43 protein-coding genes, 1 tRNA gene and 2 pseudogenes are annotated in these 47,307 nt (G+C 69.6%); 29 read left to right on the top strand and 17 right to left on the bottom strand.

Features of this window, described 5'->3' with window-relative positions; all coding sequences use genetic code 11:
• A partial coding sequence (locus Q8S40_RS02870) for a glycosyltransferase (RefSeq protein WP_305669216.1) occupies positions 1-1,055 on the bottom strand: 1,055 nt, incomplete at its 3' end.
• 87 nt (positions 1,056-1,142) lie between these two features.
• Between Q8S40_RS02870 and zapE the strand changes: the two genes are divergently transcribed.
• From zapE to Q8S40_RS02830, 8 genes are all read left to right on the top strand, one after another.
• Positions 1,143-2,318, top strand: coding sequence for a cell division protein ZapE (zapE, locus tag Q8S40_RS02865; protein ID WP_304810003.1), 1,176 nt, complete (start codon positions 1,143-1,145; stop codon positions 2,316-2,318).
• 222 nt (positions 2,319-2,540) lie between these two features.
• Positions 2,541-2,966, top strand: a complete 426-nt coding sequence (locus Q8S40_RS02860; protein WP_305669215.1) for a hypothetical protein — start codon at positions 2,541-2,543, stop codon at positions 2,964-2,966.
• A 182-nt stretch (positions 2,967-3,148) separates the two neighbouring features.
• Positions 3,149-4,102 (top strand): malate dehydrogenase, encoded by a 954-nt coding sequence (mdh, locus tag Q8S40_RS02855; RefSeq protein WP_305669214.1) that lies wholly within the window; start codon positions 3,149-3,151, stop codon positions 4,100-4,102.
• 27 nt (positions 4,103-4,129) lie between these two features.
• A complete protein-coding gene (gene sucC / locus Q8S40_RS02850; RefSeq protein WP_305669213.1) occupies positions 4,130-5,377 on the top strand; it encodes an ADP-forming succinate--CoA ligase subunit beta in 1,248 nt (415 codons plus the stop codon).
• Positions 5,378-5,381: 4 nt separating this feature from the next.
• Complete coding sequence (gene sucD / locus Q8S40_RS02845) at positions 5,382-6,278, top strand: succinate--CoA ligase subunit alpha (RefSeq protein ID WP_304809994.1); 897 nt, start codon at positions 5,382-5,384, stop codon at positions 6,276-6,278.
• Between the two features lie 118 nt (positions 6,279-6,396).
• Positions 6,397-9,297 (top strand): 2-oxoglutarate dehydrogenase E1 component, encoded by a 2,901-nt coding sequence (locus Q8S40_RS02840; RefSeq protein WP_304809993.1) that lies wholly within the window; start codon positions 6,397-6,399, stop codon positions 9,295-9,297.
• Positions 9,298-9,325: 28 nt separating this feature from the next.
• Positions 9,326-10,546, top strand: coding sequence for a 2-oxoglutarate dehydrogenase complex dihydrolipoyllysine-residue succinyltransferase (gene odhB, locus Q8S40_RS02835; protein WP_305669212.1), 1,221 nt, complete (start codon positions 9,326-9,328; stop codon positions 10,544-10,546).
• Positions 10,547-10,634: 88 nt separating this feature from the next.
• On the top strand, positions 10,635-10,952 hold the full coding sequence (locus tag Q8S40_RS02830; protein WP_304809989.1) for a hypothetical protein: 318 nt from the start codon (positions 10,635-10,637) through the stop codon (positions 10,950-10,952).
• A 3-nt stretch (positions 10,953-10,955) separates the two neighbouring features.
• On the opposite strand, the gene Q8S40_RS02825 is transcribed toward Q8S40_RS02830, so the two are convergent.
• A complete protein-coding gene (locus Q8S40_RS02825) occupies positions 10,956-11,822 on the bottom strand; it encodes a GyrI-like domain-containing protein (protein WP_305669211.1) in 867 nt (288 codons plus the stop codon).
• Positions 11,823-11,946: 124 nt separating this feature from the next.
• Here Q8S40_RS02825 and lpdA point away from each other — a divergent pair, with 124 nt between their 5' ends.
• From lpdA to Q8S40_RS02805, 4 genes are all read left to right on the top strand, one after another.
• Positions 11,947-13,338 (top strand): dihydrolipoyl dehydrogenase, encoded by a 1,392-nt coding sequence (gene lpdA / locus Q8S40_RS02820; RefSeq protein ID WP_305669210.1) that lies wholly within the window; start codon positions 11,947-11,949, stop codon positions 13,336-13,338.
• 234 nt (positions 13,339-13,572) lie between these two features.
• Positions 13,573-14,697, top strand: a complete 1,125-nt coding sequence (locus Q8S40_RS02815) for a DNA adenine methylase (protein WP_305669209.1) — start codon at positions 13,573-13,575, stop codon at positions 14,695-14,697.
• Positions 14,694-14,990 (top strand): hypothetical protein, encoded by a 297-nt coding sequence (locus Q8S40_RS02810; RefSeq protein WP_305669208.1) that lies wholly within the window; start codon positions 14,694-14,696, stop codon positions 14,988-14,990. Before Q8S40_RS02815 ends, Q8S40_RS02810 begins: the two co-directional genes overlap by 4 nt.
• Before the next feature lie 85 nt (positions 14,991-15,075).
• Positions 15,076-15,612, top strand: a complete 537-nt coding sequence (locus tag Q8S40_RS02805; RefSeq protein ID WP_304809979.1) for a DUF4142 domain-containing protein — start codon at positions 15,076-15,078, stop codon at positions 15,610-15,612.
• A 158-nt stretch (positions 15,613-15,770) separates the two neighbouring features.
• Here Q8S40_RS02805 and Q8S40_RS02800 read toward each other — a convergent pair whose 3' ends face one another.
• From Q8S40_RS02800 to fsa, 3 genes are read right to left on the bottom strand one after another with little or no spacing between them, the layout of a single operon-like run.
• Complete coding sequence (locus Q8S40_RS02800) at positions 15,771-16,703, bottom strand: tyrosine recombinase XerC (RefSeq protein ID WP_305669207.1); 933 nt, start codon at positions 16,701-16,703, stop codon at positions 15,771-15,773.
• Positions 16,704-16,755: 52 nt separating this feature from the next.
• Positions 16,756-17,400 carry a DUF484 family protein gene (locus tag Q8S40_RS02795; protein WP_304809974.1) on the bottom strand — a complete coding sequence of 215 codons (645 nt, stop codon included), beginning with the start codon at positions 17,398-17,400 and terminating at the stop codon, positions 16,756-16,758.
• A gap of 41 nt (positions 17,401-17,441) precedes the next feature.
• The gene (gene fsa / locus Q8S40_RS02790) at positions 17,442-18,098 is read right to left on the bottom strand and encodes a fructose-6-phosphate aldolase (RefSeq protein ID WP_304809972.1); all 657 of its coding nucleotides are present in this window, start codon (positions 18,096-18,098) and stop codon (positions 17,442-17,444) included.
• 155 nt (positions 18,099-18,253) lie between these two features.
• On the opposite strand from fsa, the gene Q8S40_RS02785 reads away from it, so the two are divergent.
• Positions 18,254-20,422, top strand: coding sequence for a primosomal protein N' (locus Q8S40_RS02785; RefSeq protein WP_304809970.1), 2,169 nt, complete (start codon positions 18,254-18,256; stop codon positions 20,420-20,422).
• Positions 20,423-20,525: 103 nt separating this feature from the next.
• On the opposite strand, the gene Q8S40_RS02780 is transcribed toward Q8S40_RS02785, so the two are convergent.
• On the bottom strand, positions 20,526-21,578 hold the full coding sequence (locus Q8S40_RS02780) for an extracellular solute-binding protein (RefSeq protein WP_305669206.1): 1,053 nt from the start codon (positions 21,576-21,578) through the stop codon (positions 20,526-20,528).
• A gap of 154 nt (positions 21,579-21,732) precedes the next feature.
• Here Q8S40_RS02780 and Q8S40_RS02775 point away from each other — a divergent pair, with 154 nt between their 5' ends.
• From Q8S40_RS02775 to Q8S40_RS02730, 10 genes are all read left to right on the top strand, one after another.
• Entirely contained in the window at positions 21,733-22,068 is a 336-nt protein-coding gene (locus tag Q8S40_RS02775; RefSeq protein WP_304809966.1) for a hypothetical protein, read from the top strand.
• 15 nt (positions 22,069-22,083) lie between these two features.
• Entirely contained in the window at positions 22,084-22,518 is a 435-nt protein-coding gene (locus tag Q8S40_RS02770; protein ID WP_304809964.1) for a phage holin family protein, read from the top strand.
• Positions 22,519-22,610: 92 nt separating this feature from the next.
• Entirely contained in the window at positions 22,611-23,654 is a 1,044-nt protein-coding gene (locus tag Q8S40_RS02765) for an ABC transporter substrate-binding protein (RefSeq protein ID WP_305669205.1), read from the top strand.
• On the top strand, positions 23,651-24,703 hold the full coding sequence (locus Q8S40_RS02760) for an ABC transporter ATP-binding protein (RefSeq protein WP_305669204.1): 1,053 nt from the start codon (positions 23,651-23,653) through the stop codon (positions 24,701-24,703). Before Q8S40_RS02765 ends, Q8S40_RS02760 begins: the two co-directional genes overlap by 4 nt.
• The gene (locus tag Q8S40_RS02755) at positions 24,700-25,533 is read left to right on the top strand and encodes an ABC transporter permease (RefSeq protein ID WP_304809958.1); all 834 of its coding nucleotides are present in this window, start codon (positions 24,700-24,702) and stop codon (positions 25,531-25,533) included. The genes Q8S40_RS02760 and Q8S40_RS02755 overlap by 4 nt, the downstream gene beginning before the upstream one ends.
• A 70-nt stretch (positions 25,534-25,603) precedes the next feature.
• Positions 25,604-26,392 carry an ABC transporter permease gene (locus tag Q8S40_RS02750; protein ID WP_305669203.1) on the top strand — a complete coding sequence of 263 codons (789 nt, stop codon included), beginning with the start codon at positions 25,604-25,606 and terminating at the stop codon, positions 26,390-26,392.
• Between the two features lie 3 nt (positions 26,393-26,395).
• Positions 26,396-27,064: an RraA family protein gene (locus Q8S40_RS02745; RefSeq protein ID WP_304809953.1), complete on the top strand. Its 669-nt coding sequence runs from the start codon at positions 26,396-26,398 to the stop codon at positions 27,062-27,064.
• 33 nt (positions 27,065-27,097) lie between these two features.
• A tRNA-Ile gene (locus Q8S40_RS02740) sits at positions 27,098-27,170 on the top strand.
• Positions 27,171-27,513: 343 nt separating this feature from the next.
• Complete coding sequence (gene ettA / locus Q8S40_RS02735) at positions 27,514-29,193, top strand: energy-dependent translational throttle protein EttA (protein ID WP_304809951.1); 1,680 nt, start codon at positions 27,514-27,516, stop codon at positions 29,191-29,193.
• A 4-nt stretch (positions 29,194-29,197) separates the two neighbouring features.
• The gene (locus tag Q8S40_RS02730) at positions 29,198-29,758 is read left to right on the top strand and encodes a GNAT family N-acetyltransferase (RefSeq protein WP_370690739.1); all 561 of its coding nucleotides are present in this window, start codon (positions 29,198-29,200) and stop codon (positions 29,756-29,758) included.
• 121 nt (positions 29,759-29,879) lie between these two features.
• On the opposite strand, the gene Q8S40_RS02725 is transcribed toward Q8S40_RS02730, so the two are convergent.
• Positions 29,880-31,064 carry a homoserine O-acetyltransferase gene (locus Q8S40_RS02725; RefSeq protein ID WP_305669202.1) on the bottom strand — a complete coding sequence of 395 codons (1,185 nt, stop codon included), beginning with the start codon at positions 31,062-31,064 and terminating at the stop codon, positions 29,880-29,882.
• Positions 31,065-31,218: 154 nt separating this feature from the next.
• On the opposite strand from Q8S40_RS02725, the gene ppa reads away from it, so the two are divergent.
• From ppa to Q8S40_RS02710, 3 genes and pseudogenes are all read left to right on the top strand, one after another.
• Positions 31,219-31,767, top strand: coding sequence for an inorganic diphosphatase (gene ppa, locus Q8S40_RS02720; protein ID WP_305669201.1), 549 nt, complete (start codon positions 31,219-31,221; stop codon positions 31,765-31,767).
• A 192-nt stretch (positions 31,768-31,959) separates the two neighbouring features.
• The gene (locus Q8S40_RS02715; protein ID WP_305669200.1) at positions 31,960-34,092 is read left to right on the top strand and encodes a sodium-translocating pyrophosphatase; all 2,133 of its coding nucleotides are present in this window, start codon (positions 31,960-31,962) and stop codon (positions 34,090-34,092) included.
• Positions 34,093-34,147: 55 nt separating this feature from the next.
• A pseudogene (locus Q8S40_RS02710) lies at positions 34,148-34,459 on the top strand (endonuclease domain-containing protein); the annotation flags it as partial.
• Between the two features lie 129 nt (positions 34,460-34,588).
• Here the strand turns inward: Q8S40_RS02710 and Q8S40_RS02705 are convergent.
• Positions 34,589-35,371: an enoyl-CoA hydratase/isomerase family protein gene (locus Q8S40_RS02705; RefSeq protein WP_305669199.1), complete on the bottom strand. Its 783-nt coding sequence runs from the start codon at positions 35,369-35,371 to the stop codon at positions 34,589-34,591.
• A gap of 101 nt (positions 35,372-35,472) precedes the next feature.
• Between Q8S40_RS02705 and Q8S40_RS02700 the strand changes: the two genes are divergently transcribed.
• Entirely contained in the window at positions 35,473-35,988 is a 516-nt protein-coding gene (locus Q8S40_RS02700) for a pyridoxamine 5'-phosphate oxidase family protein (RefSeq protein ID WP_305669198.1), read from the top strand.
• A 44-nt stretch (positions 35,989-36,032) separates the two neighbouring features.
• Here Q8S40_RS02700 and Q8S40_RS02695 read toward each other — a convergent pair whose 3' ends face one another.
• The 8 genes from Q8S40_RS02695 to Q8S40_RS02660 form a co-directional block, all read right to left on the bottom strand.
• On the bottom strand, positions 36,033-36,944 hold the full coding sequence (locus Q8S40_RS02695) for an NAD(P)-dependent oxidoreductase (protein WP_305669197.1): 912 nt from the start codon (positions 36,942-36,944) through the stop codon (positions 36,033-36,035).
• A 69-nt stretch (positions 36,945-37,013) separates the two neighbouring features.
• Positions 37,014-37,973 carry a tripartite tricarboxylate transporter substrate binding protein gene (locus Q8S40_RS02690; RefSeq protein ID WP_305669196.1) on the bottom strand — a complete coding sequence of 320 codons (960 nt, stop codon included), beginning with the start codon at positions 37,971-37,973 and terminating at the stop codon, positions 37,014-37,016.
• Between the two features lie 95 nt (positions 37,974-38,068).
• Entirely contained in the window at positions 38,069-38,827 is a 759-nt protein-coding gene (locus Q8S40_RS02685; protein WP_305669195.1) for a potassium channel family protein, read from the bottom strand.
• Between the two features lie 3 nt (positions 38,828-38,830).
• Positions 38,831-39,709, bottom strand: coding sequence for a 3-hydroxybutyryl-CoA dehydrogenase (locus tag Q8S40_RS02680; protein WP_305669194.1), 879 nt, complete (start codon positions 39,707-39,709; stop codon positions 38,831-38,833).
• Positions 39,710-39,904: 195 nt separating this feature from the next.
• Positions 39,905-40,831, bottom strand: coding sequence for an electron transfer flavoprotein subunit alpha/FixB family protein (locus Q8S40_RS02675; protein ID WP_304809931.1), 927 nt, complete (start codon positions 40,829-40,831; stop codon positions 39,905-39,907).
• 2 nt (positions 40,832-40,833) lie between these two features.
• Positions 40,834-41,583, bottom strand: coding sequence for an electron transfer flavoprotein subunit beta/FixA family protein (locus Q8S40_RS02670; RefSeq protein WP_304809929.1), 750 nt, complete (start codon positions 41,581-41,583; stop codon positions 40,834-40,836).
• A 130-nt stretch (positions 41,584-41,713) separates the two neighbouring features.
• Entirely contained in the window at positions 41,714-41,911 is a 198-nt protein-coding gene (locus tag Q8S40_RS02665) for an HIG1 domain-containing protein (protein WP_304809927.1), read from the bottom strand.
• A 48-nt stretch (positions 41,912-41,959) separates the two neighbouring features.
• Entirely contained in the window at positions 41,960-43,189 is a 1,230-nt protein-coding gene (locus tag Q8S40_RS02660; RefSeq protein WP_305669193.1) for an MFS transporter, read from the bottom strand.
• Positions 43,190-43,257: 68 nt separating this feature from the next.
• Here Q8S40_RS02660 and Q8S40_RS02655 point away from each other — a divergent pair, with 68 nt between their 5' ends.
• Entirely contained in the window at positions 43,258-45,594 is a 2,337-nt protein-coding gene (locus tag Q8S40_RS02655; protein ID WP_305669192.1) for a mechanosensitive ion channel domain-containing protein, read from the top strand.
• A 136-nt stretch (positions 45,595-45,730) separates the two neighbouring features.
• Entirely contained in the window at positions 45,731-46,054 is a 324-nt protein-coding gene (locus Q8S40_RS02650) for a hypothetical protein (RefSeq protein ID WP_305669191.1), read from the top strand.
• Positions 46,055-46,351: 297 nt separating this feature from the next.
• On the opposite strand, the pseudogene Q8S40_RS02645 reads toward Q8S40_RS02650, so the two are convergent.
• A pseudogene (locus Q8S40_RS02645) lies at positions 46,352-47,307 on the bottom strand (IS481 family transposase); the annotation flags it as partial.

Raw genomic sequence — 47,307 nt, 5'->3', positions numbered from 1 at the left:
CCGGCCATCAGGGTGGGGATGCGGAAGCCGGTCACGCCCTGCACCACCGTATCCCGCAGCCCGTCCCAATCCGTGGCGACCACAGGCAGCCCGGCAGCCTGCGCCTCCACCGGGGCCAGGCCGAAGCTTTCCTGGATGTTGTCGGACAGCAGGGTGAACACATCCGCCGCCGACCAGATCGCCCGTCGCACCTCCGGCCGCCGGCCATCCACGTGATGCACCACGAGATGCGGGCACAGCGCGCTGGCCAGCGCCTTGAAGGCGTTGCGCTGCACCTCATCCGCGAACCAGCCGGACAGCACCAGATGCACGGCGACGCCGGGCGGCGCGGCCGCGGCGGCGCGGCCAAGGGCCAGGAACATCGGCAGCGGATGCGCCTTGGCGTGGAAGGACAGCCGTCCGTGATGCAGCACCACGACATCGCTCTCCGCGACGCCCAGCCTGCCCCGCCAGGCCGCCCGCGCCGCCGGGTCGCGCGCCAGCGCCGGCACGTCGACGCCGAGCGGGATCACGGGCAGCGCCGGCCCCTCCAGCCGTGTCGCGCCGAGGCGGCGCGCCAGATATGCGCCCTCCGCCTGCCAAAGCCGCTGCACGGCGCCGCGTATGGCAGCGGAGGTGCAGATCACCGCATCCCAGGGCTGCAGCGGCGCCACCAGCAGATCCGCCAGGCTGTCCATGGCGCTGGCGGAGGCGATGGTGTGGGTCAGGCCCACCAGGGAAAAGCCGCGCGCCGGGCCGGTGCGCCGCCGCCGCCAGGCATGGTGGGCCAGCTCCGGCCCGGGCAGCATCAGGCAGCCGGTCTCGGCCAGGCGGTGCAGCTCCGTCTCCGCCACCGTCTCCAGCGGCATGGAGGCACCGAGAGCTGCGCACTGGGCGCGGAAGGCCGCTTCGTCCTCCGCCGTGCGGACCAGCGCCACCAGCCGGTCGAAGCCCGCATGCTGGATCAGCGCCTTCAGAAAACCCTCCCCCGCCGCATGGCGCCCCATCAGCCGCGGGCGCGACGTATCGTAGGCATCGGAGGCATAGAGCAGCGCGGCGGTGGCGGGGGTGGTCATGCGGCGAAGGCTGCGGGGTGCGTCGGGGGTGCGTCAATCGCCGAAGCTGGCGTTGCCGCGAACGGCATCTCGCGGTATCGCGCGGCAATGAACGATCGGCCGCATCCTGCCGGCGGGGCTCCGAGCGGCAGCCCGCTGGCGACCTACCGTGCCCGCATCGCCGAAGGCGCACTCGCCGCCGACCCGGCCCAGGCCCGGGCGGTGGAGGTGCTGCAGGACCTCTGGCGCCGCACCCGGGGCTACGACCCGCATCCGGAGGAGCCGGAAAAGGGCGGCTTCTTCGCCCGCTTCACCCGCCGCAAGCCGGTGGCGGCCGAGGAAGCGCCCGCCGGCACGCCGATGGGCCTTTACCTGGTGGGTGAGGTGGGTCGCGGCAAATCCATGCTGATGGATCTGTTCTTCGAAACGGCGGAGGTCACCCGCAAGCGGCGCATCCATTTTCATCAATTCATGCAGGACGTGCACCGGCGCATCCATGCCTGGAAGAAGCAGCACGGCGACACCGCGGACCCGATCCCGCCGCTGGCCGATGCCATCACGGCGGAAGCCGCGCTGCTGTGCTTCGACGAATTCCAGGTGCACGACATCGCGGACGCCATGATTCTTGGCCGGCTGTTCCAGGCGCTGTTCGCCCGCGGCACGGTGGTGGTGGCGACCTCCAACACGGCACCCGCCGACCTGTTCAAGGGCCGCCCCGGGCGCGATGCCTTCCTGCCCTTCATCGGCCTGATCTCCCGCCGGCTGGAAGTGCTGACGCTGGAAGCCGCGCGGGACTATCGCCGCGACCGGGTGCGCGCCCTGCCCACCTGGCATGTGCCGGCGGATGAGCGGGCGACGCGGGCGCTGGATGCCGCCTTCGAGGAACTGACCGGCGAGAAATATGGCAAGCCGACCCGGCTGACCTTGCTCGGGCGCAGCCTGGCCGTTCCGCAGGCGGCGCGCGGCGTGGCGCGGTTCGATTTCGAGTCGCTGTGCGGCCAGCCGCTCGGCCCGGCAGATTATCTCGCCATCGCAACGCATTTTCATACGCTGGTGTTGGATGGCGTGCCGCGCCTCAATCCGGAGAATTTCGACCGCGCCCGGCGCTTCATCACATTGGTCGATGCGCTTTACGAGCATCGGGTGAAGTTATTGGCCAGTGCACAGGCGGTGCCGGACCGGCTGCATGAAGAAGGTCATAATGCTGCCATGTTTGCCAGAACGGCGAGCCGGCTGAATGAGATGCAAAGCCAGGATTGGCTTGGTCTCGCCCACCTCACGTAACATCCTGAAATGCGCGTTGACAGGCCACGGGCGCCTCAGTCTAGTAACGCGCATTGGGCCATTTCCTGGCTCGGGGGGCTGCTGCCGGTCGTTACGCCGGAGTGGTGTTGATTGGGGGACTATTCTCGCATGCGGACGATCCTGCTCGCCCTGCTGACTGTGCTTGTCTTGGCCCCGCAGGCGGCCGATGCCGCAAGACGGGACGAACGAAGCGGCGCGGCGGTGAGTAGAACGAACACCGCAGCCAGCCCCGCGACCCGCGCCTCCACCCGCGCCACGTCGCGCGCCACGACCACCCCGCGTGCCGCCGCCAGCACCACGGCACGCAACGCGCCCCGGCCCACCAGCCGCGCCGCAACCACGACCCGCGCCACCACGAGCCGCGCCACCAGCCGCGCCGCCGCGCGTCCCGCCCGGACCCAGGCCAGCACCGGGCAGAGCCCGGTGCGCCGCGGCGATGTGCGCACCCAGCGCAGCGGCGTGGTGGTGCGCGGCGCCGCCGCCGCCACCATCTCACGCGGGAACGGCATTGCCGGCTGGCAGGCCGGGCTGCCGGCGATGACCATGACGCAGCGGGACTGCCCGGTTGGCACCTTCGCCACCCTCGCACGCGGGCATGACGACATCGTCCGCTGCATGCCGCTCTGACCTGACCGGCTTCCAAAGGCGGGAATGACCGCCCCGGGCACGCCACAAGCGGCCCAATCCACACCCGAGACACGCAGCGCCGCCTTGCCCGGCCTGCGGGGCGGGAGTAGGAAGCCCCGCAGGGCGCGCCTGATGGCGCACCTTGAAATCCCTGCGAAGCACCACAAGGCAAGGACCGCTGCATGTCCCGCAAGAAGATCGCGCTCATTGGCGCCGGCAACATCGGCGGCACGCTCGCCCACCTGATCGGCCTGAAGGAGCTGGGCGACGTCGTCCTGTTCGACGTCTTCCCGGGCGTCGCCGCCGGCAAGGCGCTGGACATCATGCAGTCCGGCCCGGTGGATGGTTTTGATAGTGCCATGTCCGGAACGGGCGACTACAGCGCGATCGAGGGCGCCGATGTCGTCATCGTCACGGCGGGATTTCCCCGCATGCCCGGTATGAGCCGTGATGACCTATTGACGAAAAATGCCGGCGTCATCGGCCAGGTGGCCGAGGGCATCAAGCAGTATGCCCCGGACGCCTTCGTCATCTGCATCACCAACCCGCTCGATGTCATGGTCTGGGTGCTGCAGCAGCGCTCCGGCCTGCCGGCGGAGAAGGTGGTGGGCATGGCCGGCGTGCTGGATTCCAGCCGCTTCCGCCTGTTCCTGGCGCAGGAATTCGGCGTGTCCGTCGAGGATGTCACGGCCTTCGTGCTGGGTGGCCATGGCGACACCATGGTGCCGCTGACCCGCTACTCCACCGTGGCCGGCGTGCCGGTGCCCGACCTGATCAAGATGGGCTGGACCACGCAGGAAAAGATCGACGCGATCGTCGCCCGCACGGCGAATGGCGGCGGTGAGATCGTGAAGCTGCTGGAGAAGGGCTCCGCCTTCTACGCGCCGGCCGCGTCCGCCATCGCGATGGCTGAGAGCTACCTGCTGGACAAGAAGCGCGTGCTGCCCTGCGCCGTGATGCTGAATGGCGAATACGGCCAGAACGACTTCTACGTGGGCGTGCCCGTGGTGATCGGCGCCGGCGGCGTCGAGAAGATCATGGAAGTGCAGTTCACGGCGGAGGAAAAGGCCGCCTTCGACAAGTCCTGTGACGCGGTGAAGAAGCTGGTCGCGGATTTCAAGGCGCTCGGCGTCTGAGACCTACCGCCGGCGGCCCCGCATGCCTTGAAGGCGTCGGGCCGCTGGCTTTTTTGGCGCCCTGCTTGCCGGAGACATCGGATGAACATCCACGAATACCAGGCGAAGGAATTGCTGCGCCGCTACGGCGTTGCGGTGCTGGAGGGCCATGTGGCCTGGACGGCGGATGAGGCCGTGGAAGCGGCCAAGAAGCTGCCCGGCCCCGTCTATGTCGTGAAGTCGCAGATCCACGCCGGTGGCCGTGGCGCCGGCCGCTTCACCAACGACCCGAACGGCAAGGGCGGCGTCCGCGTCGTCAAGTCGATTGAGGCCGTGAAGGAAGCCGCCGAGGCGATGCTCGGCAATGTGCTGGTCACCAAGCAGACCGGCGAGCAGGGCAAGCTGGTGTCCCGCGTCTTCGTGGAAGATGGCTGCGACATCAAGCGGGAGCTGTATCTCGGCCTGCTGATCGACCGCGAGACCAGCCGCGTGACGGTGATGGCCTCGACCGAGGGCGGCATGGAGATCGAGGAGGTGGCGCATGACCACCCCGAGAAGATCCTGAAGGTCGCGATCGACCCGGCCTCGGGCATCTTCCCCTACCACGCCCGCAAGCTCGCCTTCGGCCTCGGCCTCGAGGGCAAGCAGGTCGCGGCGTTCCAGAAGTTCGTCCTGGCGCTGTATGGCGCCTTCCTGGAACTCGACTGCGCGATCGTCGAGATCAACCCGCTGGTCGTGACCGGCAAGGGCGACATCGTCGCGCTGGATGCCAAGGTGTCCTTCGACGAGAGCGCGCTGTTCCGCCACAAGGACCTCGAGGCGCTGCGCGATGACAGCGAGATGGACCCGAAGGAACTCGACGCGGTCAACAACGACCTGAACTATGTGGCGCTCGATGGCGAGATCGGCTGCATGGTGAATGGCGCCGGCCTGGCGATGGCCACCATGGACATCATCAAACTGTACGGCTCCTCCCCCGCCAACTTCCTCGATGTCGGCGGCACCGCCAATGCGGCGCGGGTGACGGAAGCGTTCCGGATCATCACCTCCGACGTCAACGTCAAGGCGATCCTGGTCAACATCTTCGGCGGCATCGCCAAGTGCGACATGATCGCCAATGGCATCGTGGAAGCTTCCAAGAACCTGAAGCTGTCGGTGCCGCTGGTCGTGCGGCTCGAGGGCACCAATGTGGACCTCGGCAAGAAGATCCTCGCCGAATCCGGGCTCGCCATCATCGCGGCCGACAACCTCGCGGATGCGGCCCAGAAGGTCGTGGCCGCGGTCAAGGGAGCCTAAGACCATGGCCGTTCTGATCGACGCCAACACCCGCGTCATGACCCAGGGCTTCACCGGCGCCCAGGGCACCTTCCATGCCAGCCAGGGCATTGCCTATGGCAGCACCTATGTCGGCGGCACGACCCCCGGCAAGGGCGGCACGATGCACCCCGAGCTGAACCTGCCGGTGTTCAACACCGTGGTGGAATGCCGGGATGCGACGGGCGCGAATGCCACCGTCATCTACGTCCCCGCCCCCTTCGCGGCGGATGCGATCCTGGAAGCGATCGACGCCGAGATGCCGCTGATCATCTGCATCACGGAGGGCATTCCGGTGCTCGACATGGTGAAGGTGAAGCGCGCGCTCTCCGGCTCCAAGTCGCTGCTGGTCGGGCCGAACTGCCCGGGCGTCATCACGCCGGATGCCTGCAAGATCGGCATCATGCCGGGCCATATCCATCGCCGCGGCTCGGTCGGCATCGTCTCCCGCTCCGGCACCCTGACCTATGAGGCGGTGGCGCAGACCACGGCGGCCGGCCTCGGCCAGTCCTCCTGCGTCGGCATCGGCGGCGACCCGGTGAAGGGCATGGACTTCATCGATGTGCTGAAGCTGTTCCTGGCCGATGACGAGACGCAGTCCATCATCATGATCGGCGAGATCGGCGGCCAGTCCGAGGTGATCGGCGCCGAATACCTGGCCGAGCATAATTTCGGACCGGGCAAGCCGAACAAGCCGGTGGTCGGCTTCATCGCCGGCGCCACCGCCCCTCCGGGCCGCCGCATGGGCCATGCCGGCGCGGTGATTTCGGGCGGCAACGACACGGCGGCGGCGAAGATGGAAGCGATGGCGAAAGCCGGCATTCATGTCGCCGACAGCCCCTCCGCCCTGGGTTCGACCATGGTGAAGGCGCTCAAGAAGTAACGTAACGGTCACCTGGGTCGCGTCAGGCTCCTGGCTTGGGGCCTGACGGCGACGGGCCTGGTGCCCTATCTATGTGCGGCGCGCCGCCCGAACCGAGGCTGGCGCAACGGAGACGGAAATGGCCGGAGTGGATGTCCTCGCAAGCGCGATGTCGGGCGCGAATGCCGCCTACCTCGCCGACCTCTATGCCCGATGGGCGGAGAAGCCGGACAGCGTCGATCCCTCCTTCGCCGAGCTGTTCGGGGCGCTGAACGACGAAGCCCGTTCGGTGCTGACGGATGCGGTCGGCGCCAGCTGGGCGCCACGGCTGCGCGGTGCCTTTGGCCCGGACCCCGAGCCTCCGGCCGCGGCGCCGAAGGGCAAGGGCGACAAGGCGGCGGCAGCGCCGGCCGCCAATACGGTGGACAAGGCGGCCGCCCAGCGGGCGGTGTTGGATTCCATCCGCGCCCTGATGCTGATCCGCAGCTACCGCGTGCGGGGCCATCTGGAAGCGCAGCTCGACCCGCTCGGCCTGCAGGTGCTGAAGCCGCATCCGGAGCTGGACCCCAAGACCTACGGCTTCACCGATGCCGATATGGACCGGCCGATCTTCCTGGATTTCGTGCTGGGCCGCGAATACGCGACGCTGCGCGAGATCCTGCAGATCTGCCGCGCCAGCTATTGCGGCTCCATCGGCACCGAATTCATGCACATCCAGGACCCGGAGCAGAAATCCTGGATCCAGCGCCGGATCGAGGGTGCGCCCTGGGTCAAGGCCTTCGACGGCCAGGCCAAGCGCCAGATCCTGCGGCAGCTGACCGAGGCCGAGGGCTTCGAGGCCTTCTGCGCCAAGAAATACGCCACCACCAAGCGCTTCGGGCTGGAGGGCGGTGAATCCACCATCCCGGCGATCCAGTCGGTGATCGAGGTCGCCGCCGCCGGCGGGGTCAACGAGGTCTCGATCGGCATGGCCCATCGCGGCCGGCTGAACGTGCTGGTCAATGTGGTGAAGAAGCCCTTCGCGGCCGTGTTCAGCGAGTTCAAGGGCAATGCCGCGACGCCCGAGGATGTGCAGGGCTCCGGCGACGTGAAGTACCACCTCGGCACCTCGACCGATATCGAGGTGGCCGGGCGCATGGTGCACCTGTCCCTCCAGCCTAATCCGTCGCACCTCGAAGCGGTGGACCCGGTGGTGGTGGGCAAGGTGCGCGCGCGGCAGGACATGGCAGGCGACACCAAGGGGCGGCGTTCCGTCCTCGGCATCCTGTTGCATGGCGATGCGGCCTTCGCCGGCCAGGGCCTGGTGTATGAGACGCTGGCGATGAGCCAGCTCATCGGCTACCGCACCGGCGGCACCATCCACATCGTCACCAACAACCAGATCGGCTTCACCACCGTCCCGGCGCATGCCTATTCCGGCCTGTACTGCACCGACGTGGCGAAAAGCATCCAGGTGCCGATCCTGCATGTGAATGGCGACGACGCCGAAGCGGTGGTGTTCTGCGCCCGCATGGCGGCCGAGTTCCGCATGCAGTTCGGCGCGGATTTCGTGCTCGACATCGTCTGCTACCGCCGCCACGGCCATAACGAGACGGACGAGCCGGCCTTCACGCAGCCGATCATGTATGGCCGCATCCGCGAGATGAAGACCACCCGCACCCTCTACGCCGAGAAGCTGGCGAAGGAGGGCAGCGTGCCGGCCGAGGAATCGAAGTCGGTGCTGGATGCCTTCAACGCCCAGCTGGAGGAAGCCTTCCAGGCGGCCACCAGCTTCAAGCCGAACAAGGCGGATTGGCTGGAAGGCCATTGGTCCGGCCTCAAGGCCGTGACGGTCGGCGAGGATGTCGAGCGGCTGCACGAGACCGCGGTGGGCCTCGACGAGCTGCGCGAAGTGGGCGCGGCACTGGCCCGCGTGCCGTCCGATTTCGGCGCCAACCCGAAGATCATCCGCCAGCTTGAGGCGAAGAAGAACGCCATCGAGACCGGCGAGGGCATCGACTGGTCGACCGGCGAGGCGCTGGCCTTCGGCACCCTGCTGCTGGAAGGCCACCGTGTGCGCCTGTCCGGTGAGGATGTGCAGCGTGGCACCTTCAGCCAGCGCCATGCCCATCTGGTGGACCAGAAGACCCAGGCGGAATACGTCCCGCTGAACAATATCCGCGCCGGCCAGCCGAAATTCGAGGCCTTCAACAGCCTGCTGTCGGAAATGGGCGTGCTCGGCTTCGAATACGGCTACACCCTGGCGGACCCGCGCACCCTGGTGCTGTGGGAAGCGCAGTTCGGCGACTTCGCCAATGGCGCGCAGGTCATCATCGACCAGTTCATCGCGTCCGCCGAGACCAAGTGGCTGCGCATGTCCGGCCTGGTGATGCTGCTGCCGCATGGCTACGAAGGCCAGGGGCCGGAGCATTCCTCCGCCCGTCTGGAACGCTGGCTGCAGCTGTGCGCCGAGCGCAACATGCGCGTCGGCAACCTGACGACACCGGCCAACTACTACCACGCGCTGCGCCGCCAGCTGAAGGCGAACTACCGCAAGCCGCTGGTGCTGATGACGCCGAAGTCGCTGCTGCGCCACAAGATGGCGGTGTCGTCGCTGGCCGATTTCGGCCCGGGCAGCGCCTTCCAGTACGTCATCCCGGAAACCGATGCCCTGGTGGCGGAGGACAAGGTCAAGCGCGTCGTGCTCTGCACCGGAAAGGTCTATTACGACCTGCTGGCGGAGCGGCGGGAGAAGGGTGTGAAGGACGTGGCGATCATCCGCGTCGAGCAGCTCTACCCCTTCGCCAAGACGACGCTGTCCAAGACGCTCGCGCCCTATCGCAATGCGGAAGTGGTCTGGTGCCAGGAGGAGCCCGAGAATATGGGCGCCTGGACCTATATCGACCGCAAGATCGAAGGCGTGCTGCGCGACATCGAGATCAAGGCGAAGCGCCCGATCTATGTGGGCCGCGCCGAGGCGGCGAGCCCCGCGACGGGCCTCGCCAAGGTTCACCAGCAGCAGCAGGAAACCCTGGTGCGCGAGGCGCTCGGCCTTTCGTGAGCGTCCCCCCAGGCAGAAGGCAGGACAGATGACCGATATCGTGGTGCCCCCGCTCGGGGAAAGCGTCTCCTCCGCCACCGTGGCGCGATGGCTGAAGAAGGCCGGCGAGTCCGTTGCGATGGATGAGCCGCTGGTGGAGCTGGAGACCGACAAGGTCACGGTGGAGGTCAATGCCGCCGTCGCCGGCGTGCTGGAGAGCATCAGCGCCGATGAGGGCGCCGAGGTCGAGGCCGGCGCCGTGATCGGCAGCATCGCCGAGGGCGCGGCCGCCAAGCCCGGCGCCGCCCCCGCCGCGCCGAAGCCCGCCGCCGCCGCGCCGGCGCCGCCCAAGGCCGAAGCGCCACAGCCCGCCCCGGGCCCGGTCTCCCGCCCCGCGGAAGGTGCCGCCAATGGCCCGGCCGCGACCAAGGCGATGGCCGATGCCGGCGTGACCCAGGCGCAGGTGGGTGCCGGCACGGGCAAAGATGGCCGCGTCACCAAGGGCGATGTGCTCGCCTTCCTTGCCAAGCCCGCCGCAGCCCCCGCCGCCAAGGCGCCGCGCGCCCTGGAATCGGGTGAGGAGCGGGTGAAGATGACCCGGCTGCGCCTGACCATCGCGCGCCGCCTGAAGGAAGCCCAGAACACCGCCGCCATGCTGACCACCTTCAACGAGGTGGATATGGGCGCGGCGATGGCGCTGCGGTCCGAATACAAGGACGCCTTCGAGAAGAAGCACGGCGTGAAGCTCGGCTTCATGTCCTTCTTCGTGAAGGCCTGCGTCGCGGCGCTGAAGGAATTCCCGGCGGTGAACGCCGAGATCGATGGCGACGAGATCGTCTACAAGCACGCCGTCCATATGGGCATCGCCGTCGGCGGCCCCTCCGGCCTGGTGGTGCCCGTGGTCCGCAATGCGGATGCGATGAGCTTCGCCGAGATCGAGAAGACCATCGGCGGCCTCGGCCGCAAGGCACGTGATGGCGCGCTGAAGCTGGAAGACCTGACCGGCGGCAGCTTCACCATCACCAATGGCGGCATCTACGGGTCGCTGATGTCGACGCCGATCCTGAACCCGCCGCAGTCCGGCATCCTGGGCATGCACAAGATCCAGGAGCGCCCGATGGCGGTGGGCGGCAAGGTCGAGATCCGGCCGATGATGTACACCGCGCTGAGCTACGACCACCGAATCGTGGACGGCAAGGAAGCGGTCAGCTTCCTGGTGCGCGTGAAGGAAAGCATCGAGGATCCGCGCCGGTTGATGCTGGACCTGTGAGGTCAGCCTAGCCCCCACCCGGACCCTCCCCCGTTTACGGTTGAGGGTTGGGTGGGGGCAGGCAACATCCCCCCGCCGAGGCGCCCCCATGCTGTTCCTCGCCTTCGGCTTCCTCGCGCTCTGCGCCGCCCTCGAATACCGCGCCCGCGGCGAGCCCGCCCTGCGGCCCGATCCGCGCACGGACCGCATCTGGCGCGGCCTCGGCACCCTGGCCGGGCTGCTCGCCACCATCGGGCCGCTGGTGGTGATGGTGCGGGTGGGTGTGGCGGAGGGGGCGGGCGCCTATCTGCTCGGCGCCGTCTTCGCCTTTGCCGGCGGCTTCACCCCGGAACGCTGGTGGGGGATGACCTCGATGGCGGCCGGAGTCTTCGGGCTGGGGCTGCTGGCGGGCGCGCTGCTCGCCTGAGGGTCAGGCGCCCGGTCGCAGCGGCAGCATCACCGCGGTCAGCCATTCGGCCGGCGGCAGGCTGCGCGGGTCGTTCAGATATTCCTCGCGCGCCGGCTGGTCGGCCGGTTCCTGCCCGCTCGCCGGCAGCCAGTCGCGGTACAGCCAGCGATAGGCGCCCTCCAGCTCCGCATAGGGGCCCTTGAAGACCAGCACCGCCAGGCGCGTGGCCGGCAGGTCCAGGATCTGCACGCCCTCGCTGCCCGCAACCGCCTCCGGCACCACCATCCCGGCATCGGAGCGCAACTGCGCCTCCGGCACCGATTGCGGGTCATCATGGTACAGCGCGATGAACCGCGTGGCCGGGGTGATCAGGCCGCGGGCGCCGGCCCAGGCCGTCAGCCGGTCATAGACCGTGCCGATGGCGCCATAGGCGCCCCGATGCGGCAGGGCGGCCAGGCGCAGGGCCGGTTCCTGGCGGATGGTGACCTCGAACATGGCGGAATCCTGTTGCCGGGATGTGGGCGGGTGCGGCAGGCCGATGCCCCCGGCGTCGCGATAGGCCGCCGGCGGAATGCCGTAGGCGGCGCGGAAGGCACGGGTGAAGGCCGCCGCGGAGCCATAGCCGCTGGCCTTCGCCACGGCCGCCACCGGCAGCGCGCCGCGCACCAGCAGCCCCGCGGCGCGGGACAGGCGTTCGCGCGCCAGGGTCTCGGCCGGGGTCTCGCCGGTGATCTCGCGGTAGATGCGGTGGAAGTGGAAGGGGCTGAAGGCCGCCGCCGCGGCCAGTTCCTCAAGCCCGGTGTTGCGCGCCGGGTCGGCCGCGATCAGCGCGATCGCCCGCGCGATGCGCCGTCCGTAATCCTGCCGGGTGAGATTCTTCGTGGCCATCGAGGGCTCCTTGCACGCCGCCATCCTGCCCGAAGCCGGCTTGATCGCGCTTGCGATCCTGCCGCGACTTGCACCGCGCGGGCCGCGGGCTATGGTCCGCGCAGATTTCGCAGGATCCTTCTTCATGTCCGAGAGCTTCGACCTCATCGTCATCGGTGCCGGCCCCGGCGGCTATGTCTGCGCCATCCGCGCGGCCCAGCTCGGCATGAAGGTCGCCTGCGTGGAGAAGCGGGCGACGCTGGGCGGCACCTGCCTCAATGTCGGCTGCATCCCCTCCAAGGCGCTGCTGCATTCCTCCGAGCATTACGAGGAAACCAAGCACAAGCTGGCCGACCATGGCGTGATGGTGGAAGGCGTGAAGATCGACCTGGCGCGGATGCAGGCCCGCAAGGGGGAGGTGGTGGCCGCCAACACCAAGGGCATCGAGTTCCTGTTCAAGAAGAACAAGGTGACCTGGCTGAAGGGCGCCGCCAGCATCCCCGCGCCGGGTCAGGTGACGGTGGACGGCACCACCTACACCGCGAAGAACATCGTCATCGCCACGGGCAGCGAGAGCATCCCGCTGCCGGGCGTCGAGGTCGACGAGAAGCAGATCGTCACCTCCACCGGCGGGCTGGAGCTGGAGAAGGTGCCGGGCCATCTGGTGGTGATCGGCGGCGGCTATATCGGCCTGGAGCTCGGCAGCGTCTGGCGCCGCCTGGGCGCCGAGGTGACGGTGGTGGAGTTCCTCGACCGCCTGGTGCCCGGCATGGACACCGAGGTGGGCAAGCTGTTCGAGCGGGTGCTGGGCAAGCAGGGCATCCAGACCAAGCTGAAGACCAAGGTCACCGGCGCCAGCAAGGACAAGGACGGCGTGACCCTGACGTTGGAGCCGGCCGCGGGCGGCGCTGCGGAGACGCTTAAGGCGGATGTCGTGCTGGTCGCCATCGGCCGGCGTGCCTTCACCGGCGGCCTCGGCCTGAAGGAGATCGGCGTGGCGCTGGATGAGCGTGGCCGCGTGGTGACGGATGCGCATTACGCCACAAACATCCCCGGCCTCTATGCCATCGGCGATGCCATTGTCGGCCCGATGCTGGCGCATAAGGCGGAGGAGGAGGGCGTGGCGATGGCCGAGATCCTCGCCGGCCAGCATGGCCATGTGAACTACAATGCGATTCCCGGCGTGGTCTACACTTGGCCGGAAGTGGCCAGCATCGGCGAGACCGAGGAACAGTTGAAGGCCCGCGGCGCCGAATACAATGTCGGCAAGTTCCCCTTCATGGCGAATGCCCGCGCCCGCGCCATGGGCGACATGGACGGATTCGTGAAGATCCTGGCCGACAAGACCACGGACCGCGTGCTGGGCGCGCATATCATCGGCCCGGATGCCGGCACGCTGATCGCCGAGATCGCCATCGCCATGGAATTCGGCGCGAGCGCCGAGGATGTGGCACGCACCTGCCACGCGCATCCCTCGCTGAATGAATCGGTGAAGGAAGCCGCGCTGGCCGTCAGCGGTCGGGCTTTGCATATTTAGGTGCCCTCAGGCGGCGGGCGGCGGCTCCGCCGCCTTGCCTTGCGCGCCGGTGCACTGGTGCGCGGGCAGGCAAGATGGTCTGGGCGCGGGCCGCATTCGCGGCCTCGGCGCGTTGCCGCGCCGTCAGCGCAAGCGGGGAGTGAGGCGCTCGCCTTCCCCGCGTCTGCGGCGCGGTCCCACCGGTCCCTGCCCCCGCAAAATGGCCGGCCCTCTACGCCAGTGGCCCGCGGCAGCATGATAAAATACCTGGGCTCGAAGCGGGGGTTGTTGCCGCAGATCCTGCGGGCGGTGGGGGCCGCGGCCGGGGATCGGGCGGTGGTGGCGGATCTGTTTTCCGGCTCCGCCCGGGTTGCCCATGCGCTGAAGGCGGCCGGCTGGCGCGTGCTGGCAAATGATGAGCTGCCCTTCGCCCAGACCCTCGCCTGCGGCCTGGTGCAGGCCGATGCAGGGATATGGGCCGAGCGTGCCGACAGGATCCTGGCGGATCTGTCGCATCTGCCGCCCGCGCCGGGCTGGTTCACCGCCACCTATGCCGAGACGGCGCGCTACCTGCACCCGGTGAATGCCGCGCGGCTGGAGGCGATGCGGGACGCGATCGAGCGGCTGGAGCCGGCGCCGGAGCTGCGCGCCATCCTGCTGACCGCGCTGATCCAGGCGGCGGACCGGGTGGATAGCTGCGCCGGCCACCAGATGTCCTTCATGCGGGACCTGGCGCCCCGCGCCCTTAAGCCGCTGGTGCTGCGCCGGCCCGAATTGCTGCCCCGCCCGGCCGCCGGTCCCTGCCTGGCGCTCGCCGAGGATGCGGTTTCGCTGGCGGGCGCCATCGAATGCGACGTGGCCTATCTCGACCCGCCCTATGACCAGCACGCCTATCTGTCGAACTACCATCTGTGGGAGACGCTGGTGCGCTGGGACCGGCCGGAGGTTTATGGCCGGGCGCAGAAGCGCGTGGATTGCCGCACCCGGCGCAGCGCCTTCAACACCCGCGCCGGCATCGGGCCCGCCTTCGCCCGGCTGGTGACCAACCTGCGCGCCCGCACCCTGGTGGTGTCCTTCGGCGCGGAGGGATTCCTGGCGCGGGCGGAGCTGGAGCGCATGCTGGCCGGGCGCGGCTTCCTGCATGTGCTGGAGGTGCCGCATCGCCGCTACGCCGGCACCCGCCTCGGCATCCATAATGGGCGCGGGGAAAAGGTGGGCACGCCGGGGCCGGAAGGGACGGTGGAGCGGCTGTATGTCTCCAGCGACCGTCGGCTCGACCTGCCGCGGGACCAGGACTACCGCATGGTGCATGAGGCAGCGGACGCGGCCGTGGCGGGGCGTTGCACCGGGGTTGTGGCGGGACCATCTGCGACAACATGATGGAATATCGCCCCTCCCTCCGGCGCAAATGCGCGGGATGGTCGTTGATCGCCCTGGCGCCGCTTGGCGGCCTGCTGCCCATTCTGCCGGGGCTGGTTTTCCTGGTGCTCGGCCTGTTCGTGCTGCGCCACCAATACCATTGGGCACATCGCGGACTGAGCTGGGCCGGCACGCGCTGGCCGGGGGCGGTGGCGAAGGTGGAGGTGATGGAAACGCGGATGATCCTGCGCGCGGACCGCACCATGCAGGGGCTGCGCGACCGGTCCCGGCGGATCTTCGGCCGCGCCGGGTAGCCCGCCTGTCACCACGGCGGCGGCAACCCGGCGGCCCCTGCGACGTTTGCTGGATACGAACGACACGTACCCAGGAGACCCCATGATGAACCGACGCAGCCTTTTCCTTGCCGGCGCCATGCTGCTGCCCACGCTGCCGCTGATGGCCCAGGACCGCCCGACCACGGTGCTGGACCTGCTGAGCGGCACGGGCGTCGGCGCCAACGCCTTTGTCGAGCGCTCCATCATCGGCAACAACTTCGCCATCCAGTCCAGCCAGTATCTGCTGGAGAAGAGCACCCATCCGCAGATCCGCCAGCTGGCGGAGGATCTGGTCAGCTTCGGCACGACGAACACGGCGGCGTTGCTGGCTTTGCCGGAAGCCTCCACCCGCCAGCCCTCCAGCGGCGATGACCGGATGCAGGCCAGGCTGGCCAGCCTGCGGAACTACGAAGGCGATGAGCTGAACCGCTGGTATGTGCAGATGCAGGTCGAGGCGCAGCAGGAACTGGCGACGCTGTACCAATCCTATGCCCAGAATGGCGAGGTGACGGCGCTGAAGACCTTCGCCGAGACCAATCTGCCGGCGATCCGCCAGCATCTGCAGCGCGCGCAGGCCCTGCAGGCGCCGCGCGCCGGCTAGTCATACCAGCTCAAGCGCCGGCGCCCCCTCCGGCGGCTTGGCCAGGTTGTGCCGGAGGCAGACCTGCGGCGTGACGCGGAAGCGGCGGGCGCCGCTCGGCGCCTCGGCCGGCCGCATGTTCCTGTCACTGCGTCCTGGCCTCGGACCGGGATCTTGTATCAATCCGCCCGCGGATGCGCGGCGCGCCAGGTCTCCAGCAGCGCCGTCGCATCCACGCTGGTGTAGCGTTGCGTGGTCGACAGGCTGGCATGGCCCAGCAATTCCTGGATCGCCCGCAGATCCGCTCCGCCACCCAGCAGATGGGTGGCGAAGGAATGCCGCAGGGCGTGCGGCGTGGCATGTTCCGGCAAGCCCGCAAGGCGGCGCCAGTGGCGCAGGGATCGCTGCGCCACCGCAGGGTCCAGCCGCGCCCCGCGCGCGCCGAGGAACAGTGGCGCGTCCGGCCGGGGGTCGGGGTGCTCCGCCAGCCATTCGCCCATCGCCGCCCGCACCGCCGGCAGCACCGGCACCAGGCGCTGCTTGTTGCCCTTGCCGGTCACGCGCAGCGCGCCGGCGGCGCCGGGGCGCGGCGCATCGGCCACCTGAAGCGCCAGCGCCTCGGCAATCCGCAATCCGCAGCCATACAGCAGGGTGAACAGCGCGACGTCGCGCGCCGCCTGCATCCGCGGCTGTTCGGCCCGGTCCGGGTCATGCACCGCGCCGATGCCGGTCACCGCTTCCCGCGCATCGGCGGCGGTCAGGGCGCGCGGCACGGGGCGGGCGGCGCGCGGGCCGCGCAGGCCGGCGAGCGCGGTGGTGGGCTGGCCGTGCCGGCGCGCCAGATGCCGCAGGAAACTGCGCAGCGCGGCGAGGCGCCGGGCGCGGGTGGTGTTGCCATCCCCCTTTGCTGCACGGTCCGCCAGGAAGGCACGCAGATCGGTCGGCCGCAGCGCGCCGAGTGCCGCCACATCCGGCTCCTCGCCCAGATGCCGGGTCAGGAAGCCGAGGAACAGGGAAAGGTCGGCGGCATAGGCCTCCACCGTATGCGGGCTGGCCCGGCGTTCCTCCGCCAGGGCCGCCAGCCACCCTGCCAGGGCCTCGGCGCCGGTCATCTCAGTGGGCCGTTCATTTCGGCGGACCGGTCATCTCAGCGGACCGGTCATCTCAGCGAGAGAGCGCCGCCGCCACGATGCGGCCGAGGAAGGCCAGCGTCGTCGCCGTCTGCCGCGTCGGCAGGGACGCCGCATCGCGCGCGCCGAGCGCCAGCAGGCAGGGGGTGCCACAGGCCAGCGGCACGCGCACCAACGCGTCCCGCGTCACCAGCCCCGCGGCTTCCGCATGCAGCATGACGGCCTCTGTCACCTCGGTCCGCACCCGGGCATCCCGGCCGCGGCCGACCAGGCGGGCCAGGCTGCCGGGCGGCATGGGCAGGAAGCCGGCGCGGCGGAAGCCGAAGGTCGCTTCGGGCGTGGCGGGCTCGCTCAGCAGGGTGCAGCTATCCACCCGCAGCAAGGCGGGCAGTTCCTGGGTCACGGTCTCCATCACATCGCGGGACCGCATCAGCGCCAGCACCGCCAGCCGCACGCACATCACCAGCGTCGCGCCGGCGCGGCCATCCGTTACGGCGGCCTGCACCTCGGCCTCCAGCCCGCGGGTGCGGCTGCGTTCTGCGGCGACCATGGCGACCATGTGGTCCGCCATGTTTTCGCCATACACCCGGCGCGGCGGTGCCAGGGTGCGGTAGAGATCCGGCCGTTTGGCCAGGAAGTCGGGGTGTTCCAGCAGATACGCCGCGACCGCCTCGGCCATCGGATCGTCTCCTGGGTCGAGGATGGTCGCGGCGGTTGTACTCACAGGATGCTTTGCCCCGTCTTGGCCCAATCGGCGAGGAAGGCGGACAGCCCGCTATCGGTCAGCGGGTGCTTCAGCAACTGCCGGATGACGGAAGGCGGCAGGGTTGCCACATGGGCGCCGAGCTTGGCGGACTGCACCAGGTGGATCGGGTGGCGGACGGAGGCGACGAGCACTTCCGTCTTGATGCCCGGGTAGTTGCGGTAGATCTGGACGATGTCGCCGATCAGCGTCATGCCGTCATGGGCGATGTCGTCCAGCCGGCCGACGAAGGGCGAGATGAAGGCAGCCCCCGCCTTTGCCGCCAGCAGGGCCTGGGCGGCGGAGAAGCAGAGGGTGACATTGACCGGCGTACCCTCATTCGACAGCGCCCGGCAGGTCCGCAGCCCAGCCTCCGTCAGCGGCACCTTCACCGCGACGTTGGCGGCGATGTCGCGCAGGTACTTCCCCTCCGCCAGCATGCCGGCGAAATCGGTGGCCGTGACCTCCGCGCTGACCGGGCCCTCCGTGATGGCGCAGATCTCGGCGATGACCTCGGACATCTTGCGACCGGATTTGGCGATCAGGCTGGGGTTGGTGGTCACACCATCCACCATCCCGGATTCCGCCAAGGCCCGGATTTCGGCGACATCAGCGGTATCCACGAAAAACTTCATGCAGGTCGATTCCCTTGATGCAGGCGTTCCGGTGCTTGCCGGGAAAGCTGCGGCGAATGTGGTTTTGTTTCGCTTTCGTTCGACCGGGAGTTTATAGCATGCAGCCGCCCCGGTGGAAGTCATCGCAGCCGAACCAACCGGCAGGCGTGTCTTCCATGCCACGAATCCGTGTGCTGCTGCCGCTTCCTTTGGCAGCCGGGGCCTATGATTACCGAATTCCGGCCGGGCTGGCGGTGCAGCCGGGTGACTTCGTGGTGGTGCCGCTGGGCGGGCGGCAGCTGGTGGGCGTGGCTTGGGACGGCCCCGCGGACCCCGATCTGCCGGAGGCGAAGCTGCGCGACGTGGCCGGGCTGCTGGACGCGCCGCCGATGACGGAAACGCTGCGCCGCTTCGTCACCTGGGTTGCCGCCTACACACTCAGCCCACCCGGTGCCGTGCTGCGCATGGCGATGAGCGCCCCGGCGGCGCTGGAGCCGCCGCCCGCCCGCGCCGGCTGGCAATTGGCCAATGCGGAACCTCCGGCGCGCCTGACACCTGGCCGGGCCCGCGTGCTGGCCGCCTTGCGGCCGGGGCAGGTGATGGCCGGGGCGGAACTGGCCGCCGCGGCCGGGGTCTCATCCGCCGTGGTGCGGGGGCTGGCCGATGCCGGGATGCTGGTGCCGGCCCTGCTGCCGCCCGGCCGTGCCTTCACCCCGCCGGACCTCGACCTGCCCGGCCCGGTGCTGGGGACGGAGCAGGATGCTGCCGCGGCGGCGCTGCGGGCGCAGGTGGCGGGGCGGGATTTCGGCGTGACCCTGCTGACCGGCGTCACCGGCTCCGGCAAGACCGAGGTCTATCTGGATGCGGTGGCCGAATGCCTGCGCGAAGGCCGCCAGGCGCTGGTACTGCTGCCGGAGATCGCATTGTCCGCGCAATGGCTGGAGCGCTTCCGCCACCGCTTCGGCGTGGACCCGGCGCTGTGGCATTCCGAACTCGGCACGAAGACCCGGGCCAGGACCTGGCGCGCGGTGGCGGAGGGTGAGGTTTCGGTGCTGGTCGGCGCCCGTTCCGCCCTGTTCCTGCCCTTCCCCGATCTCGGCCTGATCGTGGTGGATGAGGAGCACGAGACCGCCTTCAAGCAGGAGGAAGGCGTGGTCTACCACGCTCGCGACATGGCGGTGGTGCGTGCCCGGCTGTCGCAGGCGACCTGCGTGCTGGTCTCCGCCACGCCATCGCTGGAGACGCTGAACAATGTGGAATCCGGCCGCTACCGGCATCTCGACCTGCCGGAACGGCATGGCACCGCGGGCATGGCGCGGGTCGAGGCGCTGGATCTGCGAAAATCGCCGCCCGAACGCGGCCGCTTTCTCTCGCCGGTGCTGGTGGAGGCGATCCGGGACACGCTGGCGCGCGGCGAGCAGGCGATGCTGTTCCTCAACCGCCGCGGCTATGCGCCGCTCACCCTGTGCCGCGCCTGCGGCCACCGCATGCGCTGCCCGAACTGCACCGCCTGGCTGGTGGAACACCGTGCCCAGAAGCGCCTGCAATGCCACCATTGCGGCCATGCGGAACCAATTCCGCCCACCTGCCCCGAATGCAACGCCCCCGGCACGCTGACCCCGGTGGGGCCGGGGGTGGAGCGGGTGGTGGAGGAAGCCACCGCGCTGTTCCCCGATGCCCGCCGCATCGTCATGGCCAGCGACACCATCCCCGGCCCGGCGGCGGCCGCGGCGGCCGCGGCGGCGATCTCGGACCGGCAGGTGGATCTGATCATCGGCACGCAGATCGTCGCCAAGGGCTGGCATTTTCCGGGGCTGACGCTGGTCGGCGTGGTGGATGCCGATCTCGGCCTGGCCGGCGGCGACCTGCGGGCGGCGGAGCGCACGCTGCAATTGCTGCACCAGGTGGCCGGCCGCGCCGGGCGGGCGGAGGCGCCGGGGCGGGTGCTGATGCAGACCTTCAACCCGGACCATCCGGTGATGCAGGCGCTCGTCTCGCATGATTTCGAGGCCTTCATGCAGGCCGAGGCCGAAGGCCGCCGCCCCGGCCATTGGCCGCCCTTCGGGCGCCTCGCCGCGCTGATCGTCAGCTCGGAGGATGAGCGGGAGGCCGATCGCGCCGCCCGCGACCTCGGCCTGGCGGCGCCGCGGGGGGAGGGGGTGGAGGTGCTCGGCCCCGCGCCGGCTCCGCTGGCGCTGCTGCGCGGCCGGCACCGGCGGCGGCTGCTGCTGAAGGCGCGGAAGGATGTGCAGGTGCAGCCGCTGCTGCGGGAATGGCTGGAACGGGTGAGGCTGCCGAATTCCGTGCGGGTGCAGGTGGATGTGGACCCGGTGGGGTTCCTGTAGACCCCATACCTCATACCTTCGCCCTGGCTCACGGCAGCCGGTCCAGCTGCATGTTCCGGCGCTTTCCGGGTCGTCAGGCGGCTCCGCCTGGCCTCAAAACGCGTCAGCCCCGCAGCCAGGCGCTGAAGCGCCGCGTCAGCGGGTCCAGGTGCCGCTGCCAGAATTCCTCGTCCAGTCGCAGCGCCAACGCGGCCTGGGCCGGCGCTGAGGGCAGTTGCGCCAGCAGCGGCGCGGGCAGCAGCGCCGCGGCGCCGGCGGCGGTGACGCCATAGGGGATGGTGCGGGCCAGCCGCGCCTGGGCCTCCGCCTGCCCGGCGAAATACAGGAAATCCAGCGCCTGCGCCTTGTTCGGGCTGCCGCGCATGATCACCCAGCTGCCCATGCCGGCCAGGTTCTGCTGCCAGACGATGCCGAAATCCCGCCCATCGCGCAGATTGGCCGCGCTGATCCGGCCGTTATAGGCACAGGCCAGCGCCACTTCCCCATTTGCCAGCCACAGCGGCGGCTGCGACCCACGCTCCCACCAGGCGATCTCGGCGCGGAGGCCGTCCAGCTTGCGGAAGGCCTGGTCCTGGCCGCGCTGGGTGGCAAGCCTCGCATAGACATCCGCAACCGGGACGCCATCCGCCATCAGGGCGATTTCCAGCGTGGTCTTCGGGCCGCGCCGCAGTGCCCGCTTGCCCGGAAAGCGCGCCAGGTCGAACAGATCCGCCCAGCCTGCCGGCGCCTCGGAATGCCGCGCGCGGTCCCAGGCCAGGATGAAGGCATAGCGGGCGGCGCCGACCCCACAGGGGTGCACCGCCTCCGGCACATAGGCGTCGCGGCCGCCGATGGCGTCCCAGTCCATCGGCTCGAACAATTCCTCGCGGCAGCCGATCAGCAGATGGTCGCCTTCCACCTGCACCAGATCCCAGTTGTTGACGCCATCGCGCATGCGGGTGCGCAGCACATCCATGCCGCCATCCCAATTCTCCTCCAGCATCCGCGCGCCGCGCGCCGTCATCCAGGGGCGGAAGAACACGTCGCGCTGCGCGTCCTGGTAGGCGCCGCCCCAGGACACCACGGTCAGGTCGCGCAGCCCCTGCGCGTGGCCGCGCGCGGCCGCGGCCAGCGGCGTCGCACCCAACACCGCCAGCCAGTCCCGCCGCCCGCGCATTGCCTACTCCCATCCCGCAGGGCATCATTTAGCCCTGCGTGGAAGCGCAGCGGAAGTGGCATACCGCATTGCGGCGAAGACATACCGGACGGTTGGAACCAATGCGGAATCACCGCGTTCGTCCGGAGCCAACGATCCCGAAAGGAAAATGATTATGTCCCAGATGGGCAACGACATGAAGAACATCCGCGACGAAGCTTCCGCCGCCGGTGGCCGGCTGGCCGATGATGCGCGCGCCGAGCTCGCCCGCCTGCGCAGCCAGGTCGAGCGCCTGATGGAGGAGCGCGTGACGCCGGCCCTCGGCAATGCCGCGGAGACGGTGGAGGACTACACCCGCCGCGCCCGCCACAGCATCGAGGACAATGCGACCGCCCTGTCCGATACCGTGCGTGCGCAGCCGCTGCTGTTCGTCGCCGCCGCCGCCTTCAGCGGCTACGTCCTCGGCCGGCTGATGGGCAACCGCACCTACGTCTACCCGGACCGCAAGTAAGCGGCGGGCCGGACCATGCGCCTGCTGAGCCTGGCCCGTGCCGCCTGGCAGGCGGAAGGGCTGTACCTGCGCCGCAGCGGCCGGGGCTACGCCATCCAGGCGGGTCTCGGCGCCGTGGCGGCGGTCTTCGCGCTGCTGATGCTGGTGATGCTCCACATCGCGGCCTTCGCAGCCCTGCTTCCGTCGCAGGGGCCGGTCTGGTCCGCGCTGATCATCGCCTTCGGCGATCTCGTGCTGGCGGCCATCATGGGCCTGCTCGCCCGCAAGCCGCCGCGCGATACGGTGGCAGAGGAAGCCCTGGCCCTGCGCCAGGCGGCGTTGCGGCAGATGGGTGATACCGCCACGCAGGCGATGATCCTGGCGCCGTTGTTGCGGAGCCAGACGCTGAAGAAAGGCGCCATCGGTGCAGCCATCACCGCGGCGATCGTGGGCTTCATGAACCGACGCTGAGCACCCAGGGGCTGAGCATCCGCAACTTGGGTGCTTGGCAAGGGGTGCGATGCCTTGCAATGCTGCGGTTTCCACGGATCGGGGACCGCGCCATGCGCCGCATCTTGCTTGCCACCATCGCCACATTTGGCCTCGCTGCCCCGGCCGCCGCGCAGGGTGGTGGGCAGATCACGCTGCAGGCCTATGCCGGCATCTTCCGGGACAACTACACGCAGACGGTGGTGGCGCCCTTCACCGCGGCGCGCGGCACTGCTGTGCAATACCATGATGGCGGCACCAGTGCCGCGATGCTGGGCACGCTGCGCGCCCAGCGCGCCGATCCGCAGATCGACGTCGTCATCATGGATGTCACCACCGCCGCTATCGCCTGCGCCGAGGGGCTGGTCGAGAAGATCGATGCCAGCACCCTGCCGGTGATCGGCGATGTGGACGAACAGGGCAGGCAGGCGGGCGGCGAATGCGGCCCGGCCGTGACCTACGATCATCTGGTGATGGTCTATGACAGCCGCGCCGTGACGCCGGCGCCCACCAGCCTTTCGGCCATGTGGGCACCTGAGCATCGCGGCCGCATCGCGCTGTCCGCGCCGCCCAACATCCAGGGCCTGGCGCTGACCGCGATCCTCGCCCATGCCGATGGCGGCAATTGGCGCAACATCGGCGCCGCCATGCCGAAGCTGCGCGAACTGGCGCCCGCCGTGCAGACCTTCACGCCGAATCCGGATGGCTACACGCTGATCCTGAACGACCAGGTGCGCTTCGCCACCGGTTGGAATGCGCGGGCGCAGTTGTACAGCGACCAGTCGCAGGGCCGCATCGGCGTGACGCTGCCGACCGAGGGCACGGTGTTCCAGATCAACACCATCAACCTGGTGGCCAATTCCAAGAACCGCGAACAGGCGCTGGCCTTCATCGCGCATGCGCTGTCACCGGAAGCGCAGGTGGCCTTCACCGAGCGCATGTTCTACGGCCCGACCAATACCCGCGCCCAGCCTTCCGCCGCCGCGCTCGCCCGCACCGCGATGGCGCCGGAATCCCGCAGCCGCGTGATCCCGCTCGATTGGTCGGAAATGGTGCGCCTGCGCGATGGCTGGAACCAGCGCTGGCGGCGTGAGGTGATTGCCGCTAGCAACCGGTGACGCATCTTCGGCTGGAGCGCCTGACACGGCGCTTTCCGGGCACCGCCACGCCGGCGGTGGACGGTATCTCGCTCGATCTGCCGCAGGGCGCATTGCTGGCCCTGCTCGGCCCCTCGGGCTGCGGCAAGACCACCACGCTGCGGATGATCGCGGGGCTGGAGGCGCCGGATGGCGGGCACATCCAGGTGGCGGGGCGGGACGTGACCGCGCTGCCGCCGCATAAGCGCAACATGGGCGTGGTGTTCCAATCCTACGCGCTGTTCCCGCATCTCTCGGCCGCGGCCAATGTGGCCTTCGGGCTGGAGATGCGCGGCGTGCCCCGGGCCGAACGGGCGAAACGGGTGGCGGATGCGCTGACGCTGGTGGGCCTCGATGGGTTCGCCGCGCGCAAGCCACGGCAACTCTCGGGCGGCCAGCAGCAGCGCGTCGCGCTGGCCCGCGCGCTGGCACCGCAGCCCGATCTGCTGCTGCTGGATGAGCCGCTCTCCGCGCTCGATGCCAAGCTGCGGGAGGAGGTGCGGGATGAAATCCGCGCCGTGCAGCAGCGCCTCGGCACCACCACCGTCTTCGTCACGCATGACCAGACGGAGGCGCTCGCCATGGCCGATCTGGTCGCGGTGATGAACCAGGGCCGCATCGAGCAATTGGCGCCGCCGGAGGAGGTGTTCGAACGCCCTGCCACGCGCTTCGTCGCCACCTTCGTCGGCCGCGCCGCCATCCTGGCCGCGGAAGTGGTGGCGCCCGGCCTGCTGCGGGCCGGCGGGGCGACGCTGCAGGCGGCGGAGACGCCGCAATCCGGCCGCGCCGAGATCTTCATCCGCCCGCATCACCTGCGCCCGCTGGCCGATGGCGAGGATGCGGCCAATGCGCTGCCGGCGCGGGTCACCCGCCGCACCTATACCGGCGACATCATCACGCTGGAATGCAACAGCCCCGCCGGCACCTTGCTGGCGGAAGTGCCGGGCGGCACGCCGGCTGCCTCGCTGCGCATGGGGGATACGCTGCGGCTCGGCGTCGATCCGGGCGATCTGCGGGTCTTCCCGGCATGATCGGCCTGCTGCTGTGCCTGCCGGCGGCGCTGATCCTGGCGGCGGGCTTCGTCTGGCCGGTGCTGCTGCTCGGCCGCATCAGCTTCAACCGCACCAATGACATGGGCGCGATGGAGCAGGCCTGGACGCTGGAGACCTACGCCAGGATCGTCACCGACGACTTCACCTGGGACCTGGCGCTGAACACCATCACGCTGTCCGCCGGCGCGGCTGCGGCAGCGGTGGCGCTCGCCCTGCCGGTGACGCTGCTGATCCGCAGCGCGCCGCCGCGCTGGCGCGGCCTGCTGGCGCTGATGGCGGTGGCGCCGCTGCTGGTCTCCGGCACTGCGCGCGTGGTGGGCTGGATGGCGATCCTGGGCGACCAGGGCATGATCAACGCGGTGCTGACCGGCCTCGGCATCACCAGCGATCCGGTGCGGCTGATCAACAACCTGACCGGCGTGCGGATCGGCCTGACCGAGAGCCTGATGCCCTATTGCTGCCTGGTGCTGATCGCCGGCATGTCGCGCCTCGATTCCCGGCTGGAGGAAGCTGCGGCGACACTCGGCGCCACGCGCAGCCGCACCTTCCTGCGGGTGACGTTGCCACTCGCCGCGCCGGCGCTGGCGGCGGCCTTCGCGCTGGCCTTCGTGCTCGGCGTCTCCGCCTTCATCACGCCACGGCTGATGGGCGGCGGGCGGGTTTTCGTGGTGGCGACCGAAATCTTCGACCTGGCGCTGGAGACGGTGGATTGGCCGGCGGCCTCGGCGCTGGCGATGCTGCTGCTGGGCACGCTGATCGTGGCGATGGTGCTGCGTGGCGTGCTTTCGGGGCGGGGCGCGGCACGATGAGGCCCGGCTGGTTTTTCCCCGGGTTGCGGCGCGCCGGGTCTTGGTGCCGGCGGCCGTGCGGGAGGGTCGCATGAAGCCCGGCTGGTTCCTGCGCTTCGCGGCGATCTGCGGCTATGCGCTGCTGCTGGCGCCGGCAGTGCTGGTGTTCGTGATCTCCTTCTCGGCGGGGGATTTTCTCAACTTTCCGCCGCCGGGATTCTCGCTGCGCTGGTATGCGGCGCTGATTGACAATGGCCAGCTGATGACAGCGCTGCGGAATTCGGCGCTGCTGGCGCTGGCGGTGGCCAGCATCGCATTGGTGGTGGGGATGCCGGCGGCCTATGCGATCGCGCGGCTGGAATTCCCCGGGCGCGGCGCGCTGGCCGGCTTCCTGGTGGCGCCGCTGCTGCTGCCGACGCTGGTGCTGGGGCTGGCGCTGCTGCTGGCCTTGCAGCCGGCAAGGCTGGCGGCGACCTGGCCGGGGCTGATGCTGGCGCATGCGATGGTCGCCGTGCCCTTTGCCGTCCGCATCATGACCACCGCCTTTGGCGGCGTACCGAAGGACCTTGAGGAAGCCGCCTGGACGCTGGGCGCCACGCGCTTCCAGGCGGCCTTGCGCGTGACCTTGCCCTTGGCGGCGCCGGGCGCGATCGCGGCCGGGGCGCTGTGCTTCCTGGTTTCGTTCGATGAGACCGTGATCAGCCTGTTCCTGGTGGGGCCGCGCCTGTCTACCCTGCCGGTCGAGATGTTCCGCTATGCCGAAAGCCGCACGGACCCGCTGGTGGCGGCGCTGGCGATGACGCTGATCGGCGTGGCGCTGGCCGTTGTTCTGCTGGTGGAGCGCCTGGTCGGCTTCACCCGCGCCGTTGGAAGGAATTGAATCATGCCCGCTCGCTACGTCGTCGAACCCATGCCCGGCCAGATCAGCGCGGAGGTGGTGGCGCTGCTGGAGCAGACCGAGACCGCAACGGTGGGCCATTGGCGCCACTGGGGCTTCGTGGACCGGAAGATCCAGGGCCTGCTGCGCCGCCGCGTCGCCGGCACGGCGGTGACGGTGCAATGCCCGGGGCCGGATTCCACCATCCTGCACCACGCGCTTGGGCTGCTGCGGCCGGGCGACATCCTGGTGGTGGACCGCCTGGGGGATGACCGGCATGCCTGCTGGGGTGGCGGCGTGACGGTGGCGGCCAAGGCGGCGGGTGCCAAGGCCGGCATCGTCGATGGTGCGTGCACCGATGTGGAGGAGGTGGAGGCGAGCGATTTTCCTCTCTGGTGCCGTGGCCTGGCGCCGATCACCACGCGCATCTACGACCTTGGGGGGCGGATGAATGTGCCGGTTTCCATCGGCGGCGTGGTGGTGATGCCGGGCGATGCGGTGCTGGCCGATGAGTCCGGCGTGCTGATCCTGCCGCCGGGCGAGGCGGAGGAGGAAGCCCGCGCCGCCATCGCCCGGCAGGAACGCGGCCTGGCGACGCAGGGCCGGGTCGCGGGCGGGGTGAAGCTCGGCGATGTCAGCGGTGCGACGGCCAAGGTGCTCGCCGGGCTTGCATGAAGCCGCGGCGCTTGCCATGCAGGCGCGGGCTATGGGCCTGTAGCTCAATGGTTAGAGCGGGCCGCTCATAACGGCTTGGTTGGGGGTTCGAGTCCCTCCGGGCCCATTTCGCCCGCCCGCGCAGCGGCGCGCGGCACTGCCGCGCGAGGGCGAAATCCGCCGGAGGCATGAGGCACCGCGCGCAGCGCGGATCCAAATCGCTTTTCCGCCCGCGCAGCGGCGCGCGGCACTGCCGCGCGAGGGCGAAATCCGCCGGAGGCATGAGGCATCGCGCGCAGCGCGGATCGGTATGATCCGCCCCAAATTCCCGAAAATAGATGAGGGGTCCGGGGAGAATACCTTCTCCCCGGCCTTCCCTGATCCACCGCCCTGAACCCTCCGCGGTTGGCATCCGCCCCCCCGGCGCGGTAGAACCCGCCGCTTCATCCTCTGCGCCGGAATTCGAGCACATGCCCGCCTGGCAATATGTCTACGTCATGAAAGACCTTACCAAGTCCTATCCGGGCGGTCGTGAGGTGTTCAAGGGCATCACGCTGTCCTTCCTGCCCGATGTGAAGATCGGCGTGCTCGGCCCGAACGGTGCCGGCAAATCCACGCTGATGAAGATCATGGCCGGCCAGGACAAGGAATTCGGCGGCGAGGCCTGGGCCGCCGAGGGCGCCAAGGTCGGCTACCTGCCGCAGGAGCCGCATCTGGATGAGACCAAGACGGTCGGTGAGAACGTCATGGAGGCGTTTGCCGACCTGACCGGCCAGCTCCGCCGCTTCAACGAAATCTCCGACAAATTCGCCGAGGAGATGACGGAGGCGCAGATGAACGACCTGCTCGCGGAGCAGGCCGAGCTGCAGGAGAAGATCGAGGCCGCCGAGGGCTGGGAGCTGGATCGCCGCATCGAGATCGCACTGGATGCGCTGCGCTGCCCGCCCTTCGACAGCCCGGTGGCCCATCTTTCGGGCGGCGAGAAGCGCCGGGTGGCGCTGTGCAAGCTGCTGCTGGAAAAGCCCGACCTGCTGCTGCTGGACGAGCCGACCAACCATCTGGACGCGGAATCCGTGGCCTGGCTGGAGCAGACGCTGAAGGACTACAAGGGCGCCGTGCTGATCGTGACGCACGATCGCTACTTCCTGGACAACGTCACCAACTGGATTCTTGAGGTCGATCGCGGCCGTGGCTTCCCCTACCAGGGCAACTACTCGGCCTATCTGGACCAGAAGCGCAAGCGCCTGCAGCAGGAGGAGCGCGAGGAAAGCGCCCGGCAGCGGCAGCTCGCCAAGGAACAGGAATGGATGGGCCGCAGCCCGGCGGCGCGCCAGGCCAAGTCCAAGGCGCGTATCGCCTCCTATGAGGAGATGCTGGCCAAAAGCCTGGAGAAGACGAGCGGCGACGCCGAGATCGTCATCCCGCCGGCGCCCCGCCTGGGCAATATCGTCATCCAGGCGGAGGATCTGCGGAAGGGCTACGGCAATCGCCTGCTGATCGAGGATCTGAACTTCAAGCTGCCGCCGGGCGGCATCGTCGGCATCATCGGCCCGAACGGCGCCGGCAAATCCACGCTGTTCAAGATGATCACCGGCGTCGAAACGCCCGATGGCGGCAGCCTGGTGGTGGGTGAGACGGTGAAGCTCGGCTATGTCGACCAGTCCCGCGACAGCCTGGATGACAACCGCACCGTCTGGCAGGAGATCTCGGACGGGATGGACCAGATCACCATCGGCAAGCGCACCATTCCGTCGCGGGCCTATGTGGCGGCGTTCAACTTCAAGGGCGCGGACCAGCAGAAGCGCGTGGGTGTGCTTTCGGGCGGTGAACGCAACCGGGTGCATTTGGCCAAGATGTTGAAGCGGGAGCACAATGTGCTGCTGCTCGACGAGCCGACCAACGACCTCGACATCGACACGCTGCGCGCGCTGGAAGATGCGCTGGAGGAATTCGCCGGCTGCGCCGTGGTGATCAGCCATGATCGCTGGTTCCTCGACCGCCTGGCCACCCACATCCTGGCCTTCGAGGGCGACAGCCACGTGGAGTGGTTCGAGGGGAATTTCGAAGCCTACGAAGCGGATAAGCGACGTCGACTCGGCGCCGCGGCGGATCAGCCGCACCGCATCAAGTACCGCCCGCTGGCCCGATAAGTGGCTGGGTAGAGAGCTGGTCGTCCCTCGCCTCGCGGAAGGCAACGGCGTCACCACGCCACGCCTTTCGCTGCGCCCGGTCGCGCCGGAGAACCTGCCGGACCTTATCGCGCTGAAGGGCGACGAGGCCGCCTTCGGCCTGATGCTGCATGGCACCCGCACCCCCGAACGGGCGCGGGAGGAGCTGGAGGATGACCGGGAGTTCTGGCTGGTCCGCGGCTACGGCACCTGGGCGGTGTATGAGCGTGAAACCGGCCAGTTCCTGGGTATCACCGGGCTGATGGAACGGCCGGATGGCCGCGGCGTGGCGCTGCGCTACGCGCTGTGGCCCGCCTGCCGTGGCAAGGGTTTCGCGCGGGAGGCAGCGCGCGCCGCGCTGGCCTTCGGCTTCCGCCGCGGCCTTGCCCGCATCATCGCCGTGGCGTGGGAGGGCAATACCGCCTCCCGCCTCGTGCTGGGCGATATCGGCATGCGGGAATGCGACAGCTTCACCTATCGCGGCCGCCACATGCTGGTGTTCGAGGCGCTGGCGCCGGCGGCGGGGACCAGTCCTTGCGGCACGTGACCGGCCCGCCGCTGCTCCCCGGCGCCACCCCATGGCAGCCTGGCTTCGCCGCATAGGCGGCGAAGCCCTCCGCCGCGGCCCTACGGTGCGGGTCGAGGTTCCTGACCGGTCAGATTCGGTATCAAGGCCCCGCCGCCAGGAAGGCCCGAACCCTATCCGCCAGCGGCGCCATGCCGACCACGCCGTTCAGGTGGCCGAGCGGCCCGGTCACCTCCGCCAACTCCGCAGGGCGGCCGACGCGCTGCAGCGTCGCCACCAATTCGCGGTTCGCATCCATCAGGAACACCCGGTCGGTGGGGGAGGCCACCACCAGCCAGCGCGCCTGGCTGCGCGCCAGCGCCGCCTCCGTGCTCGGATACTCGTTCAGGAACAGCTGGTTCGCGCGGGTGAGGTAGAGGAAGTGGTTGGCATCCGACAGGCGCGCCCGGGCCAGCGCCGCCTCGTCGATCGCGCGCTCCGCCTCGAAGCGGTCGCCCAGGCGCCGGGCGGGGTCCTGGCCTTCCGGAATGGCGCGGCCGAAGCGGGCCAGGCTGGCGCGGTCCTGGGCGTGGACCGTGACGATCTTCAGCGCCGCAGCCAGGCCCTGCACCGGCGCCTCCCGCCCCTGTGCGTAGTAATCGCCGCCGCGCCAGTTCGGGTCGAGCCGGATCGGCGCTTCCCAGATGTCGAGCCAGTTCAGCATCCAGGGGTCGATCTCCCCGGCGCCGATCACTGGCATGACGCGGTCGATCATTTCCGGATAGGCGGCGGCCCATTCGATGGCCTGCAGCGCACCCATGGAGGGGCCGGTGACCAGCGCCAGGCGCCTGACGCCCAGGCTGTCCAGCAGCTTCTTCTGCACCTCGATGAAGTCGCGCATCGAGACCACGGGGAATTCGGTGCCCCAGGGCCGGCCGGTGGCGGCGTTCGTGGAGACCGGGCCGGTGGTGACGGTGCGGCCGTCCCGCACATTCAGGTTCACCAGCGTGTCGGAGGACACGACGAAATAGCGGTTGGTGTCGATCGCCTTGCCGGGGCCGATGAGGGCATCCCAATAGCCGGGCGGCTGGTCCGCGGCGTAGCGGCCAAAGGCGTGGCTGTTGCCGGAGAAGAAATGCGCCACCAGCACCGCATTGTCGCCCGCCGCGTTCAGCGTGCCGGCGGTCTGGTAGCCGATGCGGAGGCTGGGCAGGGCGGCGCCGTTGCGGAGCGTGTGATCGGTGGTCTCGAAGCTGCGCTTCTCGACGATCTCGGTCGCCGTCTGGGCCTGCGGGGCCCCCGCCACGCCAGCCGCCATCAGGGCGGCGAGCAGCCATCTGCGATACATGTCCTGGAGTCCCTTGCCCTTCGTGCCGCCAAGCCTGCGGCGCCGGACGGGCGGAAGGCAAGCGGCTTTCAGCCAGCCACGCGGCCCCCGTCGCCTCCCGCCGCTGGGCGCGCTAGGGTAGGGGATCAGAACGCAAGCCAAGGTCCTCCCCGACATGAACCTCGCCAAGATTCCGACCGGCAAGGCCCCGCCGCATGACGTCAATGTCGTGGTGGAAATCCCCCAGGGCAGCCAGGTGAAGTATGAATTGGACAAGGACAGCGGCGCGGTGGTGGTCGACCGCTTCCTGTTCACTCCCATGGCCTACCCGGCCGCCTATGGCTTCATCCCCGGCACGCTGGCCGATGACGGCGACCCGGCCGATGTGCTGGTGCTGACCCCGGCGCCCGTGGTGCCGGGCTGCGTCATCCGCGCCCGCCCGATCGGCGTGCTGCACATGGAGGATGAGGCCGGGTCGGATGAGAAGCTGGTCTGCGTGCCGCACGACAAGGTTCACCCGATGTATTCGGGCATCACCAGCGCCGAGGAACTGCCCGAGATCACCCGCCGGTCCATCGAGCACTTCTTCGCCACCTACAAGGACCTGGAATCGGACAAGTGGGTGAAGGTGCGCGGCTGGGGTTCGGCCAGCGAGGCGGCGGATATCATCCTGTCCTCCATGGCGGCCTATGAGGCCGCCGCCGCCAAGGACCCGGCCGAGTAACGACCACGCTCCGCTTTTTTTAGCAGGCGCACTTGACGGGCGGCGTGGACAGCGCATCCGCCGCCCGGCAAGCTTCCACCGGCCCGCGGCGCGGGCCGGCCCCCGCGCGGCTCCCCCCGCACCCGGACCGGCCCGAACGACGGACCGCGCGGCCCGGAGAAGAGGCCAGAAAAGGGGGAGACCGTCGCTTTGATGACGCTCGCATTGTTGCTGATCATCGCATTGGGCACGCTATCCATCGCCTATGGCGTGGTCACGGCGAAGGAGGTGCTGGCACGGGATGCCGGCACCGACCGGATGCAGGAAATCGCCAAGGCCATCCAGGAAGGCGCCAACGCCTATCTGAAGCGCCAATACATCACCATTTCCATTGTCGGAGTCGTGCTGTTCTTCGTCATCCTGGCGGCCTTCGGCTTCGGCGGGCATGCCTTCGCGGTGGCGATCGGCTTCCTGATCGGCGCGGTCCTGTCAGGGGCGGCCGGTTTCATCGGCATGAACGTCTCGGTCCGCGCCAATGTCCGCACCGCCCAGGCGGCGACGCAGTCGCTGGCCTCGGGGCTGGATGTCGCGTTCAAATCCGGCGCCATCACCGGCATGCTGGTGGCGGGCCTCGCCCTGCTGGGAGTGGCCACCTATTTCCTGATCCTGGTGCCGATCGGCGGATTCGCGGCCAATAGCCGGCTGGTGATCGATGCGCTGGTGGCGCTGGGCTTCGGCGCCTCCCTCATCTCGATCTTCGCCCGCCTCGGCGGCGGCATCTTCACCAAGGGTGCGGATGTCGGCGGCGACATGGTGGGCAAGGTGGAAGCGGGCATCCCGGAGGATGACCCCCGCAACCCCGCCACCATCGCGGATAATGTGGGCGACAATGTCGGCGACTGCGCCGGCATGGCGGCCGACCTGTTCGAGACCTATGCGGTGACCATGGTGGCGACGATGGTGCTCGCCGCCATCTCCTTCACCGCGGAAGCCCGCATCGCCGGAATGCTGTTCCCGCTGGCGATCGGCGCGGTCTGCGTGGTGACCTCCATCGCCGGCACCTACTTCGTGAAGCTGCCGGCCTCCAACAACATCATGCACGCCATGTACCGGGGCTTCCTCGTCACCGGAGCGCTGTCGCTCGCGGTGCTGCTACCGCTTTGCTACCTGGTGTTTGGTACCGGCACGATCACCGCGGGCGGCCACAGCTTCGGCGCCTTCGCGCTGTTCCTGTGCGGCGCGGTGGGCCTCGCGGTGACAGCGGCGATCGTGGTGGTGACGGAATACTACACCGGCACCCAGTTCCGCCCGGTGCGCTCCATCGCGGAAGCCTCGCAGACCGGGCACGGCACCAACGTCATCCGCGGCCTGGCGGTATCGATGGAAAGCACGGCGCTGCCGGCGCTGATCATCATCGCGGGCGTTCTTTCCTCGTATGGCCTGGCGGGGCTGTATGGCATTGCCATCGCGACCACGACGATGCTGGCACTCGCCGGCATGGTGGTGGCACTCGATGCCTTCGGGCCGGTGACGGACAATGCCGGCGGCATCGCGGAAATGGCGGGGCTGCCGAGCGAGGTGCGGGTTTCCACCGATGCGCTGGATGCGGTCGGCAACACCACCAAGGCGGTGACCAAGGGCTATGCCATCGGCTCCGCCGGCCTCGGCGCGCTGGTGCTGTTCGCGGCCTATACGCAGGACCTGAACCACTTCATCGCCAACCCGGACATCTACCCGTATTTCGCCGGGATCGGCGTGATGACCTTCAGCCTGTCCGACCCGTATGTGGTGGTCGGTCTGCTGTTCGGCGGGTTGTTGCCCTATCTGTTCGGCGGCATGTCGATGACCGCGGTGGGCCGTGCCGCGACCGCGGTGGTGGAGGAAGTGCGCCGGCAGTTCCGCGAGCATCCGGGCATCATGACCGGCGCGGAAAAGCCCGATTACGGGCGCGCGGTGGACATGCTGACCAAGGCGGCGATCAAGGAAATGATCATCCCGTCCCTGCTGCCGGTGCTGTCACCGATCTTCGTCTTCCTGGTGATCCTGATGATCGGCGGCAAGGCGGCGGCGTTCTCCTCGCTGGGTGCCATGCTGCTCGGCGTGATCGTCACCGGCTTCTTCGTGGCGGTCAGCATGACCACCGGCGGCGGCGCCTGGGACAATGCCAAGAAGTACATCGAGGAAGGCCATTACGGCGGCAAGGGCAGCGAGGCCCACAAGGCCGCGGTGACCGGCGACACGGTGGGTGACCCGTACAAGGACACCTCCGGCCCGGCGGTGAACCCGATGATCAAGATCACCAACATCGTGGCGCTGATGCTGCTGGCGGTGCTGGCGCATAGCTGAGACTTCTCCCTCCCCCGCGCTTGCGGGGGAGGGTCGGGGTGGGGGTTCTTCCACCATGCGTGACTCCAAGCTCCGCGACATCGCCCGCCGCCTGCGCCGCGACGCCACGGTGGAGGAACGCCTTCTCTGGCAGGCCCTGCGCCAGGACGCGCTCGGCGCTGCCTTTCGTCGCCAGCATCCCATCCCGCCCCATATCGCCGACTTCGCCTGCCTTGAGGCGCGGTTGGTGGTCGAGGTGGATGGCGGCCAGCACGGCGAGGCGCGCGACTCAGCGCGCGATGCGGCGATGACCGCCGCGGGCTGGCTGGTGCTGCGCTACTGGAACAACGAGGTGCGCGGCAACCGAGATGGGGTGGTGGCGGATATTGCGCGCGTGCTGGCGGAGAGGCTTCGGCGTGAAGGTCGCGCCTGCCCCCACCCCGACCAGCCTTCGGGGTTGCGGCACTGCCGCAACGCCGAAGGCTGGTCGGGGTGGGGGTCTCGGGTCCGCCCAGCCCTAGCGCCCCCGGAACACCGGCTTCCGCTTCTCCACAAAGGCCCGCGTCGCCTCCCGGAAGTCCTCCGTGTAGGGAAAGCTCTTGCTCGCCGCATACTGCTCGGGCGTGATCGGCAAGGCCCCGCGCAGCTCCTGCAAGGCCCGCTTGTGAAAACGGTTGGCGAGCGGCGCGCCCTGGGCGATGCGGTGCGCCATGGCGAGTGCTTCCTCCTGCACCGCCTCATCCGCCACCAGGCGTGACAGCAGGCCCTTCTCATAGGCCTCGGCCCCGGTGAAGACGCGGCCTTCCACCAGCATCTCCATCGCCACGCCGTAGCCCACCGACTGCAGCAGCGGGTCCAACTCCTCATAGGCATAGAAGATGTTCAGGTTGCGCGCCGGGATGCCGATGCGGGTCGCCGGGCCGCCCACCCTGAAATCCGCCATCGTCGCCAGCCCCGCCCCGCCGCCCATGGTCCAGCCGCGGCAGGCGGCGACCACCGGGTGGCGGCACAGGCGCAGCGACTGGAAGCTGCGGCCGATCTCCGCGGCGTACACCGCCTCCCGCTCCGGCGTGCCGCGCTCCGTCTGAAAGGCGGCGATGTCGGCGCCGGCGCAGAAGGCCTCCTCGCCGGCGCCGCGCAGCACCAGGCAGCGAAGGTCATCATCGGCGGAGCAGGTCTCCACCGCCTCGGCCAGGGCGATCCACATCGGCAGGTCCATCGCATTGCGCTTGGCCGGCCGGTCGATGGTGAGGATGGCGAGGACGCCCTCGCGTTCGAGCTTGATCAGGGGGTGCGACATGGGCGCGACCGTAACGCCGTCGCGCGCGCCCGGCCAGATGGCCGCAGGCAACCCCGGCGCCGCCCATCCGTTCTGTCCGCGACCTTCACAGGAGCCTTGCCATGACCCAGACACGCACCGACCAGGCCGCCCGCGACAAGGTGTGGGAGCTGATCCGCGATATCGAGGTTGCGACCATGGTCACCATCGACCCGCAGGGCCATATGCGCGGCCGCCCGATGCGCGCGGTGGAGCTGCGCGAATTCGACGGCACGCTGTGGTTCTTCACCAGCGGCGGCTCGCCCAAGGCCGACGAGATCCGCCAGGATGAGCGCGTGCTGCTCGCCTATGCCGAGCCGTCCGACCAGAACTACGTCTCCATCTCCGGCACCGCGCAGATCATCCGCGACGTGGCCAGGCAGAAGGCGATGTGGTCCGAGCCGCTGCGCACCTGGTTCCCGAACGGCCCGGAAGACCCCAACGCCGCGCTGCTGAAGGTGGAGGTCGAGGGCGCCGAGTACTGGGACGCGCCGTCCTCCACCCTGTTGCACGCCTATGGCTATGTGAAGGCGCGCATCACCGGGGAGCCGCCGAAGGCCGGCGAGAACGACAAGGTGTCCTTCAAGCGTCCGGCATAGGCCGCTTGAGGGCCGCGTGATTCGCGCTTCCGGCCATTCGGCCTTCAGCGATCACGCGGCACGCCCGACAGCTCGGCCACCAGCGCCCCCACCGAGGCGCTGTCCAGCCCGCCACGGCCGGAGGCGACCACCGCCTCCAGCATCTGCGCCGTCAGCGCCGTGGCGGGGGCGAACACCGCGTGGTCGCGCATCGCGGTGGCGGACAGGCGCAGATCCTTTCGCATCAGCTCCGCCCGGAAGCCCGGCGCGTAATTGCCGGCCAGCATGCGCGCCGCATGGTTCTCCATGACGAAGCTGGCGGCACTGCCGCCGCGCAGCGCCTGGCGCATCTTCTCCCCATCCAGCCCCGCCTTGGCGCCGAGCGCCAGGGCTTCGGCCACCGCCAGCATGGTGGTGGCGACGATCAGCTGGTTGGCGGATTTGCAGACCTGGCCGGCGCCGGCCGGGCCGAGATGCGTCAGCGTCCTGCCCATGGCGCGGAAACACGGCTCGGCACGGGCGAAGGCGGCCTCGTCGCCGCCCACCATGCAGGTCAGCGTGCCATCCAGCGCCCCCTTCGGCCCGCCCGAGACCGGGCTGTCCAGCAGGATGGCGCCGGTCTCCGCCGCCAGCCTGGCCGCGAAGCCGGACGCGGCGGCGGCCGCGATGGTGGAGAAATCCACCACCACCGTGCCCGGCGCGACGCCCTTCGCCACGCCCTCCGGCCCGAACAGCACCGCCTCCACATCCGGCGTATCCGGCAGGCAGAGTGCCACGAAGGCGGCGCCGCGCGCGGCCTCCGCCGGGGTTGCCGCCCAGCGCGCCCCGCCTGCCTCCAGCGCCGCCGCCTTGGCCCGGCTGCGGTTGCTGACGGTCAGCGCATAGCCGGCCTTGGCGAGGTTGGCCGCCATGGCGGCGCCCATCACGCCGAGACCGATGAAGGCGGCGGGGGCGGGCGGCTGGATCGTCTCGGTCATGCTGTGTCCTCAGAGCGTGACGACCGAAGGTGCGAAGGCACCGGAGGTCCGGATCACGCGAAAAACAAACTAGGTTCGGCGGATCGCGGCGCGGATGGTGTCCAGCAGCGTGTCCATGTCGCGCTGGAAGTCGGTGCCATTGGCGTAGCCATCGGCCTCCCCGGTCTGTTCCATGAAGCGCTGCCAGCGCGGCGCCGCCATCGCCTGGCGGAAACGGTCATGCAGGGAGGACACCATCTCCGGCGGCATGCCGGCCGGGCCGACCCAGCCCTTCATGTTGTCCGCCACCAGCTCGATCCCCAGTTCGCGCAAAGTCGGCACCTCCGGGAAGGCCGGCATGCGCTGGGCGGAGGCGCAGGCCAGCGGCAGGAGGTCGCCGGAGGCCGCCAGGCCGCGCAGCTCATCCGAGGCCTGCACCACCAGGTCCACCTGCCCGGCCAGCACCGCCTGCTGCTGCGGCCCACCGCCGGTGTAGGGCACGTGCAGCAGCTCCGTCCCCGTCGCACGGCCGAGCAGGATGAAGATGGAATGGGACAGCGTGCCGATGCCGGCGGAGCCATGGGTCAGCGCCTCCGGCCGCACCTTCGCCGCCTCGATCACCTGCTGCATGCTGGTGAAGCGGCCGCCGCGGCCGCGGGCGCAGATGAAATGCGCATTGCGGGTCAGCCGGATGACGGCGGTGAAGGATTTCTTGGGGTCATAGGGCAGGTCCCGATGCGCGGGCAGGGAGGTGCTCTCGGACCCGCCCGCCATCAGCAGCGTGTGGCCATCCGGCGCGGCGCGGCTGACCGCCTCCGCCGCGATGGCGCCGCCCGCGCCAGGCCGGTTCACCACCACCAGCGGCTGCGGGAACAGCGGCGAGGCTGCCTCCGCAATCGTGCGGGCGATGATGTCGGAACCGCCACCCGGGGCGAAGCCGACGATGAGCTGGATCGGCCGGGTCGGCTGCCAGCCGGATTGCGCGCGCGCGGCACCGGCGACGGGAAGGGCGAGCGATGCGGCCAACAGGCTGCGGCGGCTGAAATTCATGGATTTTCTCCCGGTCACGGCCGTCTGCGCGGCCCATGCGGGAAGCATGCACGTCAGTGCTGACAGTCGGCAACCTCGCCAGCCGCCGGCGGGGTTCAGTCGCCGTCGTCGGGGATGTTCAGCAGCACGCCGCAGGCCTTGCAATGCACCGCATCCGTATCGTGCCGGCCGAGGCCGCAACTCGGGCAGCGGAAGCTGACCTTCACGGGCCGGAACAGCGCCTGCGCCAGGCGCAGGAACAGCGTGACGCCGGCCAGCATGATCAGCACGGTCAGGAAGCGGCCCCAGGTGCCGTCCAGCGTGATGTCGCCAAAGCCCGTCGTGGTCAGCGCCGCCACGGTGAAATACAGCGCATCCGCCCAATTCGCGATCTCCGGATTGCGGGCGTATTGCGTGGCGTGGACGATGCCGGTCATCACCGCGATGAAGACCAGCAGGTCGGCGGCGGCGATCGGCGCCTCCGGGTTGCGGCGGAAGATCGGCAGGTCGCGGCGCAGCTTGGCCAGCAGCCGGGCGGAACGCAGCAGCCGCAGCGTGCGCAGGCTGCGCAGAAAGCCCCAGCCGGGGGCGAAGGGCGCCAGCAGGAAGGCGGCGACCGCCACCACATCGGCGATGCCGGCGGGATGCATCAGCTCGCGCAAGGGCCGCGGGCTGGCCCGCAGCCGCAGCACAAGCTCGGTCCCCAGCACCAGGCCGAAGGCGAAATCCACCAGCCGCAGCATCGGCCCCTGCGGCAGGAAGGATTCGACGATCACCCAGACCAGCGCCGCGAGGTCCAGCGCCAGCAGCCCATAGCCCGCGCGGATGCCGACCCGTCCGGCAACCCTGTCGAAGGCGCCGATCGGCTCGGACATGGCTCAGCGCGTCGGCTTCGGCGGGGTCCCGCTGTAGTCGTAGAAGCCGCGGCCGGATTTGCGGCCGAGCCAGCCGGCCTCGACATACTTGGCCAGCAGCGGGCTCGGGCGATATTTCGGGTCGCCCATGCCGTCCTGCAGCACGCGCAGCACGGCGAGGCAGGTATCGAGGCCGATATAGTCCGCCAGTTCCAGCGGCCCCATCGGGTGGTTGCAGCCCAGCTTCATGCCGGCATCGATGGAGGCGACATCGCCCACCCCCTCATGCAGCGCGAAGCAGGCCTCGTTGATCATCGGCAGCAGGATGCGGTTGACGATGAAGGCGGGGTAGTCGGCGGCATAGGCCACCGTCTTGCCCATTTTTTCCGCCAGCGCCGCGACGGCTTCGACGGTCGCATCCTCCGTCGCCAGCCCGCGGATCACCTCGACCAGCTTCATCAGCGGCACCGGGTTGAAGAAATGCATGCCGACGAAGCGGCCGGGCCGGTCCGTCGCCGCGGCCAGGCGCGTGATCGGGATGGAGGAGGTGTTGGAAGCGACCAGCGCATCCGCCCGCAGATGCGGCGTCAGCGTCGCAAAAATCTTGTGCTTGATGTCCTCGCGCTCGGTCGCGGCCTCGATCACCAGGTCGCAATCGCCAAAGGCGGCGTAGTCCGTGCTGGTGGAGATGCGGGCCAGCGCCGCGTCGCGATCCGCCTGGCCCAGCGTGCCCTTGGCAACCTGGCGGTCCATGTTCTTGGCCAGCGTCGCCAGGCCCTTGTCCAGCGCCGCCTGGGCCACGTCGAGCAGCACCACCGTCAGCCCGGACTGGGCCGCGACATGGGCGATGCCGTTGCCCATCTGGCCGGCGCCGATGACGCCGAGTTTCTGGATCTGGCCCATCGTGATCTCCGCCGGGTGGTCGTGGCGCGCCCTCTCCTCCAAACCGGTGGGGGGGTTGGACGCATGCGTTCAACGGTGGGGTGAGGGGGCGCCCAGGACGGGTGGCCCGTCTCACCGTTCTCGTTCGTGGTCAGGCGCGTGGGTGGCGGAGACCCCCCACCCAACCCTCCCCCGAGAGGGGGGGAGGGCTTCCGGCTACTTGCTGTCGAGCGCGGCTTCGAGTTCCGGGATCACCTTGAACACGTCGCCGACCAGGCCGTAATCGGCCACCTGGAAGATCGGCGCCTCCTCGTCCTTGTTGATGGCGACGATCACCTTGCTGTCCTTCATGCCGGCCAGGTGCTGGATGGCGCCCGAGATGCCGAAGGCCATGTACAGTTCCGGCGCGACGATCTTGCCGGTCTGGCCCACCTGCATGTCGTTTGGCGCATAGCCCGCATCGACTGCGGCGCGGGAGGCACCGATGGCCGCGCCAAGCCGGTCCGCGATGCCGTCCAGGATCTTGAAGTTGTCGGAAGACCCCATGGCGCGGCCGCCGGAGATCACCACGCGGGCGGCGGTCAGCTCGGGCCGCTCCAGCTTCGCGATCTCGGAGCCGACGAAGCTGGACAGGCCCGGATCGGCGGCGGCGGCGGCCGGTTCGATCGCGGCGCTGCCGCCCTCGGCGGCCACCGGGTCGAAGCTGGCGGCGCGCACGGTCAGCACCTTCTTCGCATCCGCCGTCTTCACCGTCGCCAGCGCATTGCCGGCATAGATGAAGCGCCGGAAGGTATCCGCCCCCTCCACGCCCGCGACGTCGGAGACGATCTGCACATCGAGCAATGCGGCCACGCGCGGCATCACATTCTTGCCGGCCGCGCTGCCCGGGGCCAGCAGGTGGTCATAGGCCGGCGCCAGGGAGACCAGCAGCGCCGCCACCGGCTCCGCCAGCCCCTGCGCCGTCGGGCCGCCCTCGGCGACCAGCACCTTGGCCACGCCGGGCAATTGCGCGGCGGCGGCGGCATCGGATTGCGCCAGCACCAGCACATGCACATCCCCGCCCAGCTTCTGCGCCGCCGCGACGGCGCTGCGGGTGGGGGTGGAGACGGTTTCGCCGCGGTCGGCGAGCACCAGGACGGCCATGCTCAGATCACCTTCGCTTCGTTGCGCAGCTTGTCCACCAGCTCGGCGACGCTGCCGACCTTCACGCCCGCCTGGCGCTTCGGCGGTTCCTCCACCTTCAGCACGGTCAGGCGCGGCGCGGCATCGACGCCGAGATCGGCGGGCTTCACCGTCTCGATCGGCTTCTTGCGCGCCTTCATGATGTTGGGGAGGGAGGCATAACGCGGCTCATTCAGCCGCAGGTCGGCGGTGACGATGGCCGGCAGCTTGAGGGAGACGGTCTCAAGCCCGCCATCGACCTCCCGCGTCACCTTGGCGGCACCGTCGGCGATCTCGACCTTGCTGGCGAAGGTGCCCTGGCCCCAGCCCAGCAGCGCCGCCAGCATCTGCCCGGTGGCGTTCATGTCGTCATCGATGGCCTGCTTGCCCATGATGACGAGTTCCGGCGATTCCTTGGCGACCAGCGCCTTCAGGATCTTGGCCACCGCGAGCGGTTCGACCGTGCCCTCCACCTCGACCAGGATGCCGCGGTCGGCGCCCATGGCGAGCGCGGTGCGGATCTGTTCCTGCGCCGCGGTCGGGCCGACGGACACCGCGATGATCTCGGTGGCGGCGCCCTTTTCCTTCAGGCGCACCGCTTCCTCGACCGCGATCTCATCGAAGGGGTTCATCGACATCTTGACGTTCGCCGTCTCGACGCCCGTGCCATCCGCCTTCACGCGGACCTTCACATTGTAGTCCACCACCCGCTTCACGGGGACGAGGATTTTCATGATTTGCCGGGTCCCTGGTCGTCGCGCGGCGCGGAAAGGCGGCGCCGGGCGTATTTCGCACATGCAAAAACGGTGCGGACCATAGGGCGGGGGTCCGGTGGGGGCAAGGCAGGCAAGGCCAAAGCCGGCATCAACCGCGGGATACGGCGATGAGGATCAGGAACAGCACCAGCGTCACGCCCTGCATCACCACGCGCCAGCGCATCAGCCGGTTGGACCGGGCACCGCCGGCCGCCTCGCTGCGCGCCAGGCCGAGCATGCCGGCGAACATCACGCCGAGCGTGCCGAGCAGGGAAAGGCCCACAAGGACCGTCAGGAAGGTCGTCATATGCGCAAGATGGCACGTCCCGCCACGGCGGCAAGGCAGCAAGGTCCGCTACCTGCGCGCGCCCGATATGGCGAAGGCGCCGATCGTCACCGCCACCACGCACATCAGGAAGCCGGCGGAATAGCCGCCGGTCAGCGCGATCAGGCCGGAAAAGGCGGGGGGTGCCACCAGCATGGTCATGCCGAAGGCGAAGGACAGCGCCGCGGTGGCGCCGCCGACCTGGCCGGGCGGGGCCAGGCGCGCGGCTTCCGCCAGCATCACCCCGTTCCAGCCCACGGCGGTGGCGCCCATCACGACCCCGGCAGCCGCTACCAGGAAGCCCGGCCAGCCCGGCCCGGCCATCGCCAGCGCCAGCCCAGCCAGCGCCGCGCCGCCGCCGCAGGCCGCCAGCACGCGGGAGGCACCGAGCCGGTCGGCCAGCAGCGCCCAGCCGACCCGCCCGACCACGCCCGCCGCCTGCGCCAGCGCCAGCCGCAGCCCGGCCTCCGCCAGGGGGGTGCCGAGGCTCGCCACCTGGAAGGCCACGAAGAAGGTGGAAAAGCAGAATTGCGCGATGCCGTAGCCGCAGGCCATCACCGTCAGCCGCGCCAATTCCCGCTCGGTCCGTAGCAGGCCGACATGGGCGGCCGATTCGCGCAGCACCGCCAGCAGCCCGGCACTCGCACCCGGCCGGTCCCGTTCCGCATCCAGCCCGGCCCGCAGCGGCTGGATGCCCAGCGCCACCAGGAAGGCGATCGCCGCCATGCACAGGATGCTGATGCGCCAGCCGGCCACCAGCGCGATGGCGGGTGCCAGGGCGGCCACGATCATGGCGCCCAGCGGCACGCCGGCCTGCTTCAGGCTGAACACCAGCGCCCGGCGCCGCGCCGGGGTATGGGCCGCGATCAGATGGCTGCCGCCCGGCGTCACCGGCCCATGCCCCATCCCGGCCAGCACGGCAGACGCCGCCAGCGCCGCCGGATGGCCGAGTGCGGCCAGCGCGATGCCGCAGCCGAGCACCACCATGGAAACCTGCAGCATTCGCACGCCACCCCAGCGGCGGATCAGCGGCCCGGTCAGCGGCCCGGTCACCAGCGCCCCGGCATAGACCAGCGCCGTATGCAGCCCGGCCAGACTGGCCGGCACGCCGGTTTCCGCCGCCATCGCCGGGGCCAGCACCGGCACCGTGAGGAAGGCGCCCATGCCGGCCAGATGGGCCGCCATCAGTGCGAGCATGATCACGGGCAGCGGGGGCGCGGGGGAGGTCACGCGGATATCCTCCGCCGGGTTGCGTTGCACTGCAACATGCCAGCCCGCATTCTTCTTCCAGGCTTGACCCGCAACGGTTGAGCAGGTTCACCCCAACCATGCGCGCCCTTCTCCATATCCTGCCGATCCTGGCCCTGCTGCTGGGCGGCCCGGCCCTTGGCCAGGCGATAAGCCCCGCGCCCGCCCCCGCAACCCCGGCCGGCAGCGCCCCCGCCGCGGCCGCCGGCGGAACCACGGAAATGGAACGGCTGCTGGCGACGCTGCGGAATGATGCGGCGCGCGCCGAATTGCTGCGGAGCCTGGAGGCGCTGGTCGCCGCCCAGCGCGGCGCCGGCCCGGCGGCTGGCCCAGGCACGCCCGATGCCGCCGCGCCCGCTCCGGCACCCGCCCCGCCAGCGGTGGTGGAGCCGGCGCTGCTGGCCCCGAATACGCTGGGCGCGCAGTTGCTGACCGGCGCTTCCGAACGGCTGCAGGGCCTCTCGGAAAGCCTGGTGGCGGCGGCGGAGGCCGCGACGGACCTGCCCACCATGGCGCGCTGGGCCTCGGACCTGGCGCGGGACCCGGTGACCCAGGCCCGCATCATCGATGCCGCCTGGAAGCTGGCGCTGCTGTTCGGCAGCGGCCTGCTGGCCGAATGGCTGACCCGCCGCTTCCTGCGCCGCTGGTCGAACCGGCTGGATGCGATGGCGCCCGCGAATGGCGATGCCTGGTCGCGCATGCGCCGCGTGCCGCTGGTGCTGGCCCGGCTGGTGCTGGATCTGGTGCCGCTGCTGTCCTTCGCCGTGATCTCCTACGGCATGATCGGCGCGGTGCGGCCGCTGCCGACGACCGAACTGGTGCTGCTGACGGCGAACAACTCCTACATCGCGCTGCGGGCGGTGATGGCGCTGTCGCGCATGGTCTTCTCCCCGGCGTCGAGCCATCTGCGGCTGGTGCCCTGCCTGGATGAAACGGCGGCCTATGTCACCGTCTGGGTGCGCCGCATCGCCGGTGTCGCCATCCTCGGCTATGCGGTGGCCGAGGCCGGGCTGCTGTTCGGCCTGCCCTGGGCGGCGCATGACGCCATCCTGCGGCTGACCGCGCTGGTCGTGTCCCTGCTGCTGATCATCGTCATCCTGCAGAACCGCGCCACGATGGCCGACCTGCTGCGCGCCCCGGATCTTCGCCCGGGCGACCAGCCGGACCGCATGCGCCGGATGCTGCGGATGCTGCGGGACCGCGTGGCCGATGTCTGGCACCTGCTGGCGATCCTGTGGCTGATGGCGCTGTGGGGCGTCTGGGCGCTGGAGGTTCGGGATGGCTTCGAACGCCTGCTGCGCGTCTCCCTCGCCACGCTGCTGATCATCGGGCTGGCCAAGCTGGTGGATGAGCTGCTGCGGCGCGCCATCATCCGCGGCTTCGGCATCGGCCCCGAACTGGCCCGGCGCTATCCGGGGCTGGAAGCGCGGGCCAACCGCTATCTGCCGGTGCTGAAGGGCATCGTCAGCGCCATCATCACCGTCCTGACCCTGCTGTTCCTGCTGGAAGCCTGGGGGGTGGAGTCCTTCGCCTGGTTCCGCCGCGGCCAGCTCGGCGCCATGCTGCTGTCCTCGCTGGTTTCCATCGCGCTGACCGTGGCGGTCGCGCTGACGGTGTGGGAAGTGGCGAACGCCGCCATCGCCCGTTACCTGGCGCGGCTGTCGCGGGACGCGCAGGCGGCGCGCAGCGCCCGGGTCCGTACCCTGCTGCCGATGCTGCGGACCATCCTGTCCGGCACCATCATCGTATTTGTGGCGCTGAATGTGTTGACCGAGATCGGCGTCAACGTGGCCCCGCTGATCGCCGGTGCCGGCGTGATCGGCCTGGCCATCGGCTTCGGGTCCCAGACCCTGGTGCGGGACGTCATCACCGGCATCTTCCTGCTGTTCGAGGATGCGGTGGCGGTGGGCGACGTGGTCTCCGTCGGCGGGCTGGCGGGCGTGGTGGAACAGCTTTCCATCCGCTCCATCAAGCTGCGGGCGCAGGATGGCTCGATCCACATCGTCCCGTTCAGCGCCGTCACCACCGTGACCAACATGACGCGCGACTTCTCCATGGCGGTGCTGGACGTCTCCGTCGCCTATGGCGAGGACACCGACCGCGTGGTGGAGGTGATGAAGGAGGTCGCGGCGGATATCCGCGCCGATCCGAAGTTCAACCCGCTCATCCGCGACGAGCTGGAGGTGCTGGGCGTCGAGCGGCTGGCCGATTCCGGCGTGGTGATCCGCGCCCGCATCAAGGGCGAGCCGATGGCGCGCTGGAGCCTGAGCCGCGAGTTCAACCGCCGCATCAAGCAGCGCTTCGACCAGCTCGGCATCGAGATCCCCTACCCGCACCAGAAGCTGGTCATCGAGCGCCAGCAGGCCCGCCACCCGGCGGAGGACTTCCCTGCGCCGACGGAAGGCGCTAAGAGCTAAGCTGTGATGACCTTCCGGATCCTCACGGGCCGAATTACCGGCCCGGCCGCCTGACCCGAGCCCCCCCACGGGGGATGGGTTTCTGCGCGGCCGGGCGCCTTCTCGGTTCTTCGCCACCCGATCCGGAGCTTTCCAAATGTCCTTCTACGATCCCGAGCCGCTTTGCGCGGCGCGTTTCACCGTAATGGCGGATGCCGCCCCCGGCCTGCTGCCGCGCATCCTGGAGCCTTTCGCCAAGCGCGACCTGATCCCCGATGTGGTGCGCGCGACGCGGGACGGCGATGCGATCCGCGCCGAGGTCACACTGCACGCCATGCCGCTGTGCATGGTGCATCTGGTGGCGGGCAATCTCGGCCAGATCATCGGCGTGCGGCGGGTGGAGGCGATGGAGGGCCGCGTGGTGCGCCCCTCGGTGCATCCCTTGACGGATTCAGTGGTTCAGATGGCAACGGCGGCCTGAACCGCCCCGCCGATTGAACCGGAGGGGCGGCAGGGCGATATGAGGGGTATCATGCAATACCTCCTCGCCCTTCTCGTCCCGCCGCTCGCCATCCTGTTCGCCGGCAAGCCGTTCCAGGCCGTGTTCAACGGGCTGCTCTGGATCGGCGGGCTGCTGTTCATCCTGCTGCCCTTCGTCGCCGGGCAGGCGGCCTGGGGCATCGCGGTGATCTGGGCGCTCGCCGTGGTGCATGGGCGCCGCACCGAGGCGCGCGACCGGCAATTGATCGAGCAGGCGCTGCGCCGCCGGGGCTAGGATGTTTAGTCCTGGCGTTTGGTGGAGCGGGTTGGCGTTGAACCGCTGTGGCTCTGCGGTCCACTGCTTGCAGATGAACTCGTAGGGCGTGAGTCCGCGCAGGGTCTTCAGTCGGCGGCCGAAGTTGTAGGCGGCTACGAAGTCGGCGAGGTGCCGCTCGAGCTGCTCGTGGGCGTCGTAGTGGTAGCGCCGGACTGTGGCGTCCTTGATGGTGCGGTTCATCCGCTCGACCTGGCCGTTGGTCCAGGGGTGCTTGGGCTTGGTGAGGCGGTGCTCGATGCCGAGCTGCGCGCAAGCGTACTCGAAGGCGTGGGCCCATATGGGTTCGCCGCGGGCGAGTGCTTCGGCGATGAGCGGGGTGGCAGAACCGCCGGCGCCTGGCGTCGTGAAGTGGATGCCGTTGTCGGTGAGCACCGTGTGGATCTTGTAAGGCACGGCCCCGGCGAGGCGGCGCAGGAAATCGCCTGCGGTGCGCTGCTTGGCCTCGCGGTGCAGCTCGACGAAGGCAAACTTCGAGGTGCGATCGATGGCAACCAACATATAGAGCCTGCCCTCGGCGGTTCGGACCTCGGCGAGGTCGATGTGGAAGAAGCCGATCGGGTAGCTCTTGAACTTCCGCTTTGGCGAAGCCTCGCCCTCTACCTCGGGCAGGCGTGAGATGCCGTGGCGCTGCAAGCAGCGGTGCAGCGAGGAACGGGTGAGGTGCGGGATGGTGGGCTGCAGCGCGTAAAGGCAATCGTCGAGCGGCAGCAGGGTGTGGCGACGGAAGGCGACGACGACGGCCTCCTCGTCGATGGTGAGGACGGTCGAGGCTGGGGTTTTGGGTCCGGTCGCCAGGTCGGTGACGGAGGTTCGCGCGCGCCACTTCGCCACGGTCTTCGGGTTGATGCCGTAGCGCTTGGCCAGGGCCCTCAGGCTCGCTTGACTATGCTGTATCGCTCGACGGACCGCCTCTGTCG

Source organism: Falsiroseomonas sp. (genome assembly GCF_030695085.1).
GTDB lineage: Bacteria > Pseudomonadota > Alphaproteobacteria > Acetobacterales > Acetobacteraceae > Falsiroseomonas.
Note: the sequence above shows the minus strand (reverse complement) of the source record. Positions and strands in the feature narration are given on the sequence as shown.

Coding starts and splice junctions, on each gene's coding strand:
- odhB (WP_305669212.1), top strand. CDS start 9,326: ATGACCGATATCGTGGTGCCCCCGCTCGGGGAAAGCGTCTCCTCCGCC.
- Q8S40_RS02655 (WP_305669192.1), top strand. CDS start 43,258: ATGCGCGCCCTTCTCCATATCCTGCCGATCCTGGCCCTGCTGCTGGGC.
- Q8S40_RS02665 (WP_304809927.1), bottom strand. CDS start 41,911: ATGACGACCTTCCTGACGGTCCTTGTGGGCCTTTCCCTGCTCGGCACG.
- zapE (WP_304810003.1), top strand. CDS start 1,143: ATGAACGATCGGCCGCATCCTGCCGGCGGGGCTCCGAGCGGCAGCCCG.
- lpdA (WP_305669210.1), top strand. CDS start 11,947: ATGTCCGAGAGCTTCGACCTCATCGTCATCGGTGCCGGCCCCGGCGGC.
- Q8S40_RS02785 (WP_304809970.1), top strand. CDS start 18,254: ATGCCACGAATCCGTGTGCTGCTGCCGCTTCCTTTGGCAGCCGGGGCC.
- mdh (WP_305669214.1), top strand. CDS start 3,149: ATGTCCCGCAAGAAGATCGCGCTCATTGGCGCCGGCAACATCGGCGGC.
- Q8S40_RS02795 (WP_304809974.1), bottom strand. CDS start 17,400: ATGGCCGAGGCGGTCGCGGCGTATCTGCTGGAACACCCCGACTTCCTG.
- Q8S40_RS02700 (WP_305669198.1), top strand. CDS start 35,473: ATGACCCAGACACGCACCGACCAGGCCGCCCGCGACAAGGTGTGGGAG.
- ettA (WP_304809951.1), top strand. CDS start 27,514: ATGCCCGCCTGGCAATATGTCTACGTCATGAAAGACCTTACCAAGTCC.
- Q8S40_RS02805 (WP_304809979.1), top strand. CDS start 15,076: ATGAACCGACGCAGCCTTTTCCTTGCCGGCGCCATGCTGCTGCCCACG.
- Q8S40_RS02715 (WP_305669200.1), top strand. CDS start 31,960: ATGACGCTCGCATTGTTGCTGATCATCGCATTGGGCACGCTATCCATC.
- Q8S40_RS02685 (WP_305669195.1), bottom strand. CDS start 38,827: ATGTCCGAGCCGATCGGCGCCTTCGACAGGGTTGCCGGACGGGTCGGC.
- Q8S40_RS02670 (WP_304809929.1), bottom strand. CDS start 41,583: ATGAAAATCCTCGTCCCCGTGAAGCGGGTGGTGGACTACAATGTGAAG.
- Q8S40_RS02830 (WP_304809989.1), top strand. CDS start 10,635: ATGCTGTTCCTCGCCTTCGGCTTCCTCGCGCTCTGCGCCGCCCTCGAA.
- Q8S40_RS02840 (WP_304809993.1), top strand. CDS start 6,397: ATGGCCGGAGTGGATGTCCTCGCAAGCGCGATGTCGGGCGCGAATGCC.
- Q8S40_RS02825 (WP_305669211.1), bottom strand. CDS start 11,822: ATGGCCACGAAGAATCTCACCCGGCAGGATTACGGACGGCGCATCGCG.
- ppa (WP_305669201.1), top strand. CDS start 31,219: ATGAACCTCGCCAAGATTCCGACCGGCAAGGCCCCGCCGCATGACGTC.
- Q8S40_RS02695 (WP_305669197.1), bottom strand. CDS start 36,944: ATGACCGAGACGATCCAGCCGCCCGCCCCCGCCGCCTTCATCGGTCTC.
- Q8S40_RS02745 (WP_304809953.1), top strand. CDS start 26,396: ATGCCCGCTCGCTACGTCGTCGAACCCATGCCCGGCCAGATCAGCGCG.
- Q8S40_RS02755 (WP_304809958.1), top strand. CDS start 24,700: ATGATCGGCCTGCTGCTGTGCCTGCCGGCGGCGCTGATCCTGGCGGCG.
- Q8S40_RS02770 (WP_304809964.1), top strand. CDS start 22,084: ATGCGCCTGCTGAGCCTGGCCCGTGCCGCCTGGCAGGCGGAAGGGCTG.
- Q8S40_RS02815 (WP_305669209.1), top strand. CDS start 13,573: ATGATAAAATACCTGGGCTCGAAGCGGGGGTTGTTGCCGCAGATCCTG.
- Q8S40_RS02650 (WP_305669191.1), top strand. CDS start 45,731: ATGTCCTTCTACGATCCCGAGCCGCTTTGCGCGGCGCGTTTCACCGTA.
- Q8S40_RS02690 (WP_305669196.1), bottom strand. CDS start 37,973: ATGAATTTCAGCCGCCGCAGCCTGTTGGCCGCATCGCTCGCCCTTCCC.
- Q8S40_RS02810 (WP_305669208.1), top strand. CDS start 14,694: ATGATGGAATATCGCCCCTCCCTCCGGCGCAAATGCGCGGGATGGTCG.
- sucD (WP_304809994.1), top strand. CDS start 5,382: ATGGCCGTTCTGATCGACGCCAACACCCGCGTCATGACCCAGGGCTTC.
- fsa (WP_304809972.1), bottom strand. CDS start 18,098: ATGAAGTTTTTCGTGGATACCGCTGATGTCGCCGAAATCCGGGCCTTG.
- Q8S40_RS02675 (WP_304809931.1), bottom strand. CDS start 40,831: ATGGCCGTCCTGGTGCTCGCCGACCGCGGCGAAACCGTCTCCACCCCC.
- Q8S40_RS02725 (WP_305669202.1), bottom strand. CDS start 31,064: ATGTATCGCAGATGGCTGCTCGCCGCCCTGATGGCGGCTGGCGTGGCG.
- Q8S40_RS02750 (WP_305669203.1), top strand. CDS start 25,604: ATGAAGCCCGGCTGGTTCCTGCGCTTCGCGGCGATCTGCGGCTATGCG.
- Q8S40_RS02775 (WP_304809966.1), top strand. CDS start 21,733: ATGTCCCAGATGGGCAACGACATGAAGAACATCCGCGACGAAGCTTCC.
- Q8S40_RS02800 (WP_305669207.1), bottom strand. CDS start 16,703: ATGACCGGCGCCGAGGCCCTGGCAGGGTGGCTGGCGGCCCTGGCGGAG.
- Q8S40_RS02765 (WP_305669205.1), top strand. CDS start 22,611: ATGCGCCGCATCTTGCTTGCCACCATCGCCACATTTGGCCTCGCTGCC.
- Q8S40_RS02780 (WP_305669206.1), bottom strand. CDS start 21,578: ATGCGCGGGCGGCGGGACTGGCTGGCGGTGTTGGGTGCGACGCCGCTG.
- Q8S40_RS02680 (WP_305669194.1), bottom strand. CDS start 39,709: ATGGGCCAGATCCAGAAACTCGGCGTCATCGGCGCCGGCCAGATGGGC.
- Q8S40_RS02705 (WP_305669199.1), bottom strand. CDS start 35,371: ATGTCGCACCCCCTGATCAAGCTCGAACGCGAGGGCGTCCTCGCCATC.